Source organism: Streptomyces radicis, from assembly GCF_003626575.1.
Classification (GTDB): domain Bacteria; phylum Actinomycetota; class Actinomycetes; order Streptomycetales; family Streptomycetaceae; genus Streptomyces; species Streptomyces radicis.
Window position 1 is genome coordinate 225776 of record NZ_RBDY01000003.1, and the last position, 56825, is coordinate 282600.

At 73.1% G+C, this 56825-nt stretch carries 49 protein-coding genes, 2 tRNA genes and 2 pseudogenes (2 of these 53 running past the window's edge); 24 read left to right on the forward strand and 29 right to left on the reverse strand.

Going from position 1 to position 56825, the window contains the following annotated elements:
* Together D7318_RS06610 and D7318_RS06615 are read left to right on the forward strand one after the other, a co-directional pair.
* On the forward strand, positions 1-1097 hold the 3' portion of the coding sequence (locus tag D7318_RS06610) for a sensor histidine kinase (RefSeq protein ID WP_183091274.1). Its footprint begins 295 nt before the window's first position; the window shows 1097 of its 1392 coding nt (coding positions 296-1392); its start codon lies off the left edge, out of view; the stop codon is at positions 1095-1097.
* A gap of 99 nt (positions 1098-1196) precedes the next feature.
* Positions 1197-1664, forward strand: coding sequence for a PepSY domain-containing protein (locus D7318_RS06615; protein ID WP_220729523.1), 468 nt, complete (start codon positions 1197-1199; stop codon positions 1662-1664).
* A 70-nt stretch (positions 1665-1734) separates the two neighbouring features.
* Here D7318_RS06615 and D7318_RS06620 read toward each other — a convergent pair whose 3' ends face one another.
* From D7318_RS06620 to D7318_RS06630, 3 genes are all read right to left on the reverse strand, one after another.
* Positions 1735-2589 carry an SMP-30/gluconolactonase/LRE family protein gene (locus tag D7318_RS06620; protein WP_120695919.1) on the reverse strand — a complete coding sequence of 285 codons (855 nt, stop codon included), beginning with the start codon at positions 2587-2589 and terminating at the stop codon, positions 1735-1737.
* Between the two features lie 22 nt (positions 2590-2611).
* On the reverse strand, positions 2612-3382 hold the full coding sequence (locus D7318_RS06625) for an IclR family transcriptional regulator (protein ID WP_120695920.1): 771 nt from the start codon (positions 3380-3382) through the stop codon (positions 2612-2614).
* Between the two features lie 120 nt (positions 3383-3502).
* Positions 3503-3793, reverse strand: a complete 291-nt coding sequence (locus D7318_RS06630) for a hypothetical protein (protein WP_120695921.1) — start codon at positions 3791-3793, stop codon at positions 3503-3505.
* Positions 3794-3928: 135 nt separating this feature from the next.
* Between D7318_RS06630 and D7318_RS06635 the strand changes: the two genes are divergently transcribed.
* Positions 3929-4001 (forward strand) — tRNA-Asn (locus D7318_RS06635).
* Positions 4002-4201: 200 nt separating this feature from the next.
* A tRNA-Ile gene (locus D7318_RS06640) sits at positions 4202-4275 on the forward strand.
* A gap of 18 nt (positions 4276-4293) precedes the next feature.
* Here the strand turns inward: D7318_RS06640 and D7318_RS06645 are convergent.
* Complete coding sequence (locus D7318_RS06645; protein WP_230423448.1) at positions 4294-4962, reverse strand: MBL fold metallo-hydrolase; 669 nt, start codon at positions 4960-4962, stop codon at positions 4294-4296.
* 126 nt (positions 4963-5088) lie between these two features.
* On the opposite strand from D7318_RS06645, the gene D7318_RS06650 reads away from it, so the two are divergent.
* The gene (locus tag D7318_RS06650) at positions 5089-5556 is read left to right on the forward strand and encodes a MarR family winged helix-turn-helix transcriptional regulator (protein ID WP_120695922.1); all 468 of its coding nucleotides are present in this window, start codon (positions 5089-5091) and stop codon (positions 5554-5556) included.
* Positions 5557-5585: 29 nt separating this feature from the next.
* Here the strand turns inward: D7318_RS06650 and D7318_RS06655 are convergent, their stop codons facing one another.
* From D7318_RS06655 to D7318_RS06690, 10 genes are all read right to left on the reverse strand, one after another.
* Positions 5586-6437 carry an alpha/beta fold hydrolase gene (locus D7318_RS06655; protein ID WP_120695923.1) on the reverse strand — a complete coding sequence of 284 codons (852 nt, stop codon included), beginning with the start codon at positions 6435-6437 and terminating at the stop codon, positions 5586-5588.
* Positions 6438-6555: 118 nt separating this feature from the next.
* Positions 6556-6945: a nuclear transport factor 2 family protein gene (locus D7318_RS06660; protein ID WP_120695924.1), complete on the reverse strand. Its 390-nt coding sequence runs from the start codon at positions 6943-6945 to the stop codon at positions 6556-6558.
* A 3-nt stretch (positions 6946-6948) separates the two neighbouring features.
* Positions 6949-7101: a MoaF-related domain-containing protein gene (locus tag D7318_RS32690; protein WP_183091273.1), complete on the reverse strand. Its 153-nt coding sequence runs from the start codon at positions 7099-7101 to the stop codon at positions 6949-6951.
* A gap of 68 nt (positions 7102-7169) precedes the next feature.
* Positions 7170-8090, reverse strand: coding sequence for an NADP-dependent oxidoreductase (locus D7318_RS06665; RefSeq protein ID WP_120695925.1), 921 nt, complete (start codon positions 8088-8090; stop codon positions 7170-7172).
* Positions 8091-8137: 47 nt separating this feature from the next.
* Positions 8138-8560 carry a (4Fe-4S)-binding protein gene (locus D7318_RS06670; RefSeq protein WP_120695926.1) on the reverse strand — a complete coding sequence of 141 codons (423 nt, stop codon included), beginning with the start codon at positions 8558-8560 and terminating at the stop codon, positions 8138-8140.
* Between the two features lie 31 nt (positions 8561-8591).
* Complete coding sequence (locus D7318_RS06675; protein WP_120695927.1) at positions 8592-8900, reverse strand: GNAT family N-acetyltransferase; 309 nt, start codon at positions 8898-8900, stop codon at positions 8592-8594.
* Between the two features lie 199 nt (positions 8901-9099).
* Entirely contained in the window at positions 9100-9546 is a 447-nt protein-coding gene (locus D7318_RS33325) for a type 1 periplasmic-binding domain-containing protein (RefSeq protein WP_220729525.1), read from the reverse strand.
* 14 nt (positions 9547-9560) lie between these two features.
* The gene (locus tag D7318_RS34885) at positions 9561-9788 is read right to left on the reverse strand and encodes an ABC transporter substrate-binding protein (protein ID WP_220729527.1); all 228 of its coding nucleotides are present in this window, start codon (positions 9786-9788) and stop codon (positions 9561-9563) included.
* A gap of 1 nt (position 9789) precedes the next feature.
* Complete coding sequence (locus tag D7318_RS06685; protein ID WP_120696098.1) at positions 9790-10449, reverse strand: hydrolase; 660 nt, start codon at positions 10447-10449, stop codon at positions 9790-9792.
* A gap of 226 nt (positions 10450-10675) precedes the next feature.
* Positions 10676-11173: a carboxymuconolactone decarboxylase family protein gene (locus D7318_RS06690; RefSeq protein ID WP_120695928.1), complete on the reverse strand. Its 498-nt coding sequence runs from the start codon at positions 11171-11173 to the stop codon at positions 10676-10678.
* Between the two features lie 137 nt (positions 11174-11310).
* On the opposite strand from D7318_RS06690, the gene D7318_RS06695 reads away from it, so the two are divergent.
* The 5 genes from D7318_RS06695 (at position 11311) to D7318_RS06715 (ending at position 15966) form a co-directional block, all read left to right on the forward strand.
* The gene (locus tag D7318_RS06695; RefSeq protein WP_120695929.1) at positions 11311-12306 is read left to right on the forward strand and encodes a pirin family protein; all 996 of its coding nucleotides are present in this window, start codon (positions 11311-11313) and stop codon (positions 12304-12306) included.
* A gap of 105 nt (positions 12307-12411) precedes the next feature.
* A complete protein-coding gene (locus tag D7318_RS06700; protein ID WP_120695930.1) occupies positions 12412-13479 on the forward strand; it encodes an LLM class flavin-dependent oxidoreductase in 1068 nt (355 codons plus the stop codon).
* Positions 13476-14144: an NADPH-dependent F420 reductase gene (locus D7318_RS06705; protein WP_120695931.1), complete on the forward strand. Its 669-nt coding sequence runs from the start codon at positions 13476-13478 to the stop codon at positions 14142-14144. The genes D7318_RS06700 and D7318_RS06705 overlap by 4 nt, the downstream gene beginning before the upstream one ends.
* 127 nt (positions 14145-14271) lie before the next feature.
* The gene (locus D7318_RS06710) at positions 14272-14664 is read left to right on the forward strand and encodes a GNAT family N-acetyltransferase (RefSeq protein ID WP_120695932.1); all 393 of its coding nucleotides are present in this window, start codon (positions 14272-14274) and stop codon (positions 14662-14664) included.
* An 18-nt stretch (positions 14665-14682) separates the two neighbouring features.
* On the forward strand, positions 14683-15966 hold the full coding sequence (locus D7318_RS06715; protein ID WP_120695933.1) for a glutaminase: 1284 nt from the start codon (positions 14683-14685) through the stop codon (positions 15964-15966).
* A gap of 30 nt (positions 15967-15996) precedes the next feature.
* On the opposite strand, the gene D7318_RS06720 is transcribed toward D7318_RS06715, so the two are convergent.
* Positions 15997-16302 carry a hypothetical protein gene (locus tag D7318_RS06720; RefSeq protein ID WP_408055452.1) on the reverse strand — a complete coding sequence of 102 codons (306 nt, stop codon included), beginning with the start codon at positions 16300-16302 and terminating at the stop codon, positions 15997-15999.
* 1158 nt (positions 16303-17460) lie between these two features.
* Between D7318_RS06720 and D7318_RS06725 the strand changes: the two genes are divergently transcribed.
* The 6 genes from D7318_RS06725 to D7318_RS06750 all read left to right on the forward strand — a co-directional run bounded on the left by D7318_RS06725 (position 17461) and on the right by D7318_RS06750 (position 28878).
* Complete coding sequence (locus D7318_RS06725; protein ID WP_120695935.1) at positions 17461-18204, forward strand: IPT/TIG domain-containing protein; 744 nt, start codon at positions 17461-17463, stop codon at positions 18202-18204.
* A gap of 182 nt (positions 18205-18386) precedes the next feature.
* Positions 18387-19442, forward strand: coding sequence for an IPT/TIG domain-containing protein (locus tag D7318_RS06730; protein WP_183091272.1), 1056 nt, complete (start codon positions 18387-18389; stop codon positions 19440-19442).
* Positions 19443-19638: 196 nt separating this feature from the next.
* Positions 19639-19833 carry a DUF5988 family protein gene (locus tag D7318_RS06735; RefSeq protein ID WP_120696099.1) on the forward strand — a complete coding sequence of 65 codons (195 nt, stop codon included), beginning with the start codon at positions 19639-19641 and terminating at the stop codon, positions 19831-19833.
* A 30-nt stretch (positions 19834-19863) separates the two neighbouring features.
* Positions 19864-21186, forward strand: coding sequence for a beta-ketoacyl synthase N-terminal-like domain-containing protein (locus tag D7318_RS06740; RefSeq protein WP_120695937.1), 1323 nt, complete (start codon positions 19864-19866; stop codon positions 21184-21186).
* Between the two features lie 62 nt (positions 21187-21248).
* Complete coding sequence (locus D7318_RS06745) at positions 21249-27722, forward strand: type I polyketide synthase (protein WP_120695938.1); 6474 nt, start codon at positions 21249-21251, stop codon at positions 27720-27722.
* 256 nt (positions 27723-27978) lie between these two features.
* Positions 27979-28878, forward strand: a complete 900-nt coding sequence (locus D7318_RS06750) for a hypothetical protein (protein WP_147437632.1) — start codon at positions 27979-27981, stop codon at positions 28876-28878.
* Positions 28879-28998: 120 nt separating this feature from the next.
* On the opposite strand, the gene D7318_RS06755 is transcribed toward D7318_RS06750, so the two are convergent.
* Complete coding sequence (locus D7318_RS06755) at positions 28999-30384, reverse strand: transcriptional regulator (RefSeq protein ID WP_147437633.1); 1386 nt, start codon at positions 30382-30384, stop codon at positions 28999-29001.
* An 899-nt stretch (positions 30385-31283) separates the two neighbouring features.
* Here D7318_RS06755 and D7318_RS06760 point away from each other — a divergent pair.
* The gene (locus D7318_RS06760) at positions 31284-31997 is read left to right on the forward strand and encodes a type 1 glutamine amidotransferase (protein WP_120695941.1); all 714 of its coding nucleotides are present in this window, start codon (positions 31284-31286) and stop codon (positions 31995-31997) included.
* Between the two features lie 494 nt (positions 31998-32491).
* Here the strand turns inward: D7318_RS06760 and D7318_RS06770 are convergent, their stop codons facing one another.
* Complete coding sequence (locus tag D7318_RS06770) at positions 32492-33127, reverse strand: NADPH-dependent F420 reductase (protein WP_120695942.1); 636 nt, start codon at positions 33125-33127, stop codon at positions 32492-32494.
* A 270-nt stretch (positions 33128-33397) separates the two neighbouring features.
* Between D7318_RS06770 and D7318_RS06775 the strand changes: the two genes are divergently transcribed.
* The 3 genes from D7318_RS06775 (at position 33398) to D7318_RS06785 (ending at position 36463) form a co-directional block, all read left to right on the forward strand.
* Positions 33398-34939: an amidohydrolase family protein gene (locus D7318_RS06775; RefSeq protein WP_147437634.1), complete on the forward strand. Its 1542-nt coding sequence runs from the start codon at positions 33398-33400 to the stop codon at positions 34937-34939.
* Positions 34940-35074: 135 nt separating this feature from the next.
* Positions 35075-35641: a TetR/AcrR family transcriptional regulator gene (locus D7318_RS06780; RefSeq protein ID WP_120695944.1), complete on the forward strand. Its 567-nt coding sequence runs from the start codon at positions 35075-35077 to the stop codon at positions 35639-35641.
* A 90-nt stretch (positions 35642-35731) separates the two neighbouring features.
* Positions 35732-36463, forward strand: coding sequence for a hypothetical protein (locus tag D7318_RS06785; RefSeq protein ID WP_120695945.1), 732 nt, complete (start codon positions 35732-35734; stop codon positions 36461-36463).
* 31 nt (positions 36464-36494) lie between these two features.
* Here D7318_RS06785 and D7318_RS33720 read toward each other — a convergent pair whose 3' ends face one another.
* The 7 genes and pseudogenes from D7318_RS33720 to D7318_RS06825 form a co-directional block, all read right to left on the reverse strand.
* On the reverse strand, positions 36495-39299 hold the full coding sequence (locus tag D7318_RS33720) for a phosphoenolpyruvate synthase (RefSeq protein WP_230423488.1): 2805 nt from the start codon (positions 39297-39299) through the stop codon (positions 36495-36497).
* Positions 39300-39570: 271 nt separating this feature from the next.
* The gene (locus D7318_RS06800) at positions 39571-40692 is read right to left on the reverse strand and encodes an aromatic ring-hydroxylating oxygenase subunit alpha (protein ID WP_120695946.1); all 1122 of its coding nucleotides are present in this window, start codon (positions 40690-40692) and stop codon (positions 39571-39573) included.
* A 2-nt stretch (positions 40693-40694) separates the two neighbouring features.
* The gene (gene solA / locus D7318_RS06805) at positions 40695-41846 is read right to left on the reverse strand and encodes an N-methyl-L-tryptophan oxidase (protein WP_120695947.1); all 1152 of its coding nucleotides are present in this window, start codon (positions 41844-41846) and stop codon (positions 40695-40697) included.
* 28 nt (positions 41847-41874) lie between these two features.
* The gene (locus D7318_RS06810) at positions 41875-44331 is read right to left on the reverse strand and encodes a GcvT family protein (protein WP_120695948.1); all 2457 of its coding nucleotides are present in this window, start codon (positions 44329-44331) and stop codon (positions 41875-41877) included.
* 143 nt (positions 44332-44474) lie between these two features.
* Complete coding sequence (locus D7318_RS06815; protein WP_120696100.1) at positions 44475-45260, reverse strand: IclR family transcriptional regulator; 786 nt, start codon at positions 45258-45260, stop codon at positions 44475-44477.
* Between the two features lie 220 nt (positions 45261-45480).
* A pseudogene (locus tag D7318_RS34890) lies at positions 45481-46006 on the reverse strand (MFS transporter); the annotation flags it as partial.
* A gap of 138 nt (positions 46007-46144) precedes the next feature.
* Positions 46145-46679 (reverse strand): annotated as a pseudogene (locus D7318_RS06825) (ArsR family transcriptional regulator).
* A 188-nt stretch (positions 46680-46867) separates the two neighbouring features.
* Here D7318_RS06825 and D7318_RS06830 point away from each other — a divergent pair.
* The 3 genes from D7318_RS06830 (at position 46868) to D7318_RS06840 (ending at position 50275) form a co-directional block, all read left to right on the forward strand.
* Positions 46868-47347 carry a cation:proton antiporter regulatory subunit gene (locus tag D7318_RS06830; protein ID WP_120695950.1) on the forward strand — a complete coding sequence of 160 codons (480 nt, stop codon included), beginning with the start codon at positions 46868-46870 and terminating at the stop codon, positions 47345-47347.
* Positions 47348-47423: 76 nt separating this feature from the next.
* Entirely contained in the window at positions 47424-48638 is a 1215-nt protein-coding gene (locus tag D7318_RS06835) for a cation:proton antiporter (RefSeq protein ID WP_120696101.1), read from the forward strand.
* 215 nt (positions 48639-48853) lie between these two features.
* Complete coding sequence (locus D7318_RS06840) at positions 48854-50275, forward strand: FGGY family carbohydrate kinase (RefSeq protein WP_120695951.1); 1422 nt, start codon at positions 48854-48856, stop codon at positions 50273-50275.
* Between the two features lie 36 nt (positions 50276-50311).
* On the opposite strand, the gene D7318_RS06845 is transcribed toward D7318_RS06840, so the two are convergent.
* Complete coding sequence (locus tag D7318_RS06845; protein WP_120695952.1) at positions 50312-51208, reverse strand: class I SAM-dependent methyltransferase; 897 nt, start codon at positions 51206-51208, stop codon at positions 50312-50314.
* A 26-nt stretch (positions 51209-51234) separates the two neighbouring features.
* A complete protein-coding gene (locus D7318_RS33725) occupies positions 51235-52119 on the reverse strand; it encodes a helix-turn-helix transcriptional regulator (protein ID WP_120695953.1) in 885 nt (294 codons plus the stop codon).
* A gap of 145 nt (positions 52120-52264) precedes the next feature.
* On the opposite strand from D7318_RS33725, the gene D7318_RS06855 reads away from it, so the two are divergent.
* Complete coding sequence (locus D7318_RS06855; RefSeq protein ID WP_120695954.1) at positions 52265-53116, forward strand: SDR family NAD(P)-dependent oxidoreductase; 852 nt, start codon at positions 52265-52267, stop codon at positions 53114-53116.
* Between the two features lie 54 nt (positions 53117-53170).
* Here D7318_RS06855 and D7318_RS06860 read toward each other — a convergent pair whose 3' ends face one another.
* From D7318_RS06860 to D7318_RS06870, 3 genes are all read right to left on the reverse strand, one after another.
* On the reverse strand, positions 53171-54253 hold the full coding sequence (locus D7318_RS06860; protein WP_120695955.1) for an RNA polymerase sigma factor: 1083 nt from the start codon (positions 54251-54253) through the stop codon (positions 53171-53173).
* Positions 54254-54405: 152 nt separating this feature from the next.
* On the reverse strand, positions 54406-56355 hold the full coding sequence (dnaG, locus tag D7318_RS06865; RefSeq protein WP_120695956.1) for a DNA primase: 1950 nt from the start codon (positions 56353-56355) through the stop codon (positions 54406-54408).
* 129 nt (positions 56356-56484) lie between these two features.
* On the reverse strand, positions 56485-56825 hold the 3' end of the coding sequence (locus D7318_RS06870) for a TetR/AcrR family transcriptional regulator (protein WP_120695957.1). Its footprint extends 358 nt past the window's final position; only the last 341 of its 699 coding nucleotides appear in the window; its start codon lies beyond the right edge, outside the window; it ends in the stop codon at positions 56485-56487.

Here is a 56825-nt window from a genome sequence, read left to right on the forward strand (position 1 = left end):
CGGGCGCCGACATCGCGGGCCGCCCTGCCATGGCGCGGCTGCGCCCCGGCGACTCCACCGAGCTCCGCCCCCCGCCGGGGGAGGACGAGGACTTCGTCGCGGTGGCCGCCGGGACCGCCGACGGACGGCACACCGTGCTGGTCGCCCGGCCGCTGGTGGACGTGCTCGAGTCCACCGCGTTCGTGACCAGGACCCTGGCGTTCGGGCTCTCCGCGCTGCTCGTCCTCGTCGCCCTCGCCACCTGGAAGGGCGTGGGCCGGGCCCTGGCGCCGGTCGAGCGGATCCGCGCCGAGGTGGACGCGATCTCCGCCGCCCAGCTGCACCGCCGCGTCCCCGAGCCCGCGGGGAACGACGAGATCACCCGGCTCGCCGCCACCATGAACCGGATGCTCGACCGCCTCGAACGGGCCCAGCGCAGCCAGCGCCGTTTCATCTCCGACGCCTCCCACGAGCTGAGGTCACCGGTCGCCGCCATCCGCCAGCACGCCGAGGTCGCCCTCGCCCACCCGGGGCGCACCGCCGTGCCCGACCTGGCCGCCACGGTGCTGGCCGAGGACGTCAGGATCCAGCGCCTGGTCGATGACCTGCTGCTGCTCGCGCGGGCGGACGAGCACACCCTCGGGCTGCGCCACAGACCCGTCGACCTCGACGACCTGGTCCTCGACGAGGCCCGGCGCCTGCGCGCCACCACCCCCCTGGTGATCGACACCGCGTCCGTCTCCGCGGGGCGCGTCGACGGCGACCCGGCCGGGCTCCAGCGGATCCTCCGCAACCTCTCCGACAACGCCGCCCGCCACGCCGGCTCCCGCGTCGCGTTCACCCTCCGCGAGCGGGCGGCGGACGGGACGGCGGGCCCGACGGTGCTGCTCCGGGTGGACGACGACGGGCCCGGCATCCCCGAGGAGGAGCGCGAGCGGGTGCGCGAGCGCTTCGTCCGCCTCGACGACGCCCGCGCCCGCGACCAGGGCGGCAGCGGCCTCGGCCTGGCCATCGTCTCCGAGCTGGTCGCCGCGCACGACGGCGCCCTGACCATCGCCGAGAGCGACCTCGGCGGCGCCAGGATCGAGATCACGTTCCCCCGCGGCCCCGACTCCTGAAGCGCCCGCGCGCCTCGTTCAGCGGCGGTTCAGGTTGCCCCTCGCACCATGGGGCCGACGGGGTCCACCGGGGCTCCGACCCGAGGAGAGGAACAGCTCATGACCAGGCGCAGGACCAAGTGGATCGTCGGAGCGGTGGCCGCGGCCGCCCTGGCCGGAGGCGGCGGCGTGGCCGCGGCCGCGAGCGGGAACAGCCCGTCGGCCGACGGCGACACGCCGATCACCGGCCAGGACCTCCAGCGGGCCACCGAGGCCGCGCTCGCCCACACCGGCGGCGGCGAGGTCACCGGCACCGAGGTCGACGACGAGGAGGGCGCCTTCGAGGTCGAGGTCACCCTCGCCGACGGGGACGTCACCGATGTCCACCTCGACCAGGACTTCACCGTCCTGAGCACCGAGACCGAGAACGGCGAGCAGGACGACGCCACGGAGAACGAGTCCGAGGACGGCGAGTCCGAGGACGGCGAGTCCGAGGACGGCGAGTCCGAGGACGGCGAGTCCGAGGACGGCGAGTCCGAGGACGGCGACGTCGAGCAGGACGACGACGGCGCCGCGGCGGGCAGCTGATCCCCTCGCCCGACCGGCGACCGCGCGCACGGCCCGACCCACGGGCCGTGCGCGCGGCGCGTTCCGCGGGTCAGCCCGCGAAGGGGGGCTGGGGGACGCCCAGGCCCGCGTTGGGGAGGGTCAGCACCGAGCCCGCCAGGGGCTCGCGGGCCTGGTCCGTGCCGATCGCGGCCGTCGTGATGTACAGGTCGCGCAGGTCGGCGCCGCCGAACGCGCACGCCGTCGGGCGCGACACCGGCACCGCGACCTCGCGGTCGAGCGCCCCTTCCGGCGTGAAGCGGCGCACCGCGCCGCCACCCCAGAACGCCACCCACAGGCACCCGTCCGCGTCCACGGTCATCCCGTCGGGAGCGCCCGAGAGCCCCTCGGTGTCCACGAGCGTCCTGCGCCCGCGCACCCCACCGCCGTCCGTGACGTCGAAGACGTCGACGCGCCGGGTCGGGGTGTCGATGTAGTACATGAGCGAGCCGTCAGGGCTCCAGCCGAGGCCGTTGCTCACCGTGGCGTCGGACACCACGAGCGACGCCGAGCCGTCGGCGAGCACGCGCGTCAGCGTCCCGCCGCCCGGCGCCTCGTCGTACCGCATCGTGCCCGCCCACAGCGAGCCGTCGGGCGCGACGGCGGCGTCGTTGCCCCGCCGCCCGGGCACCGCGTCCCGCGCCAGCCAGCGGAACGCGCCCGCGTCGTCGTAGAGCCCGACGCCGTCCCGCAGATTCACCACGAGACCGCCGTCGGCCCGCGGCTTGGCCGCCCCGACGTGCTGCTCCGTGGTCAGCACGGTGCGGCGCCCGCTGCCCGGGTCGTAGTGGTGGATCCGGGAGGTGAGGATGTCCACCCAGATCAGCCGCCCGGTCGCCGGGTCCCATGTGGGCCCCTCCCCCAGCTCGGCCCGCCCGCGCACCGCCGTCTCCAGCGTCCTCGCCACGTTCTCCGCCCCTTACGTCGAGTCAGCCGCGGCCGTGGTGGCCGAGGCGTTCGGACAGCTCGTTCGCTCCCTTGACGGCGAGCTCGACGAGCTCACGCTGCCGGTCCGCGCTCCAGCGGATCATCGGCACCGAGACGCTCAACGCCGCCACCACCCGCCCCGCCCGGTCCCTCACCGGGGCGGCCACGCAGCTCACATCGGGGTTCGACTCCCGCTGCTCGGACGCCACCCCCCGCTCCCTGACCTCGGCGAGCACCTCGCGCAACGCACTCGGCGAGGTGATGGAGTTGGGCGTCATGCGCCGCAACTCGCCCCCGGGGAGCCGCTCTTCCAGCTCCTCCTCCGACAGCGAGGCCAGCAGCATCTTGCCGACCGCCGTGCAGTGCGCGGGCAGCCGCCGCCCGGCAGCCGACACCATCCGCACCGCGTGCGTGCTGTCCACCTTGGCGATGTAGATCACGTCGTCGTCCTCGAGGACGGCCACGTGCACCGTCTCCCCACAGGTCTCCGCCACCGACCTGGCCACCTGCTGCCCCTCGGCCGCCAGGTCGAGCTGCTCGGCGTAGCGGCTGCCGAGCTGATACGTGCGCACCCCCAGCCGGAAGCGCCCCGGCTGTTCCGGGACCGGCACCAGATACGAGCGGGCCGCCAGCGTGGTGACCAGCTCGTGGACCGTGGTCCTCGGCAGCTGGAGCCGGCGGGTGATCTCGGGGGCCGACAGTGTTCCGTCGCCCTCGAGGAATAGCTCCAATATGTCCAACGCCCGGCTCACCGCCGGTACGCGACGCCCCATGCCCGTTGCCTCCGCCGCTCAAGTGTTCGGCATCCCGGTCGAGCGCCGGGATGCCGAACATACGCTAACGACCGCCCGTCACCGCGGGCAATGGCGGAGACAACGCCCGTGAGGCACGCCTCACGAAGCCTGCCGGTCGCTCCCCTCCGCGCCGCCGTGACCACCGACCGAGCGTAGCCTCTCGGCCACCGACCCCGGCAGCCGGTCACCCGCCCGATCAGCGACGACACCCGCCGCCCGCGCGGCGGCCTGCCGCCCCGACTGGGCAGCGGAGTCCACGGTGTTCCGCACGGCCGGATTGGCCAGCAGCCGCTCCGTCCTCTCCTTCAACTGCTCGTAGCGCTCCCGCCCGGCGCGGGCACCGAGGACGTACCCCACCGCCACTCCGGCCATGAACGTCAGCTTGCGCATGGGACGTTTCCCTTCTCCCGACTCGACAACCGGGTAGCCCGGATACCGATTTCGATGCACCGCCTCACATGCGCTAATCTATGGGCCGCGGCAAGGACACGCCCCTCCGACCGGGGAGGGCCCCGAGCGGCACGGTCCCCTGTAGCTCAATTGGCAGAGCAGCCGGCTGTTAACCGGCAGGTTACTGGTTCGAGTCCAGTCGGGGGAGCATCTTCCCGTTATCACCCGAAGGGCCCCGTCCGGGGCCCTTTCCCCGTTCCGAGGCATCACTCCCCCACGGCCGGGAACCGATCACCCCATGCCCGCAGTCCCACCCTGCGTACGAGCCGCCCCGACCCGGGCGGCAGATCGTATGAGCAGCTATGCTGCGGCAGACGGCGCGCACAGATGTGCGCGGCACGCCGTCACGGGGCGGTAGCTCAGCCGGTTAGAGCAACGGACTCATAATCCGTCGGTCCTGGGTTCGAGTCCCAGCCGCCCCACCCCCGGCCCCCGGGGGCTCAGCCGGAGAGGGTGTAGGTGCGGCCCTCGCGGCCCCACTCACCGGGCTCGGGGGCCTGCCCCGCGTCCATCGCGCGGATGCAGGGCCGACCGATGTGGGCGTACACCAGGCGCCGGACCCGGTGTCTTGCCGCCTCCGCCCCGACCTCGCGCACGCTGGCGTGGCCGCCGACGCCGCCGCGGAACGTGATCGGCCGCGTCCATGAGGACCCGTCGGCGAAGAGGAGATCGGCACCCGCGGCCCAGGCCGGGAACCGGCGGAACTCCGGCGCCCAGACGGCCAGCAGGCCGTCCAGCTCGATGCGGTACCCGAAGGTGGGGTGCGAGGTGTGCACGACCGGGCACGCGCGCAGCCGGAGCGCGCCCAGGGTGAGGTCGGCGGCGCGCGGGACGAGGCCGCGCTCGGCGGCCATCCGCCGCAGCGGCGCGCGAAGTTCGGCCTGTTCGTCGGTGACCAGCCAGGCGTCCACCCGCCGGGGCGGATCCGCGCCGGGACCGCCGTCCAGGACCACCGCGTGGCCCGCGTGCCGCACCAGCAGCCCCGCGGGCGCGAACCGCGGCGAGTTCATGGCGCCGACCCCGAGCAGGGTCAGCCGCAGGTGCTGGGGCAGCGCTCGGCCCTCCGTGATCGGCTGATCCGGCTGTGGGTGCACCGTAAGGGCCGCCACGGAGCGCCACCGTGGACCTCGCCCGGGTCGGCGTGCCGCCTCGGCTCGGCGCACGGGGCAAAAAGGCGTGAGTTCGCCGCGTCACCAGGATAGATGAGCTGTCAACAATTTCGTTACGCTCCCTCCATGAACGCAACGCCTCGCTGGCTCACCTCGGAGCAGAAGGCCGCCTGGGACAGCTTCATCCGCATGCACGAGAAGCTCATGGGACGACTCACCCGCCAGGTCAGGGCCGACTCCCACATGTCCGCCGCCGACTACATCGTGTTGGCCAAGCTCACCGAAGCCGGCGGCGGACGGATCCGCTTCCTGGACCTGGCCAAGCTGGTGGAGTGGGAGAAGAGCCGCATGTCCCACCAGGTCGGGCGGATGGCGAAGCGCGGCCTGGTGGCCAGGGAGGAATGTCCCGAGGACGGACGCGGAGCGTTCATCGTCGCCACCCCGGCCGGCTACCAGGCGATCGAGGAGGCCGCGCCCGTGCACGTCGAACACGTCCGCCGACTGTTCATCGACGCCCTCACCCAGGAAGAACTCGACACGCTCGCCCGGATCTCGGACCGCGTCATCGCGCACATGGAGAAGCAGCCCGACTGACCGATCGGATGGATGGCTCGGGCCAGTGCCTAGGGGGTCCGCACGCCGAGGAAGGAGCGCAGGGCCGCGTTGACCTCATCCGCGTGCGTCCAGAGCAACCCGTGGGGTGCGCCCTCGATCTCCACATACTCCGCCTTGGGCACGTCCTGTCGAAAGCGGCGGGCGGTGGCGTCGATGGGGAGGATGTTGTCGGCCGTGCCGTGCAATATCAGGGTCGGCTTGCCACTGTCGCGGACCGCTTCGACGTCGGCGCGGAAGTCTTCGATCCAGGCGGGAACGACCGCGTAGGCCGCCACGGGGGCACTCGACACCGCTACGTTCCAGCTCGCGGTGACGGCCTCCTGGCTGATCCGGCCGCCAAGGTTCTCCTCGAGGTTGTAGAAGTTCGAGAAGAACTGCGTGTACCAGGCGTACCGATCGCCTTTCGCCGCTGCCTCGATTCCGTCGAAGACCTCCTGCGGCACACCCTCGGGATTGTCGTCCCGGGCGACGAGGAAGGGCTCGAGCGAGGCCAGGAACGCGAGCTTGGCGACCCTTTCATGCCCGAATCGTGAGACAAGGCGGGCGATCTCGCCCGTGCCCATCGAGAAGCCCACAAGGACGACGTCGCGAAGGTCGAGCGTTTCGAGCACGGTGTTCAGGTCCGCGGCGAAGGTGTCGTAGTCATACCCGGAGTTCACCTTCGACGACTTTCCGAAGCCCCGACGGTCGTAGGTGATGACGCGGTATCCGGCGGCCAGGAGATCGCGCGTCTGGCGCTCCCAGCTGTGACCGTTCAGTGGGTATCCGTGGATGAGGACGACGGGCTGACCGGCGCCCTGATCCTCGTAATAGAGCTCGACCGGCGTGCTGTTCTCGTTCCCTACGGTGATGTATCCCATGTGCTTGTCCCTTTCGAGTCGTTGTGGGCTTCGAGTCGTTGCGGACTTCGAGTCGTTGTGGGCTTCGAGGCCCGGGGGATCGGATCCCCTGTGTTCCTTGCCTGCTCCTGGACCGGTGTCAGACCATCGGGTTGCCGCTGACGGTCGCCTCTGGGGAGGTGAGGTCCTGGATGACGTCCCAGTGCTCGACGATGCGGCCGTTGTCCAGCCGGAAGATGTCGACGATGACGACGGGGTTGGGCGCCCAGCCGTGCACGACGCTGTGGGTGAAGACGAGGTCGCCCTGCGCGGCGATCCGCTGCGGCTCCCACGAGAAGCCCTCCAGGTCGGGCACCGTGGCACGGAGCGTGTCCAGACCGTTGGGCATCCGGGGACTGTGCTGCACATAGGGCTCGGCCCAGTACCGGTCGAGCGCGGTGAGGTCCTTCTCGGTGAAGAGCTCTCGCATGGCGGTGAGCACGATCGCGGTGTTGCGCTCAGCCTGGTCGGCCGCGGTAGGTCCGGTCATGGGTCATGCCTCTTCCATGGTTGCGACAAGGTGGTGGAGGGTGCCGTCGACCGTCACGTTGGAACACAGCGTCCCGTTGGCGAAATCCTCGACGTGGGTGACGGTGGCGCCGCCCAGGTCGAACCTGAAGCTCCTCCCTACCGGCCGCTCGCTCATGACGCCCCCTCATCGTGTGTTCTGACCCCCGAGCATTTAGTTGAACGCGCAAGGCCGCGCCCGCGCCCTCACCCGGGGAGCAGTACGAGCTTGCCGCTCAGGTGCCCCGACCGGCTGACCTCAAGGGCGGCCGCCACCTCGCCCAGGGGATACGCCCGCTGGATCGGCACCCGCAGCCGTCCCGCCTCGATGAGGGCGAGGATCTCCCCGAGCGCTCGGCGCCCGCCCGCTCCCGGCTCGGTCCTGTGGATCCGGATACCGCTCCCGGCCGCGTCGAAGGCCACGAGGGAGAGGACGCGTGCCGGGCCACCGGCGAGCTCGATCGAGTCCGGGATCTCACCGCGCCCCGAGGCGTCGAGGACCGCGTCAACTCCCCGAGGGGAGACGGCCCGTACGCGCTCGACCAGCCCCTTGCCATAGGTGACCGGCTCCGCGCCGAGGGAGCGGAGCCGCTCGTGGTTGCCCTCGCTCGCGGTGCCGATGACGCGCGCGCCCCGGGCGACGGCCAACTGCACGGCGAACGTGCCCACACCACCGGCGGCGGCATGGACCAGGAGCGTCTCCCCCTCGGCGACCTCGAGCTTGTTCAGCGCCTCCCAGGCGGTGATGCCCGCGCCGGCCAGGGCTCCGGCCACCTCCCACGGGACGGAGGGCGGCCTGGCGACCAGCACGGCCGGGTCGGCGAGCGCGGATCTGGCGTAGGACGGGGTGATCGAGGCGCCCAGCACCTCGTCGCCCACGCTGAAGGTGGTCACGCCCTCCCCCACCTGGTCGACCACACCGGCCACGTCGGACCCGAGGCCGCCCGGGAGGTCGAGGGGCATCACCTGGCTCAGGTGGCCATGCAGGATCTTCCAGTCGATCGGGTTGACGCCCGCGGCCCGCACCGCGAGCCGCACCTGGCCAGGGCCGGCGGTGGGCGGCGGAACATCGACGACACGCAGCACATCGGTGGCGCCGTACTCGGAGAACTGCACTGCAAGGGACATCTGCTCGAATCCTGGCCCTTCCGGGGCAATGACGCGTGGGGGGTGGGTCAGCCCGGCGGTGTCCGGCCGCAGGGCCCCGCGTGGTCGCAGTACGGCTGAAGACGGCTCTGCCCGCAGCCACACAGCACGGCCCTGCTCTCGGCGCGCGGGCCCTCCGGCGTGTCCACGCTCAACTCGCCGCGCACGACGAGCTGTCCGGTGGCGTCGCGCGTGATCCGCGTGGGCCGGTCCGGGGTCTCCGACCCGCCGTCCGCGAGTTCGTAGCGCAGCGCACCCGAGGGACAGCGCCGCACCACTTCGGCCAGGCGCCCGGCCTCGGCACCGTCGGGCCGGATCCACGGGCGCGCGGCCGTGTCGAAGACCTCCGGCAGGCCGTTGACGCATTCGGCGGCGTGCAGGCAGCGCCTGGCCTCGAAGGTCACGGTGATCGACCGGCCCTCGTACGCCTTCTTCCCGGTTCCTTCGCTCATACGTGCCTCCTTCGCCGCCGTCCCCTGCTGTTCAGTCGCTGACCTTGCTGCGGGACTGGTACAGCAGGTCCTGGTACTCGGGGTGCCTGGCGATCCACCCCGCGAAGAACGGGCAGGTGGCCAGCACCCGCAGGTTCGCGGCGCGCGCCTCGTCGAGGGCGGTGCGGGCCAGCGCCGACCCGACTCCCCTGCCCTCGTACTCCGGCGCGACCTCGGTGTGCACGAACGCGATCAGCTCCGTCGTGCGGATGTACGCCGCGACGCCCGCGGCCTTGGACTCCCCGTCGACCCGGGCCTCGTACCGCTTGCCTCCGGGAACGTCGCTCACTTCCACGGCCATGTGTCCTCCATGTGTCCTCCGCGTGGGCCTCGTTCCCCACACTAGCCCCACCTGGTTGATGCATCAACTTTTCAGGCCGCGGGCGGGCCGACGTCCACATGCCGCGGCCTCAGCCTCAGCCGCCGTCAGCGCCCGGGCGGCCGAAGACGGGTTGCCGGGATGTCCGGCAACCCGTCCCCAAGGCCGCGGTCGGCCTCCTTCACTCTTCGGTGAGACCCTCCGCGTAGTTCCTGAATTGGCCGTGGACCTGGAGGACACGCGGCCGCGACCACTCGCCCCTGACCCCGAACCTGACATCGCCCATGACGGTCCGGAAGGTCGCCTCCCGTGCGTACGCCGAGAGGCTCGCGTCGTCGAGACCGCCCGTCGCCTCGACGGCCTGGGCGACCACTTCTGCGGGCCGATCACGCACGAGCGCCACGGTTTCCGGCCGGGGCTTCTGCTCCGCGGCGAGAGCGAAGTACCCTTCCGTGAGCGCGGCGTTCGGGTCGGGCCCGGTGGGGATCATGGCGAAGTAGCTCGGACAATGGAGCGCGTTGTTGACGCCGAGGCCCATGAGCCCGACGAAGAAGCGCTCCCGCTCCACCATCAACGGCGTGGCGGGCAGCAGGGCGTTGGTGCCGTATCCGCCGATGACGAGATCCACCTCGTCCTCGTCGATCAGCCGCTGGTAGATCCCGGGAACCTCGTAGATCCGGAAACGACGTCGGCGTTCCCCTGGTCGTCGTGGCGGACGAACTCGACAGGGCGGCCGAGCGGTCCGCCTCGGCCGTTGACGTCCTCGCGCCAGATCTCATGGGCGAGACGGGCCGACCGGCTGTTGTCCGCGAGGGAACCGGTCAGCGACAGGCAGTACCCGATACGGAGGGGAGCCGGTGCGGCAGTCATGTCAGGCGCCGTCTCCGGTCCGCCCCGTGGCGAGGAGCTGCGTCTCCCAGGCGAACGCCACGCCGGTGGCACCGGCGTGCTGAAGCAAGACCTCGGTGAGGCCCGGAAGGGTCTTCTCGCGGGCATAGTCGCGCTGCCACTCGCTCATCACGGCCAGCCAGGTGATCGGAGCCACGCCCGCCCGGATCATGCGCCGCACGGCCATGTCGTGGGCCTCCTTCGAGGCACCGCCCGAGGCGTCGGTGACGACGTAGACCTCGAAGCCCTCGCCCGCCGCCTGGATGGCGGGCATCGCCACACAGACCTCCGTCCAGAGGCCGGCGATGATCAGCTTCTTGCGCCCGGTCGCCTTGACGGCATCCACGACGCGCTGGTCCTCCCAGGTGTTGATGATGGTCCTGTTGATCGGCTGCTGCTCGGGGAACACGTCCTGCACATCCTGGAGGAGAAGGCCGCCGCGCTCCTCAAGAACGGTCGTCAGAATCGTCGGGACGTCGAAAACCTTGGCGGCCTTGGCGAGCCCGACGACGTTGTTGACGATCAGCGTCGGCTCGTGGCTGTGCAGGTTGGCGAACTGGAACGGCTGGTGGTCGATCAGCACGAGGACGCTCTCCTCGGGCGTCAGCAGCGCGTCGAGTCCGGCCCTGGTCTCAGTGCTCACGGGATTCCCTTTCTGGCGCTTCGCGTCCAGGGGCCTCGGGCAGTGCACCGGCATCCCGATGCCTGCGGCGCGGTCGCTCATGGCCGACCGGCGGGCGGACCCCACCATGTGGTTGACGCGTCATCTACGCTAGGTGCCGCTAGTTGAGGTGTCAACTAGCGCCCTGGGCCGGGGGTTTGCCGCCGCTCGACGACCACGGACGGAACGGCGCGGGCGGGGGCGCGGGTCACCTCGGTGACCGCTGGGAGCTCCGGCGCACGGGATGCCTGCTCATGATCGAGACCCTGTTGAAGGCGTTGATGGTGATCGCCACCCAGATCGCCGCGGAGATCTCGTCGTCGGTGAGCACCCGGCGGGCGGCGGCGTAGGCGGCCTCCTGGAGGGCGTCGTCCGCGGGATGGGTGGTGGCCTCCGCCAGGGCGAGGGCGGCGCGCTCGCGCGGCGTGAACAGGTCCGTGTGCCGCCAGGCGGCCAGCACGCCGAGGCGCTGGGTGGTCTCGCCGACGCGCAGCGCGGCCCTGGTGTGCAGGTCGAGGCAGTAGGGGCAGCCGTTGATCTGCGAGACGCGGAGGTCTATCAGCTCCACGAGCGCGCGTTCAAGGCCCGCGTCGGCGGCGGCGGCGCCGACCGCCTCGGAGGTCCGGAGCAGCGCGCGATAGGGCTCGGGGCTCTGCTTGTCGACGAAGATCCGCCGAGCCTCGGGTTCAGGGGTCGGGTCGCTCACTCCGGGCTCCTTCTTCGGGCCGCCGACGGCCGCGCTCGTTCCACCGTGTCGTGGCGCGGTGGATCAGGGTGTACCTTCGACCCACGATGGTAGTTGACACATAAACTAGACGTCGATCGAGTGGAAGGCGGTCAGCGGTGAGCAACGTCGAGGCGGAGCCGGCCGTGCTGAGCTGCGGAGCACCGGCCGACGGCGAGCGGGGAACGGCGCCGCGGGTGGAGGTCCTGGCCCCGCGTGAGGTGCCGCTCGGCGGCCCGCGGGCGATGACGGTGCGGCGCACGCTGCCGCAGCGGGCCCGGACGCTGATCGGGGCCTGGTGCTTCGCCGATCACTTCGGCCCTGACGATGTCGCCGCCACGAGCGGGATGGATGTCCCCCCGCACCCGCACACCGGCCTGCAAACGGTGAGCTGGCTGTTCAGCGGGGAGGTCGAGCACCGGGACAGCCTGGGCAGCCATGCCCTCATCAGGCCCGGAGAGCTGAACCTCATGACGGGCGGGCACGGCATCGCCCACTCCGAGGTCTCCACCCCGCGGACCACGGTGCTGCACGGTGTCCAGCTGTGGGTGGCACTGCCCGAGGCGCACCGCGACGCCGCCAGGGACTTCCAGCACCACATCCCCGACCCCCTGAGCCTCGAGGGGGCCGAGGCCAGGGTCTTCCTCGGCTCCCTCGCCGGGGTCACATCCCCGGTGCGGACCTTCACCCCCCTGCTCGGCGCCGAGATCGTCCTGCGGCCACACGCCACGGTCACCCTCGCCGTGGATCCCGGCTTCGAGCACGGTCTCCTCGTCGACCACGGCCAGGTCCGCATGGCCGACTCGCTGGTGCGCCGGGCGGAGCTGGGCCATCTCGACACCGGGAACGACTCCCTCACGCTGACCAACGCCTCCGACGAGGCGGCCCGGACGCTCCTGCTCGGCGGACCGCCTTTCGATGAGGAGATCGTCATGTGGTGGAACTTCATCGGCCGCAGCCATGACGACATCCTCAGGGCCCGCGCCGCCTGGCAGGACGGCACCGACCGCTTCGGCACCGTCGAGGGCTACCACGGCGACCGGCTGCCCGCCCCCGCCCTGCCCAACGCCACCATCAGGCCGCGAGCGAACCCGCCCCGGAAGGGCACGCGATGACCGCGATGACCGCGATGACACGGCCGACATGACCCGCCACACGGGACATCACACAGGAACAGAACAGAACAGCACAGAACGAGAACATCGAAGGAGCGGCACGCGATGGATGTTTCGCGGATCGAGTTCGGTATCGACAGCTTCGGGGACCGGCCACGCAACGACCGGGGTGAGATCGTCTCGCACGCGGAGGCGATCCGCGCCGCGGTGACCGAGGCGGTCCTCGCCGATCAGGTCGGCATCGACGTGGTCGCGTTGGGCGAGCACCACCGGCCTGAGTACGCGATCTCCAGCCCGGAGACGGTGCTGGCGGGCATCGCCACCGCCACGCGGCGCATCCGGCTCGCCTCGGGGGTGACGGTGCTGTCCTCGGACGACCCGGTGCGGGTGTTCCAACGGTTCGCGACCCTCGACGCGCTCTCCGAAGGCCGCGCCGAGGTGATCCTCGGACGGGGTTCGTTCACCGAGTCGTTCCCCCTGTTCGGGTACGACCTCAAGGACTACGAGGTGCTGTTCGAGGAGAAGATCGACCTGTTCCACCGGCTCCTCGACGAGAAGCCGGTCACCTGGGAGGGCACCACCCGCGCCGCCCTGCACGACGCGGACGTGTACCCGAAGACCGAATCGGGACGCCTCAACACCTGGGTCGGGGTGGGCGGGACACCGCAGTCCATCCTCCGCACCGCCCACTACGGCTTCCGGCTCATGCTCGCCATCATCGGCGGCGCCCCCGATCGCTTCGCCCCCTACGTGGATCTGTACCGACGGGCGAGCGAGGAGTTCGGCACCGACGCGCGGCCGGTCGGTATGCACTCGCCCGGCTTCGTCGCCACCACCGACGAAGAGGCCAGGGAGCTGTTCTACCCCGGGTACCGGGAGATCCGCGACCGGATCGGGGCGCTGCGCGGCTGGCCGCCGATCCGCCGGGAGGAATTCGACGCCGAGGTGGCGCGCGGGTCGCTGTACGTCGGCTCGGTCGAGACGGTCGCCGCCAAGATCGCTCATGCCATCCGGACGCTGGACGCGGGCCGGTTCGACATGATCTACTCCGCGGCCGGCACCGTCTCCGCCACCGCCCGGCTGCGTTCGGTCGAGCTGTACGGCACCCAGGTCATCCCCCGGGTCCGCGAGCTCCTGGCCGAACAGCCCGCCGCGGCGGGCGCGGCACGATGACCGCGCCCGTCTCCACCGTCGGGATCCTGGGGGCCGGGAAGGTCGGCACCGTCCTGGCGCGCCTGGCGGTCGCAGCCGGGTACCGGGTCCTCGTCTCCGGATCCGGTGACCCCGCGAAGATCGCGCTGACCACCGAGATCCTCACCCCCGGCGCGACCGCCGTGTGGTCGGCCGAGGCCGCGGAGGCCGCCGACGTGGTGATCCTCGCCCTGCCGCTCGGCAGACACCGCGACCTCCCGGTCCCGCAGCTGGCGGGGAAGCTGGCCGTGGACGCGATGAACCACTGGTGGGAGGTCGATGGTCCCCGCGACACGATCCTGCCGCCCGGCGCCTCGTCGAGCGAAGTCGTGCAGCGGTTCCTGACGGGCGCGCGCGTCGTGAAAGCCCTCAACCACATGGGCTACCACGACCTCGAGGACGGGGCCCGCCCGGTCGGCAGCCCCGGCCGCAAGGCGATCGCGCTCGCCGGTGACTCGCCCGAGGATCTCACCGTCGTGTCGGAGCTGGTCGACACGCTCGGATTCGACCCCCTCGCCATCGGTGACCTCGCGGCGGGCGTCCGGCTCGAGCCCGGCACCCCCGCCTTCGGCGCCAACGTCGACGCCGACCGGCTTCGCGCTCTCACCAGCGCCCCCGCCCCGGCCACACTCCAGGAGCGCCCATGAACCGAAGGTCAGCACCTCGGCCGGACACCCGACCGCCTCCGGTCCCCCACCGTTTCCCGCACGACGACTCAGCGACGGGAAGGGTCGTGGCCCGCGCCGCGACGCCGTCCCACGAAAGGAGAGCCGGATGACCGAGGGACTCTTCGACACCACCGGCGCGCCCGTGACGGTCGGGATCGATGTCACAGGGCCGATCAGCGCCTACACCGTGAAGCTCGCCGATGGATCACCCGTCGGCAGGGCCGACTTCGTCGACGCTCCCGGAGCGGACGGCGTCCGGATCTTCTTCCACACCGAGGTGGACCAGGAGTTCGGTGGCCGGGGTCTGGCCGGGCTGCTGGTGCGTGAGGCGCTCGCGGACAGCGTGCGCAAGAACCTCACCGTCGTGCCCGTGTGCCCGCTGTTCGCCCGTCACCTGAAGAGGCACGGTGACGAATTCGTCGCGAGTGGCGGCGTGTTCCGCCGGGCGACACCCGCCGACATCGCCCTGGCCACGCGCGCCGCGCGGAACGGGGCATGAGATCCCGGAGGAGGACACATGCGGTCGGTCATTCGCGACTACCTGGCCGAGGCACTCGGAGATGTGGAGTCGGACACCTCGGGGGAGCCCGCGGGGTACATCCCCGAGCTCGCGGCAGCGGACCCCGAGCGCCTCGGCGCGGTCTTCGCCACCGTTGACGGCCAGGTCTACGGTGCGGGCGACATCGACACCGAGTTCACGATCCAGTCGATCTCCAAGCCGTTCGCCTACGCGCTGGCACTGGCCGATCGCGGCTTCGACCCCGTGCTCGCCAGAATCGGTGTCGAGCCATCGGGAGAGGCGTTCAACCAGATCTCCCTCGAAAGCGATACCGGGCGCCCCCTCAACCCCATGATCAACGCCGGTGCGATCACCGCCCACTCGCTGGCCGGGTCGGGGGAACTGAAGCCCGCGGAGCGCGTGGAACGCGTGGTCCACGGCCTTTCGGCGTTCGCCGGTCGTCCGCTGCGGATCGATGAGGCGGTGTGCGCGTCGGAGTTGGAGCACGCGCACCGCAACCTCGCCATCGCCCACATGCTCCGCAGCCACGACATCCTCACCGAGGACCCGAGGGCCGCCGTCGACGGCTACACCCGCCAGTGCTCCGTGCTGGTCACCGCGCGGGATCTGGCCATGATGGCCGCGACGTTGGCGAACCACGGGGTCAATCCCCTCTCGGGTGAGCGAGTGATACGCGAGCCGGTGGTGCGTCAGGTGCTGAGCGTCATGTTGACGTGCGGCATGTATGACGCGGCCGGTGACTGGGCGACCCAGGTCGGCATCCCGGCGAAGAGCGGCGTGGCCGGGGGCCTGATCGGCGCGCTCCCCGGCCAGATCGGCATCGCCACGTTCTCGCCACGCCTCGACCCCCACGGGAACAGCGTTCGCGGGGTGTCGCTGTTCGAGCGATTCTCCTCCGACATGGGCCTGCATGTGATGGAGGTCCCGGCCGCCGCGCGCGCGGTCGTGCGCTCCAACCACGTCATCGGCAGCGGACCGCACGCGATCCGGGTCCTCCAGCTGCAAGGGGGGATCCGCTTCGCCGGAGCCGAGAGAATCGTTCGGGAGACCATGGACACCGCGCCGCGGGAAGCCAGGGTGGCGCTGGACCTCACCATGGTCTATTCGATCGACGACGTGGCACGGCGGATGCTGCTCGAGGTCACGCGTCGGCTCACGCTGGACGGCCACGAGGTCTACCTCGTCGACCCGGAAACGATCGTCCCCCGTCCCGATCCCGGCGATGGTGGCCGCGTCACCGTGGTCAACGACATCGAACACGTCGTGACGAACAAGCCGTGATTCCGCCGTGGCCCGGGGCCGGGCGGCGGTTCACGGTCCCCGCGGCGCCTCGCGCCCGGCGTCCGCGCCCTCACCCTCACCGTCGTCAGGAGCCGGGCCGAGCCTGCGGCGGGCCGCTTCCAGACGCTCGGCGTAGTCCGCGGCGAAGATCCCCACCAGCGACCTGTCGAGCGTCCCGGCGATGCGGTGCAGGGGCGCCCAGACCGCCGGATCGCCGACGAGACGACCGAGGTCGGTCATCTGCACCCGCTCCAGCCAGTCCGACAGGACCAACGCCTCGTCCGGGGTGAGTCTGATGACGATCTCAGGATTCTCCACCCCTCGAACATAGTCCACCGCATCACGGTAATTCGGTGAGATGTTCCAGCGGTAAGAAACGCAATGGCTCGGGATCGACGGGAAAATCTCCCCCCGTGAACCGCCCCGGCGGTCTTCACACGTGGCTCTCGCCGACTGCTTCACGGTCAACGATGTCCCCCACCATCACGAGACCATCAGCGAGCGAGGAAAGCTGTGCCCAGGAGCTGCACAGTCCAACTCACGTTTCCCTCCAGCCATGAACCCGACCCCCGTCCGTCGCGTTATTACTGCGACTACGCCCCCTCCCCTGCCCGAGCTGATCGCCGGGCTCGTCGTGCGCCACGGCGGCCCATGGGCCCCCGCCCCGATCAGGCGGGCGTTCGAGGGGCTCGGCCCGTTGGACCGGCCCGAGGACCAGCCCACCCATGGCGCGCGGCTCGACGCCTGGGCCGCCTTCGTCGAGGGGCTGCTCGCGGCGTCCGGGCCTGCGGACGCCGCTCGCCCCCTGAACACCCCGCGCCCGGCGCGGGTGGGGTCGACGGGGAGGCCCCGCCCGGGCCGCGTGGCCAGGTCGTTCCCCGTCCCAACGCCCCCTCGGCGCCCGTCCCGCCGCGCGGTGGTACTCGGTGGCATCCTTGTCCTGCCGACACATGTCCGGTGGTACAGACGAACGGCGCGCGCTCCCGCATTCGAGTGGCGTCGGGTGCGAGCCCTTGCGGCTTTTTCACCTGCGTGGCTTATTGGACATGTCCAACCGGCGGGCAGCCCACCCTCTCCGGGGAGGATGGTGTATTCGCCGGTTTCCGCCGAGAGTGCCCGGCACCGGTAGTCGGCGAGCATCATATGGGCAATCTCCGAGAGGGATTGGACGCGCCGGTCGGTGCCTTCAGGCACCGACCGGTGCGGACCCTCTCCGCCGCCCGGTTCGCCCCGTGGATCCTCGCGCGCTCCGCATTTCCGGGTGCCGAGGAAAAGACCGGGGACCTCTCCTTCTCGCCGCTCCGCACAGCGGTCCGCCCATCCGCTCCAGGAGCCGACTCACCCGGATTCGGTGACCGGCGTCCATGGAATTCCCGCGCCCAGGGCAGCCGTGGCCTGTCGTCCGGATCCGCGCACCGTTCAACGGCACCGTTCCGCGCGCCGTTCAGCGGCATCGTTCCGCGCACCATCCGGTTCAGCAAGGGAGACATCATCATGCCCATCTCACCCAACCAGGGGCCGTCCGGCGGTGGGACCTCGGTCATCATCACGGGGACCAACCTGTCCAACGCCAGTGCCGTGCGCTTCGGCACCAAGCCGGCGACGATCACGGCCAACTCCCCCACGTCGGTCACCGTGGTGTCGCCCTCGGGCTCGGGCGTCGTCGACGTGCGGGTCACGACGCCGGGCGGCACCAGCAACCCGCTGCCCTTCTTCTACGTGCCGGCGCCCCTCAAGACGGGCGTCGACCCGCTCTCCGGGCCCACGGCCGGTGGCAACGTCGTCACCATCACCGGCACGGGGCTCACCACCGCGTCCTCGGTGAGCTTCGGCGCGTCGACGGCCGTCCCGACCGTCGTCAACGACGGCCAGCTCACCGTGGTGGTCCCCGCGGGAGCGGCGGCCGGGCCGGTGGGCGTGAGCGTCACGACGGCCGGTGGCGTCCACAACGGCGTCACCTATGTGTACGTGGACGGTCCGACGATCACGGACGTGGACCCCGCCTCGGGGCCCACCTCGGGCGGCACCGCGGTGACCATCACCGGGACCAGCCTGACCACGACCGGGTCGGTCACGTTCGGCGGCAACGTGGCGCCGTTCACCGTGGTGTCCGACAGCACGGTGACGACGCTGACCCCGCCGGGGGCCGCGGGCGCGGTCGACGTCGTGCTCACCAACGACGGCGGCAGCGACACGGCGGTCGGCGCGTACACCTATGTCGCGGGGCCCGGCATCTGACCGGTACCGGCGTCACGGCGAACGCGTCCACCAGCGCACGCGTCGACCAGCGCACGCGTCCACGAGGGGCCGGGACACCCCGGCCCTCCGCCCCGGGCCCCGGCCGGGCGGTCCCGCACCGGCCGGGGCTCCTTCTCAAGTTCTCAAGGGAATCTTCTCAAGGGATCATCGAGGAACCCATCGTGAGCGAATCAGACAACCCGAATCCGCCCCCGCCCTCCGCACCCACCGTGACCTCCGTGTCGCCCTCGTCGGGCCCCGCCACCGGCGGGAACACCGCGCAGGTGCGCGGAACGGGATTCCAGGGCGTCACCGCCGTCCGCTTCGGCGGCCAGGCGTCCCCGGACTTCGACGTCACGTCGAGCACCCGGATCTCGGCCGTCGTGCCCGCCGGGACCGGGACCGTCCGGGTCACCGTGACCACCCAGCGGGGGACCAGCACCCAGAACGTCACCTATCGCTATGTCACGGCGGACCTGCCGACCCTGACATCGGTCCAGCCGACGCGTGGGCCGGTAGCGGGCGGGAACGCCGTGACCCTCACCGGCACCGGGCTCGGCGGGGCGACCGCCGTCCTGTTCGGCACGGTCCCGGCGACGTCGTTCACCGTCCAGTCCGGCACCCGGATCGTCGCGGTCGCCCCGCCCGGCCTTCCCGGCCCCGTCGAGATCACGGTGACCACGGCCGACGGCACCACCGACCCGGGGGTGCTCTACTTCTACGCGGCGGAGCCGGTGTTGACCGCGCTCAGCCCGCCGTCGGGCCCCGTGGCGGGCGGCACCACCGTCACCCTGACGGGCACGGGCCTCCTGGGCACCACGGCCGTGACGTTCGGGTCGAGCCCGGCCACGTCGTTCGCCGTCGTCTCGGACACGCAGGTGACGGCGGTCGCGCCGCCGCGCGCGGCCGGGACCGTGCCGGTCACCGTGACGACCCCCTCGGGGACGAGCAACGGACTGGCGTACGTCTATGTGTCGGCGCCGCAGCTCACCGCGATCAGCCCCGCGTCCGGGCCCCTCGTGGGGGGCACGGTGGTGACGCTGACCGGGAGCGGCCTGACCGGGGTGACGACCGTGCTGTTCGGCGCGGTGCCCGCGGCGTTCACCGTGCTGTCCGACACCCATCTCACGGCCGTCGTGCCGCCCGGGCCCGCGGGGCCCGTGGCCGTCACGGTCGTCGCGTCGGGGGGCACGAGTCCGTCCGTGACCTTTACCCGGGTGCCGCCCCCCGAAATCTGACGGGCGATTTCCTCTCCCGTCAATCGCATTGAAGGCACGCCTCTGCCAAGAGGCGTGCCTTCATTTTTTGTCCCCTGAATTCGCCCCATGCACCCTGTACCACCCCGCGATGAATCCACACCACCTTTCATGTTTCCTTCGCCGCACGTACGGTGGACGGGAAATAATTCATACGGAAGGAGCCGACGTGACAACGATGGTGTTCCTCATCGGGGGACCGCTTGACCTACCGAGGTTATGGACGGCGCCTCAGGTGCGCGATCAGGAGAATCTGAAGATTCAGCATGGGAATGGATATGAGCATTTCAGCTTCGCCGAGGAGTACAGGGTGTTCCAGGGTTCGGCGCTTCCCGTGTACCGATGGCGCCGCCGCACATTCATCGCCGAATAGCGGCGACCCATTCCCGGAAAAGGAGCAGCCATGACCTCGACCGCCCAGGGCATGCAGGCGAGGGACGCGGTGGTCACCGGGCTGGGATTCTGCCTCCCTGGACCGACGGGGCCGACCTTCACCGCGGACGACGTGTGGCGCGTCGCCTCGCACGGGCAGACCGCCCTCCTCCAGGGAGAGGTGTACTTCGGGGCGGTGCGGCTCACCCCGGCGATGTTCGACGAGCGGCTGCCCGGCGTCCCGGCGTTCTTCTCCCGGCACTACACCCCCGTGCACCGCTACGGCCTGGTCTCGCTCGTCGAGGCGTGCGCCGACGCCAGGCTCGACATCGCGTCCGACGCGCTGGCCAGGGCCGCCGTGCTGGTCGGCCGCGGATCCGTCGACACCAACGTCGGCAGCTATCTCTCGGTCCTGCACGCCGACCCCCTGACCACCGAACCCGCCGAGGCCATGGAGATGTTCGTGGCCGCGCAGCAGGCGGTGACCCCCTCGGACGTCGCGCTGGTGCAGGCGGCCCTGACGCGCTCGGCCGGGCCAAGCTTCACGGTCTCCTGCGGATGCGCCTCGTCGGCCGTGCAGATCGCGAACGCGCGCCGCATGATCGCCTGGGGCGAGGTGGACGTCGCCCTCGTCACCGGCGTCGACGCGTTCAACGTCGACCTCATCGAGAACATCCAGCGCCTGCTGCGGGGCGCCCAGCACACCTACGACGACATCAGGTCGGACGGCATGCCCGACCTGCTGCCCTCCTTCCTCTCCCTCATGCGCCCCTACGACCGGCGCGCCGTCAGCATCAACCACGGGGAGGGCTCGGCGACGCTCGTGCTGGAGAGCCGCGAGCACGCGGACCGCAGGGGCGCGCCCGCCTACGGGCAGGTCCTGGCGTGCGGCATGACCAGGGACGGCCTGGCGAATCCGCTCGCGAGCGACGAGTCGGGGGCCGAGCTCGTCGCCGCCGTCCGCGCGTGCCTCGGGCGGCGCTGGAGCCCGGACGAGATCCCCTATGTGCACGGCGGCAGCGACGGCAACACCACGGTGACCGCCTTCGAGGCCAACGCCATCACCGAGCTGTACGGCCCCGACTCCGGCGTCCTGATGACCTCGCAGGAGGGCTGCTTCGGCCACAACGGCGCGCCCGCGGGCTGCCTCGGGGTGGCGTTGACGCTGCTGATGATGGAGAACGGCGAGGTCTGTCCCACCGCGAACTGCGAACAGCCCGCCGATGGCCTGCCGTTCGACCCCGTGCCGGGGAGCCGGGCGCGACGGCTCGACTTCGACCGCGCGCTCACCCTCAACTACCAGGTCGGCGGGGTGAAGCACGCCATTCTCCTGGGCGGCCCCGACCCCGCGTGACGCCTCGGGCCGCCCGCCCCCGATGCCAGGAGCCCTGTGCAAGGAACAACGAGGAGGAATCCATGGGGAAGCGGACAGACGCGCCGGTCGGCGGCGCGCCCCACGAGGCCATCGCGGTGATCGGCATGGGATGCCGACTGCCAGGCGACGTCGACTCCCCCGCCGCGCTCTGGCGGCTCATGGTGACGGGCCGCGACGCCGTGGGGCTCCCGCCGCCCGGGCGCGCGGACCTGTGGGAGGGGCACGCGCCGGGCTCGGGGCCCCCCGAGGGCGGCTATCTGCGGGACGTGTCGCGTTTCGACGCGGACTTCTTCGGGGTGTCGGGCCGCGAGGCGGACGTCCTCGACCCGCAGCACCGGCTGCTCCTCGAGGTCGCGTGGGAGGCGCTCGAACACGCGGGCGTCCCGCCGGAGTCGCTCGCCGGGACCCCGACCGGGGTGTTCACCGGCCTGAGCTACACCGACTACATGGACCGCCTCGCCGGGCGGCCCGAGGAGCTCGCGGGCTCGGTCCTCACCAACGGGCACGCCGTCGCACCGGGCCGGATCTCCTACCTGCTCGGGCTGCACGGCCCCTCGATCGCGCTCGACACCGCCTGCTCGTCGTCGCTCGTGGCGCTGCACCTGGCGGGCCACGCCCTGAACGCCGGGGAGTGCGACCTGGCGCTCGCCGGGGGCGTGAGCCTGGTGCTCCAGGCGCGCACCACCCGGTCGTTCGCACGGATGGGCATGCTGTCGGACTCGGGCCGCTGCCGCACGTTCGACGCCGCCGCCGACGGCTTCGTCAGGGGCGAGGGGTGCGGTGTCGTCGTTCTCAAGCGCCATCGCGACGCCCTCGACGACGGGGACCGGATCCTCGCCCTGGTCCGTGGCACGGCCCTCAACCAGGACGGCGCGTCCGAGGGCCTCGCGGCGCCCTCGGCAGCCGCGCAGCGCGCGGTGTACCGGGAGGCGCTGGCCCGCGCGGGCGTCGACCCGGGTGACGTGGGCATGGTGGAGACCCATGGCACGGGGACGCCGGTGGGCGACCCGGTCGAGTTCTCGGGGCTCGCCGAGGTCTACGGCACCGGCAGGGACCGCTGCGCCCTCACCTCGGTGAAGACGCATCTCGGGCATCTGGAGCCCGCCGCCGGGATCGTCGGGCTGCTGAAGGCCGTGAGCTGCCTGGTGCGCGAACGGATCCCCCCGAACCTCCACTTCCGCGCCTGGAACCCGGAGATCCACCCCGAGGGCACCCGCCTGTTCGTCCCCACGGAGCTGACGGAGTGGCCCGTGCGCGAGGGGCCGAGGCTGGCGGCCGTCTCGTCGTTCGGGTTCTCGGGGACCAACGCCCACGTGGTGCTCGAACGGGCCCCGGGCCAGGCGGCCGGGCCGCGCGTGCCGCGCCCCCGCACCGGCGTGGCCACCCCCGAGGCGTTCCTGGTCGCCGCCGGGTCGGCCGCCGCGCTGCCCGCCGCGGCCGAGCGCCTGGCCGACTGGCTGGAGACGGACGAGGGCGCCGACGTGCCGCTGGGCGACCTGGCGCACACGCTGGCCCTGCGCCGCGGCGCGGGGCGCGGGCGGCTCGGCGTGCTCGCCGCGTCGCGGGATCAACTCCTGGGCGGGCTGCGGTCGTTCGCCAGGGGCGAGCCGCGCCCCCGCACCGTGGTCGGCTCCGTGGCCGCCGGTGTGGCGCGGCGGCCCGTGTGGGTGTTCTCGGGCCAGGGCTCGCAGTGGCCTGGGATGGGGCGGGGGCTGCTCGCGGCGGAGCCCGCGTTCCGGGCGGCGCTCGCGGAGGTCGATCCGCTGATCGCCGCCGAGGCGGGCTTCTCGGTCCTGGACGTCGTGCGCGACGGCGCCCCGGTGACCGGGTGCGCGCGGGTCCAGCCGGTGCTGTTCGCCGTTCAGCTGGGCCTTGCCGCCGTGTGGCGCTCCCACGGGGTGGATCCCGCCGCCGTGATCGGGCACTCGATGGGCGAGGTGGCCGCGGCGGTGGTGTGCGGCGCCCTGTCGCCCGCCGACGGCGTCCGCGTCATCTGCCGCAGGTCCGCGCTGCTGGACCGCATCGCGGGGGCGGGCGCCATGGCGTCGGTGTCGCTGCCCGCGGACGCCGTGGAGGCCGAGCTCTCGGGGCGCGCCGTCTCGGTCGCGGTGCTCAGCGCGCCCGGCACCACGGTGGTGTCGGGCGACGCCGCGGAGGTCGAGCGGCTGGTGGAGGGCTGGGCGGCGCGGGGCGTCCCGGCCGCGGGGATCGCGGTGGACGTCGCGTCCCACTCGCCCCACGTGGATCCGCTGCTGCCCGATCTACGCGCGGCGCTCGCCGAGTTGCGCCCCGGGCCGCCCCTGGTCCCCTTCTACTCGACGGTGTCGGAGACGACGCGGGCGACGCCGGTCCTGGACGCCGCCTACTGGTGCGCGAACCTGCGGCGCCCGGTCCGTTTCACGGCGGCGCTGGCCGCCGCCGCGGCGGACCGGCATCCGGTGTTCGTCGAGGTCTCGCCGCACCCGGTGGTCGCGCCCGCCGTCGTCCAGTCCCTGGCCGGGCTGATCGACGACCCGGTGGTGCTGCCCACGCTCCGCAGGGGCGAGGACGAGCCGGCGACGCTGCTCGAGCAGCTGACGGCGCTGCACTGCGCGGGGACCGCGGTCGACTGGTCGCGGCGCCACGCGGGCGGCGCCCTCGTCGACGCGCCCCCCATGACGTTCGACCGCAGGCGCCACTGGGCGGCGCCGACAGGCCCGGTCGGCCCGGTCGGCCCGGGGACCGCGGCCACGCCCGCGCGGGCGCCCGCGGAACGGACCCCGCCGGGCGACCGCACGGAGGCGCCGGGCGACCCGGTGCGCCACGTGTGGCGGGCCGACCTCGGGACCGCGGCCCAGCCGTGGCTCGCCGACCACCAGGTCTACGGGGCCCCGGCGCTCCCCGGCGCGTTCTCCGGCGCGCTCGCGCTGACGTGCGCCCACGAGGTGCTCGGGGGCGCCCTCGGCGAGATCGAGGTCTCCGACCTCCGCTTCGAGGAGCTCCAGCCGCTCGGCGGGCGCGCGGTGGTGAGCACGGTGGTGACCCCGACCGGCGCGGACGGCGCGCGCTGCGAGATCTTCGGGCGCGGCGACGACGACGCCTGGGTGCGCAGGTCCTCCGCCATGGCGCGGCGCTCGGCGGCGCCCAGGGGCGGCGCGCCCGCCTCCGTCAGGGCGCTCGCGCTGCGCCACCCGCGCGCCGTCCCGCCCGATGACCTGTACGCGGGGCTGCGCGCCCGGGGCATCGTGCACGGCGCGGCGTTCCGCGGCATCGATGAGCTGTACGCGTCGCGCACCTGGAACAGCTTCTGGGCGCGGCTCGCGCTGCCGCCCGAGGCGCGGGGCGTGGCGCGTGGCCTGGCCGTGCACCCGGTGGCGCTCGACCTGTGCGCCCAGCTCGTCGCCGCGCGGATCGTCCCCGAGCACGGCGCGCGTCCGCTGCTGCCGGTCGGGGCGCGGTCGTTGCGGATCCTCGGCGAGCCCGAGGCGGCGGAGTACGGCCACGCGCACGTGTTCGAGGTGAACGCGGACGGCTTCACGGGGGATGTGCGCCTCCTCGACGGCGCGGGGCGGCCCGTGCTGGCCATGGACGGGCTGCGGTTCGCCCACCGGGCCGAGCGGGAGCCGCGGCACGCGGAGGACGGCTGGCTCATGGGCGTCGCGTGGGCGCGGCGGCCCGCAGGGCCTGGCGCGGGCGACCCGGGACCCGCGGTGCTCCTCGGCGAGGACGGGGCGGCGGCCGCGTCGCTCGCGGACGCCCTGCGGGCGGCGGGCTCCCCGGTCGAGCTGTGGCCGGGCACCGAGGACGGCGCGGGGGCCGAGGACGGTGCGGTCGCCGAGGACGGCGCGGGCGTCGAACGCCTCGCGGAGGAGCTGGGGGAACGGCTGCGCCTGGCCGACGTCGCGCCCCGCGCCCTGGTCCTGCTGTGCGCCGGGCGCCCCGCCGACGAGGAGCCGACGGGCGCGGCGTTGCGGAACGTTCGGGCGCTGCTGGCCGCCGCCCGCGCGGTCACCGCGACGCCGACCGAGCCGCCGCGGCTGTACGCGGTCACGCGGGGGGCGTGCGCGGTCGCCCCGCACGACGTGCCCGATCCGGCGCAGGGCGCGCTGCGCGGCGTGGTCCGCGTGGCCGCGCTCGAGCACCCGGAGCTGCGGGTCACCCTGGTCGACGCGGACCCCGGCGACGGGTGGGCCACGGCGGCGGCCGGGGAGATCGTGCGGGGCGGGCCCGATGACGAGGTGGCCCTGCGCGGCGCGGAGCGGCACGTCGCCCGGCTGGTGCGCGCGCCGATCGGCGAGGGGGAGCGCGCCGCGGCGGGCACGCGGGTGGTGCGCTACGGCGTGGACGGGTTCCGGCTGCGGGTGGGGCGGCTCGGCGACCTGGAGAGCCTGGCGCCCGTCGCCACCGGGCGGCGCGCCCCAGGGCCCGGCGAGGTGGAGCTGCGGGTCAGGGCCGCGGGCCTCAACTTCCGCGATGTCCTGACCGCCCTCGGCCTCCTGCCGGGCGGCGAGGACGCGCGCGACCGGATCGGCTTCGAGTGCGCCGGGGTCGTGACGGCGGTCGGGCCCGGCGTCGGGCATGTCGCCGAGGGGGACGAGGCGCTCGCCCTGGCCATGGAGGGCGGCGCGTTCGGGTCGTTCGTCACCGTGCCGGGCGACGCGGTGGCGCCCGTGCCGCGTGGCATGGACGCGGTCGCCGCGGCCGGGCTGCCGCTGTCCTTCCTCACCGCCTGGTACGCGCTGCGGCACGTGGCGCGCCTCGGCGCGGGCGAGCGGGTCCTCATCCACTCGGCCACGGGCGGCACGGGCCTCGCGGCCATCGCCGTCGCCCGGCTGCTCGACGCCGAGGTGCTCGCCACCGCGGGCAGCGAGGAGAAGCGGCGCCATCTGCGGGGCATGGGCATCGCGCACGTGCTGGACTCCCGCTCGCTCGACTTCGGGCGCCGCGTCCGCGAGCTCTCCGGCGGCGAGGGCGTCGACGTCGTGCTCAACTCCCTGGCCGGGCCCGCGATCCGGGCCGGTCTCGAGACGCTGCGCCCCTTCGGCCGGTTCGTCGAGCTCGGCGTCCGCGACATCCTGGCCGACACACCGCTCGGGCTCGCGCCGCTGCGGGAGAACATCACGCTGGGCTCGGTGGACCTGATCGGTCTCTGGCGCTCGCGCCGCGACCTGTTCGGGGCGCTGCTGCGTGAGGTGCTCGACGCGTTCGACGACGCCAGGCTCAGACCGTTCGGCCACCAGGCGTTCCCGATCGAGGCCGCGCGCACGCCGTTCCGGCTGATGGCCGGGGCCCGGCACATCGGCAAGCTGGTCCTCACCGTGCCCGACGCGGGCGAGACCACCGCGGCGCGGGCCGACGAAGGGCCCGAGGTGCGCGGCGACGGCAGCTATGTCGTCACCGGCGGGCTCAGCGGCCTCGGCCTCGCGTGCGCGCGCTGGCTCGGCGAGCGCGGGGCGGGCCATGTGGTGCTCAACGGCCGCACCGCGCCGAGCCTCGCGGCGGCCCGCACGCTGCACGAGCTGTCACGGGCGGGGACGAAGGTGTCGGTCGTGCTCGGCGACATCGCCGACCCCGCGACCGCCGCCAGGATCGTCGGGGCGGCGACGGCGCGCGAACGGCGGCTGCGCGGGGTCGTGCACTGCGCGATGGTCCTGGCCGACGCGGCCCTGACCACGCTGGAGGAGCGGCAGCTCCGCCAGGTGTGGGCGCCCAAGGTGACCGGGGCCTGGAACCTGCACCTGGCGACGGAGGGCGCGCCGCTCGACTGGTTCGTGGTCTTCTCCTCCATGGCCTCGCTGCTGGGGAACCGGGGCCAGGCGAGCTACGCGGCGGCCAACGCCTGGCTCGACTCGTTCGCGGCGCTGCGGACCGCCCGCGGGATGCCGACCCTCGCGGTCAACTGGGGCCCCTGGGGGGAGGTGGGCGCCGCGACCGACTTCGCCGAGCGCGGCCATGCCACGATCTCGACGGCCGAGGGGCTGCGGGCCCTGGGAAAACTGCTGGCCCACCGCAGGGTCATGACCGGTGTCATTCCCGGGGAGCCGCGTTCCTGGATTCCGGCGGACGCGCGCGACATCCCCTTTTTCTCCGAGGTGCTACCGGCGCGCCGAGCAGCCGAATCCGGGCCGGGCGCGGAATCGGATGCGCGACCGGGGGCGGAATCCGGGGAATCCATGGGACCCGCGGAATCCATGGAATCCGCCGCGGAATCCGTTCCCGGCGCGGCGGAGGGCCACTCCCCCGACGGGCTGTCGGCGCTGCTGCGTTCGCTGCCGACGGGCCTCGCGCGGCGCGACGCGATCGAGCGCCATGTGTCGGGGCACATCGCCGCGGTGCTCCGCGTCGACGACCGGCGGATCGACCCCAGGACGCCGCTGCGCGCCCTGGGGTTCGACTCGTTGCTGGCCACGGAGGTGCGGGTGCGCCTCGAACGGGACACCGGCCTGCGCCTGCCGGGGAACTTCGTGTGGGGGCACCCGACGCTCGAGTCCCTCGCCGGGGCCCTCGCCGAGCGGCTCGGCGTGGACCTCTCCTGAGCCGATCCGCCGCGCCGCCGCCGCGGCCCGGGAAACGCGACACGCGTTTCCCGGGCCCTTTCCTTTTCGGCCCACAGAATGGCCGGAAAAGCGGGAACACTCCGGCGCTCTTGTGTTCATAGCATTCGACCCCGCGGCATACCCGGATGCATCGACGCGCATTTCTCGCGCCTTCCTACGACGCCTCGCCCTTGCTTCAATAAACGAGAAGAAAACCCGGGTCGATCATGCCCGGGAATTAATCGAGGAGGAAAAGGTGAAATCTCGCAGAATCTCTCCACTGGCCGTCATCGGCGCCGTGGGCGCGGCCCTGACATTGGGCACCGTGCCCCCGGCCGCCGCGTTGCCGACCCTCGTGCCGTGCTCGGTCACCGCGCTGGTGGACGCGGTGGAGGACGCGAACACCGCGGGGGGCGGCGACCTCCTGCTCGCGACCGGCTGCACCTACACGCTGACGGCCGCGTACAGCGGCGAGGACGGCCTGCCCCCGATCACCTCGGACATCGACATCCTGGGGACCGGCACGACCATCACCAGGAGCGCCACCGCCCCCGACTTCCGCCTCTTCCACGTGGCCGCGACCGGCGACCTGGAGCTCTCGGTCCTCACCCTCAGCGGAGGATCGGTGACCGGCAACGGCGGCGCCGTCCTCAACGAGGGCGACCTCACCGTCAACGCCAGCACGGTGAGCGGCAGCTCGGCCGACGGGCAGGGCGGCGGCATCGCCAGCACCGGCACGCTGTCCGTGGACGCGGCCAGCAGGATCACCACCAACACGGCGGCGACGGGCGGCGGCGGCATCCTGACCGAGGGGACCGCGACCCTGCGCGCCTCCACCGTGGACCGCAACCAGGTGACGGGCACGGCCGCGCTCGGCGGCGGGCTGCTCAACGACGGCGGGACCGTCACGATCGAGGCCAGCGGCATCGCCTCCAACACGGCCACGGCCGACGACGGCTCGGGCGCCGGGATCGCCACCGTGGGCGGCACCGTGACGGTGAACCTCGGCGTGGTGGAGGGCAACCGGGCCGACACGGCCCCCGGTGGCATCTCCAACGACGGCGGAACGGTCACGCTGACGCTCTCGCCCGTCTTCGGGAACACCCCGGGCAACTGCACGGGCAGCCCCGACCCCGTTCCCAACTGCTTCAACTGAGGTAGCCGTCCACGGCTCCCGCACTTCTCCGGGCAGGGCCCGCAGCGACGTCCCGACCGCGGGTCGGGGCGAGCGGCCCTGCCCGGAGAGGCGTTCCCCCGCGCCCCGCCCCGCCCCCCTTCACGCCTGCACGGGGATCCCGCTGTCGGAGAGCAGGGCGTTGAACTCCTCCGTCGCCGCGGCGTCCCCGCAGGTCCTCAGCCGCCGCGTGAAGTCACGCAGATACCTGACGCACAGGTGCGAGCGGAGCCCCGTCATCAGCTCGAGCGCCCCCGTCGCCGCGTGCGACGCCTGCCGAGGGTTCCCCCGCTCGGCCTCGGCGCCCGCGAGGAGCAGCGAGACGATCACCCGCTGGCGCACCCGGTGCGGCGGGTGGGCGGCCAGCGCCTCGCGCGCCCAGTGCGCGCTCTCCGACGGCTGGTTGAGGTCCTGGTAGCAGTGCGCCAGCTCCTGGGCGAGGAACGCCCGGTCGAACGCCATGATCCCCTCCCCCCTGACGGCCTGCTCCGCGTCGCCGAGCGCGGCGACGGCCCGCTGCGCCGCCGTTCCGCAGGAGCGGGCGTCACCGAGCAGGGCATAGCCGCGCGCCTCCGCGGCGTGGCAGGCGGACTTGGTCGCCGCGCCGAGGCCGTGCGCCCCCTCCCTGGCGACGAGCGCGAGCTGGAGCACCTCCCTGGGGTGGCCCAGGTCGGGGGCGAGGCGGCTCATGCCGAGGGCGAGCACGAGGCTGCCGAGCGCGCGGTCCCCCGCCATCTGCGTCATCCGCAGCGCCTGGATGTAGTAACGCTGGGCCAGGCTCGGCCTGTCGACGTCGAGGGCCATGTAGCCCGCGAGCATTGTCAGCTGCGCGACCTCGGCGAACAGCGTGCGCCCCACCCCGTCCGAGTAGGAGCCGCGCAGCAGCCCCGAGACGAAGGTGTTCAGGTAGTGCACGGCGATCGGGCGCCCGTGCCCCGCCCCGAACCGGCAGTCGAGCCTGCCGAGCGCCTGCGTGGTGGCGCGCACGGCCTCCACGTCCGAGGCCCCGACCTCGCAGCCCCCGACGCGCGCCACATCGGCGTCGGGGGCCCAGATGAGCCAGTCGCGGCTCGGGCCGATGAGCGCCGAGACGGACACGGTGGAGCTGAACAGCAGGCCCCGCGGGTCGGCGTCGCTGAGCCACAGCTCGCACGCGTTCTCCACGGCCGACGGCACGTCCGCGGCGAACTGGAGCCCGACGCCGCTGGCCAGGCTCCTGCCGAAGGCCATGCCGATCTCGTCGAGGGACACCGTGCGGTCCAGCTTCTCGCTGAGGACCTCGGCGATCAACGTGGTCGTCCGCCCCCTGGGCCGCTGACCGCGCAGCCAGCGGCTCACGGAGGTCTTGTCGTACCGCAGGTCGAGCCCGACGTTCCTGCCTCGCAGGTTCACCCGGTGGGCCAGCCCGGCGTGGGAGATCCCCGCCTCCTCGATCAACGCCTCGAGCCGCTGGTTCATCTGACGATCGGCAAGTGGCCGCGCAGCCATGGTTCTCCTCCCAGGCAAACCCGTTCGCACACACGTCGCAGTCATGGTGATAGTTAATTCCTATTGTTCAACGCGCTGGTGTGCCGCTTCCGCCGAAGGACATTCTCCGCACCAGGATTTACCGGCACAACCCGCGCCCGGATTGACATCCGTAGGGTTCGGGGTATGAGGGACCGCGCCGCACACGCTCAGCGCACACCTGGCATTTCCCTTCGCCGCCGCCCACGACGCAATTGACGCGCCGCCGGTATCGGGGCAAAGCGGTAAGGCTTTCCCGCGACACGGCGACCGATATGGTTGTGGCCTGAATTTCCGCCCGGCTTCGCGTCAGGGCGACACATATGGAGTGCGCGCGCAACGCGCCGCGGAGCGCGGCGTTCATCGGCGACCCGTCCGAGCCCGACGTGCGCCGCCGGAAGAAGCGGGGCTCACCCGGCTCACCGAAAACCTTTCGGCCGCCCACCGCCGGATCGGCTCGCGGCCGCCGGATACCCGCCCGCGCGGCGGCGAACAACGCATAAGGACCCCCATGCCGACCTGAGTACCTCCGCCCCCTGGAGTCTCACCCTCACCTATTTCCCGGAAGCGGATTTCCGCGGCGCCGCGATCACCCTTCCCTGGACAGTGACGGATTATGGCATACGGAAGGCATCGGCCACAGCGCGCATTGTGCGGCGGCCCCACTCCACACCACCACCGTTGTTCACGGGGGCGCGTAAATTGCACATTCGGGCCGCCCCGCGGAATACGCGACCCCGCGACCCCGGATGTCGCACCGGGGCAGCCCCACCCCAAGTACCGTGCGCGGGCGGGTGGTTACCCCCGAGGCGGTCGAACGCCTACAGTGCGACTCGGCCCGACCGGCCACGATCCGACGCACCGCGGACGGGAGCGGACGCATGGCTCACACGACCGAGACGCTGGTCGTTCAGCACACCCCTGGCGGCGGCCCGGGGCGGTGGGGCGCATGGCTCGCGGAGGGCGGGCTCGACCTGCGCGTCGTGCGCCCCTACGCGGGGGAGCCGCTGCCCGACAGGCTCGAGCACGCGGCGCTGCTCGTCCTCGGCGGCGCCTATCTGCCGGACGACGACGCGCGGGCGCCCTGGCTCGCGACGGCGCGCGGGCTGGTGCGGGACGCGCTGGACCGGGAGATCCCGATGGTCGGGATCTGCCTGGGCGGCCAGATGCTGGCGACGGTCGCGGGGGGAGCCGTGCAACCCGAGTACGGCGAGCCGGAGTTCGGCAGCACGCGCCTGACGCTGCGCGCCGAGGCGGCCGACGACCCGCTGTTCCACGGGCTGCCCGCGCATCCCCCCGCGATCGAGAACCACGTGGACGCGATCGTCCGACTCCCGGAGGGCGCACGGTGGTTGGCGCGGAGCGAGCGGTGCCCCTACCAGGCCTTCCGGGTCGGCACGGCGGCATGGGGCGTGCAGTTCCACCCGGAGAGCAGCCCGGAGCGCATCGCCCTGTGGTCCGCCGAGCGCCTCGAACGCCACGGGGTGGACCGCGAGGAGCTGCGCCGCCGCGCCGCGGCGGACGAGGCGGCCCTCACCGAGGTCTGGCGCGAAGTGGCCCTGCGCTTCGCGGCGTTGGCCAGGAATCGCGGCTGAGGCGCGGCCGAGGGAACCGGGGCGGGGAACGGCGGCGTCGGCTCGGGTGGGGGTGAGGCACGGATGGAAATCCTTTGGCTCCTGGGCGCGTTGGTCTTTCTGATCGTTCTCGCGAGGGGGGCGGGAGGCGGTAGCGGCGGCTCGCACCACGGCGGCGGAAGCGGCTGGGGCGGCGGAGACGGCGGCGGTGGGGGCGACGGCGGCGGCGGGTGCTGAGCGCGCCCCGCGGTCAACCGGCGGGAAACACAGGGGAATCCGCGGTGGTGCGTCACCGTCGCGTTCCCTGTGCTCTCGGCCACGGCCGAGCCGGGGGACCGCGGGCGGGGCTGAAGGAACGTCCGACGACGGGCCCCGTGCCGGGCGTTCAGCGGCGGCCCCGCCGACCGGATCGTCAGCCCAGCGGCGCGCCTCGCCCGAAGGCTCCCGGCACCCCAGGTCGTGCAACGTGACGGCCCCGCCGATCCCGCCCGCGACGAGCGCGCACGCCACTTGGGTCAGGGCGACGCCTGGGACCGGGCGCGCGGGATGACGTTGATGTTGAACACGTGCGTGCCGAGCGCCCCCGCGATGCCGATGAACAGCGTCGCGTAGAACTCCTGGCCCAGGGCCGTCGCGATGCCGCCCAGGTCGAGGCGGGCGGCGGGGGGCCAGCCGAGGTCGCCGAGCAGGCCGCCCACCGTCTCCTTGGCCGCCGCGTCGTCGCCCGACAGGAAGACCGTGCTGGGCCCCGCGACCACGCCGGGGGCGCGCATGACCTCGGCGTCGACCGTGGCCAGCGTCTTGACCACGGCCGTCTCGGGGAGCGCGCGCTGGATCAGCTCGCCGAGCGACACGTCCCGGTGGGCCAACGCGCCGTCGTCGGTGAACCCGACGCCGATGTCGATCAACGGCTTCCCCGCCAGCGGGCCCGGCCCGATCCCGGCCAGCACGTCGAGGGAGGCGGTGCCGGGGGTGGCGTTGACGACGACCTCGCTCCGTTCGGCCGTCCCGGTGAGCCCGGCGACGGGTGCGGGCAGGCTCCGGCGGTCGCCGGGGCGGCGGGAGCCGAGGACGACCTCGTGTCCCGCGGCGGCCCAGCCGGTGGCGAGGGCGCGGGCGACGTTTCCTGTGCCGAGGATTCCTATGCGCATGCCGCGACGGTAACCAGCCGCCCCCGCGCGCCGGATCGGGCGGAAGGCGGAGCCCGCGCGGGACCACCGGACGGGGACCGTTGGCGTACTCCTGGGTCCGACGCGGGCAATTCGCCCCGGCGCGGGGCGCGGGCGCGGTGACGATGGGGCCGGGCCATGGAGACCGTCGAGCGCGGGCCCTCGAGCGCGGGCCCTCGGGCGCGGGCCCGCGGGCCGGGACGGAGCGAACGGTGAGGCGAACGGTGAGGAGTCAACGGTGAGGAGCGAACGGTGACAGGACCGGGGAGCATGGTCATCAGGGGCGGAACGGTGCTGGTCGGGCCGCCGGCGACCGGGCGGTTCGAGCGGGCCGACGTGGTGGTGGCCGAGGGGCGGATCGCGGAGATCAGGCCGAGCGGCGCCACGGCTCCCGAAGGCGCCGAGGTGCTGGACGCGACGGGCCGTTTCGTCCTGCCCGGCTTCGTCGACGCGCACCACCACCTGTGGCAGACGACGATGCGCGGGCTGACCGCCGAGTGGGACCTCATGGACATGCTGTGGTCGATGCGGCTGCACCACACCGCGCTGCACAGCCCCGACGACGTGCACGCGGGCACGCTCGCGGGCGCGCTCGCCGCGCTCGAGGCGGGCACCACCACGACGATCGACGTGGCGCACGTCATCACGACGCCCGACCACGCCGACGCGGGGGTCAACGGCATCCGCGAGTCCGGCATCCGCGCCGTATGGGCCTACGGGCTGGCCACCCCGCCCGCCGCGGAGAGCGCGTTCCCGAGCGAACGGCACCGGATGGCCGACGTGGAACGTGTCCGCGGCACCTACTTCCCCGCCGACTCCCCCGCCGACCTCCCGACCGGCCCTTCGGCCGACCTCCCGACCGGTCTTCGCACCGGCGTCCGCACCGGTCTCCGCACCGGCGGAGCCCCCGCCGCCCGCGTGGTGATGGGCCTCGCGGCCAACGAGATCGGCAGCGTCCCATGGGAGACCACGCGGGGGGAGTTCCGGCTTGCCAGGGAGCTCGGGGTGCTGCTGACGGCGCACACCAACGTGTTCGGCGGGCCCGACGCCCCGCGCGAGATCGCGTGGCTGCGCCACGACGGGCTGCTCGGCCCGCTCCAGCTGCACGCGCACGCCACGAGCAGCACGGACGAGGAGCTGCGGTGGCTGGCCGAGTCGGGCGCGGCGGTGGCGAGCACGGTGGAGACGGAGCTCCAGATGGGCCTGGGCCACCCGGTGTTCGCGCGCGCCATGGCGGCGGGGGTGACGGTGGGGCTCGGCACGGACATCCAGTCGAACAACTCGGGCGACCTGTTCGCGCAGATGCGGCTCGCGATGCAGTGCGAGAACGGCCGCAGCGCGGAGCGGCGGCTGGCCTCGGGCGGCGTCGGGGCGCTGCGCGGCACGGCGGTGCGGCCGCGCGACGTGCTGCACCTGGCGACGCTCGGCGGGGCGCGGGCGCTGGGCCTCGGCGAGGTGACGGGGTCGCTCGAGCCGGGCAAGGCGGCCGACCTCGTGCTGCTGCGGCACGACCGGCTCTACCACCGCCCCGTGACGGACCCGTTCGCCACGGTGGTCCTGCACTGCGGGCCAGGTGACGTGGACGCGGTGCTGGTGGACGGCGAAGTCCTCAAACGGGATGGGCAGTTGACGCGGCGAGACGCGCCGAGCGTGATGGGATTGATCGACGCGGCGGCGCGGCGCCTGCGGGACGCGATGGAACGCGAGGGCGGGCCGCGCCTCGACCGCCCGGACGACCTGCCGGAACGCCTCGCGGAGCGGCGCGCGGGCAACCTCCCCGACTGGGCGGTCTGACGCCAGGGCCACCGTTCGCACTGGTCGATCACTCATCCCGAGGGCCCGGCGTCCGCCCCCGTCAACGGCGGGCGGTCCGGGCCCTCGACCTCCCGCCCCGCTTGACGCCTGAGCCATGAGTGATTGAATACTCACATGTCCACCACCTCCCGACGCCGACTCTCTACCGCGGAGGAACGCCGCGAGACCGTGCTCGCCACGGCCATCGGCGCGTTCGCCGCCCGCGGGTACTTCGGCACCTCGACCGTCGACGTCGCCAAGCGCGCGGGCATCTCGCAGGCCTATGTCTACCGGCTGTTCCCCGACAAGGAGACACTGTTCGTCGCCGTCGTGGCGCACTGCTTCGCCCGCGTGCGCGCCGCCCTCGAGGCGGGGGCCGCGCGGGCCGACGGCAGCTCTCCCGAGGCCGTGCTCTCGGCGATGGGCCTGGCCTACGCGGAGCTGATCAGGGACCGGGACCTGCTGCTCGTCCAGCTGCACGGGCAGGCAGCGGCCGTCTCCGAGCCTGCGGTGCGCGAGGGGATGCGCGCCGGGTACGCGCGCCTCGTGGAGTATGTGCGCGGCGCGTCGGGGGGCTCGGACGCCGAGGTGCAGCGTTTCTTCGCCGTCGGGACGCTGTGTCACCTGGTGGTCTCGCTCGGCGCGGACGAGGTCGACGCGCCCTGGACCAGGACGTTGAACGAGGGCATCCGCCACCCCTGAGCGCGGCGGCGCGCGCCCCTGTGACCCGTCCGGGTGGTTTGACCGTGCGGCGTGGGGTGGCGGGGGCCCGGCGCCCTTACCGTCCGGCGCATGAGCGGCATCCAGGAGATCATCGGTCGGATCCGGCAGGAGCTGGACGGGGAGTTGAGGGAACGCGTCCGGAAGGAGCTGGCCGGGCGCCCCCGGGCGTGGCTCGTCGACCAGCTGCTCGGCGAGACGCTCGGCCCCGCCGCTTCCCCGTCGGCGCCCGCCCTCCGCGCCCCCGCGGGCACGGTCGGGGACCCGGGCCTCGACGTCGCCGCCCTCGCCGAACTGGTCGAGCGCTACCGGGCGTTGACCCGCGAGGGGATGGAGGCCGAGGGCCTGCTGATCGGGCCCCCCGCCAAGGGCGGCGAGCTGATCGGGCCCGAGCGCCGGTCGGCGGCGGGCGCCGAACTCCTGCACGAGGCCAAGGACATGCTGCATGCCCTGCTCTTCGGCACGCCCGAGGACGGGGTCTATCTCAACCGCGTGGGACGGGAGTTGCTGACCATCACCGTGCCGCGCGCGAAGGCCCACAGCATCGCGTTCGCGCTGCGCGCCGCGACGGAGATCGGCGCGGAGGGCACATGGCGCGCCCCCGCGGGCCCACCCCTCGACGACCGCGCGCCCAACACACTGCTCCAGGTCGAGTACGGCGAGGTCACCGAGGAGCTGGTGGGCAACGGCATCGTGGCGTGCCTGAAGGTGATCAACAACCTGGAGATCAACGAACAGGTGCTGTACGCGCGGATGGAGAGCGTCGACGAGGTGCCGTGCGGGCGGCGGGGCGACGGCGGCTGACCCCGGGCCGCCACCAGGGGCGGGGCGGTCATCAGCCGCTCGGCGTCGGCAGGATCTCGACATACCCGTCGGTCCCGTGCACGCGGATCCGCTGCCCGTCCCGGATCAGCCGGGTGGCCCGCTCCACACCCACGACGGCGGGCAGGCCGTACTCCCTGGCGATCACCGCGCCATGGGTCATCAGGCCGCCCACCTCCGTCACCAGGCCCGCGACCCCGACGAACAGCGGCGTCCAGCTGGGGTCGGTGAAGGTCGTGACCAGGATGTCGCCCGCCGCCAGGTCGGCCTCCGCCATGTCGAGGACGACGCGGGCCCTCCCCTCGACGGTCCCGGCGGAGACCGGCAGGCCGATCAGGGCGCCGACCGGCGCGTCGTCGCGCCGGTACGCCCCGCTGAAGACCTCGCCGTCCGAGGTGAGCACCCGCGGCGGCGTGAGCGCGTGGTACGACCGGAACGCGTCCTTGCGCCGCCGGATGAGCTGGTCATCCACCCGGTGCGAGCGCACGACGCCGTGGAGCTCATGGAACGTGAGGTAGAAGATGTCCTCCCGCTCGGCAAGCACGCCGGCCCGCACGAGGCGCCCGGCCTCCTCCCACAGGGCCCGTTTGTAGACGAAGTAGCGGCTCACGATGCCGTACTTCGGGTACTCCCGGTACCCGATGAACGTTCTGACCCGGTCGATCATCAGCTTGGCCTCGTCGGCTCTCCGGTCCCCGTCCGGCAGGGCCCGCAAGCGTGACAGCACGTCCTGTTCCTTCTTCCGCGCCCTCTCCCGGCCCTGCTCGAAGCGCCGCTCGGCGGCGCCGGGCGCGAAGTTCCTGACATTGTCGAGGATCGCGGGCACGAGCTCGGTGGGGCGCTCGCGCCACCGCGGCCTCGTGATGTCGATCTCGCCGACGCAGCGCATGCCGTACCGGTCGAGATAGGCCTCCATGGCGTCGCGCGCCTCGACCCCGCCCGGCAGCTTCACCAGCTCGTCCAGGAAGCCCTCGCCGGGAGAGCGCTCACCCAAGAGGCCCCCACTCGGAGAGCGCTCACCCGAGAAGTCCTCCCTTGGAGAGCGCTTACCCAGAAAGCTCTCGCTCGGAGAGCGCTCACCCAAGAGGCCCCCGCCGGGGAGGCCCCCGCCGGGGAGGCCTCCGCCCGGAGAGCGCTCACCCGAGAGACCGCGCAGGAACGCCACCACCTCAGGATGCGGGCGGATCACATCCGCGACGTCGAGCAGCGCGAGTCCCATCTCCGACGTGACGTTGTCGGGGGCGGACAGCGTGAGCGTGTCGGCCGCGTTCTTCTCGCCCAGCCACTCCCACAGCCTGTCGTTGAGCCACCAGGTGGCCTCCATCCCCGCCATGATCGCCTGAAGGCTCAACGGATCGCCGAGCACTCGCTTGTGCTCGTCGAACGCCTCGAGCAGGAAGTCGAACAGCGCGGGCCCCGTCTTCGTCCCGATGTCACGCTCCAGGGCGGCGACGGACGCCCGGTCGCGCTCGATCAGCTCGGTGACGATGGCCGGATCGGTCTCGATCGGCGCGGGCGCACCACCGGCCGGTGGCCCGCCGGGACCCGCGTCCGGGAGCGAAGGGACGACATCGCCGCGGTCGACGACGGTCTCCAGGGCGTCCCTGATCAGCGGATCGCCTCGCCCCAGGGCATCCAGGAGGTCGGCGCGGCTCGCGGGCGAGGCCAGCCGCCGGGTGACGTCGACGAACAGCCTCCCGCCCGCCTCGTGCATCGGCACCATGGCCGTCAGTTGCCACATGGAGAGCCCCAGGGGTCTCATGGGGTCGGTCATCATCTGCCCGTGGCCGACGGAGACATAGACGCGTTGCCCCTGGTCGCCGGTCTCAGGGACGGGGACGAGAACAGGGACGGGGACGGGGACGGGGAACAGCGTCGTGATCGGCCGACTCTGAACGATCCGGAAGCCGTCGTCGGCCAGGCACCACTCGATGTCCTGCGGGCGCCCGAAGTGCGCCTCGATCCGCCGCCCCAGCTCCACGAGCCGCACGACCTGCGCGTCCGTCAGCGCGGGCTCCTCCCGCCGCCGCGCGTCGATCGCCACGTCCCGCGTGCCGCCGGTCGGCAGGGCGTGCACGGCACGCCGTTTCGCGGCGATCGCCCTGGCGACGACCTCGCCGTCCCGCACCCTGAAGACGTCGGGGCTCACCAGACCCGAGACCAGGGCCTCGCCGAGGCCGAACCCGGCGTCCACGGTGGCGACCTTCCGGCTGCCCGTGACGGGGTCGGCCGTGAACAGGACGCCCGCCGCCCGCGGGAAGACCATCCGCTGCACGACCACGGCCATGTGAACGGTGCGGTGGTCGATGCCGTTCCGTCGGCGGTAGGTCACGGCCCGTTCGGTGAACAGCGAGGCCCAGCACCGGCTGACGTGCCGGAGGACCGCCTTCGGCCCCATGACGTTCAGGTAGGTGTCCTGCTGACCGGCGAAGGAGGCCGTCGGCAGGTCCTCCGCCGTCGCGCTCGATCGGACGGCGTAGGCGGCGTGCTCGCCGAGCCGGGCGAGCGCGCGGGTGATCGCCGCCGCGAGATCGCCGGGGACGGCGATCTCTTCGATGGTTCGACGCGTCCGCGCGCTGAGCGTGCGGATCGCCTCCCGGTCGTCCGGGTTCACGCGCGACAACTGATCGAGCCGATCGTCGATCGACGGCGCCTCCGCCGTGATCCGCCGGAAGGCGTCCGTCGTCACACAGAAGCCACCCGGCACGCGAACGCCTTCGATCCGCGACAGCCCGCCCAGGTGCGCGCCCTTGCCGCCGACGGCCGCGACCCGGGTCTCGTCGACCTCGTGAAGATCCACCACGTACCGCTCGGTCATCGCGACACCTCCGAGGCGGCCGCGCTCCGCCGCGCCGCGGTGGCCGATCGGACGACCGGCGTCCGCCGCTCCGTCGAACCCCTTGTCGCGCACGTTCTCATCGGCACGTCGTGCCCCCATTTCCGCTGGTTGTGGGATCGGCCGACGATTCTGCGCCGTGACCCGGGGCTTGCGGCAAGCCCCGGGGCGCGCTATACGTTGAGAGTGGCAGGGAGAGCGTTCTCCCTGCCTCTGTCTTTCTCCCTCACCGGCCGCCCCGCGAGGGCACGCCTCACGCCAGCAGCCCCAGCACCCACCGATGGAACTCGGTGATGTGGTGCTCCGTGGGCACCAGCACCCCGCCACGCCCGTACGCGCGGGAGTGCATCCCGAGCTGGGTCCGCTCACACGCGGCGAAGTCCTGCTCGTTGACCCGGTGGAACAGCTCGACCGACGACGAGACATCGGCGCCCGCGTCGATCACCTCCGCCGCGTACAGCCAGTCGCACTCCACCCGCGTCAGGTCGGCCGCAAGCGGGAACATGCGGTGCAGGATGACGTGGTCCGGCACGAGGTTGAGGAAGACCTGCGGGCGAACGGTCGCGGCGAAGTAACGCCGGTCCTGCTCGTCGGCCAGGCCGGGCAGGCGGCCGAAGCCGGGCCCACCGTCCACGGTGAACCCCTCGGCCCCCGCGGCGAACTCCGCACCGTGCCCCACCTGCGACTGCGCCGCGTACCCTCCGGCGAACTCCGGGAGCACCGCGACCAGTTCGGGGTGGATCGTGGCGCAGTGGTAGCACTCCATGAAGTTCTCGACGATCAGCTTCCAGTTGGCCCTGACGTCATAGCCGATGCGCCTGCCGAGCACCAGGTCCTCGGGCCGGTAGCGCCCGACCGCGTCCGCGTCGCCCAGACGCGACGCGACCGAGCCGACAACGGTCTCGTCGAACGACGGCGGCTCCTCCGCAAGGCACACCCAGGCGTAGCCCATCCACTCCCGCAGCGCCACGTCGACCAGGCCGTACGCGGAACGGTCGAGGCCCGGCAGGTCGCGAAGGTTCGGCGCGGCGACCAGGCGGCCGTCCAGCGCGTAGGTCCAGGCGTGGTACGGGCAGCGGAGGTTGCGCCGCACCTGTCCCGACTCCTCCGTGCACAACCGCGCGCCCCGGTGGCGACACACATTGAGGAACGCGCGCAGCGCGCCGTCGCGCGCGCGGGTGATCAGGACGCTCTCGCGCCCCACGGTGACCGTGCGGAACGAGCCGGGCGTCAGCAGGTCCCCCGCGCGCACCGCGCAGAACCAGCGGGCTTCGAAGATCGACTCCTGCTCGCGGCGGAACGTTTCGGGGTCGGTGTAGGCGCGGCCCGGCAGGGTGGGCAGCAGTCCGGCGGGGGTGAGCGGCGACGTGGTCATGGCTACCGGCCTCCCAGCCGGTCCGGCCTGAACAGCGCGATGGGGTGCGCCGTCGCGCCGGTGAGGGCCAGGTCGGCGAGGATCTCGCCGACGACGGGGACGAACTTGAAGCCGTGCCCCGAGAACCCGCAGGCCACGGTGACGGCCTCGTGCGCGGGGTGCGGGGCGATCACGAAGTGTTCGTCGGGCGTCGTGGTGTACATGCAGGTGACAGCCCGCAGGAGCCTTCCCGGCAGGGACTGCAGCCGCGCCGCGGCCGCGGCGGCCATCTCGGCGACCTCGTGCGGGTGCACGGTGCGGTCGATGGTGTCAGGGGTGCACGTGCTGCCCTTCCTGAAGAACGCCACCTTCGCGCCGCCGCCGGGCCCTTCGATCGCGGGGAAGCCGTAGACCTGCTCGCCCGCCGTGTCCTCCCAGATGTAGATGGGATGTCGCTCGGGGACATAGGGGCCGACGCCGCCTTCGGGCTCGAACCAGTACATGATCTGCCGCTCGATGGTGAACGGGACGCCGAGGTCGGCCAGTTGCTCGGGGGCCCAGGCGCCAGGGGTCACCACGAGATGGCCCGCGGTGTAGGTGCCGCGCGGGGTGGTGACGCTGACCCCGCGGCCCTGGGAGAGCGCTCTCCAAGAGGTGACCGGCTCCTCGAACCGCAGGTCGGCGCCCGCCGCCGTGGCGAGCTTCAGCTGCGCGCCCACCGTCACCTCGGGGCGCAGCAGCCCGGCCCTCGCCTCGTAGAGCGCCACCTCGTCGTCGCCGGGCGCGAACGTGGGGAAACGGGCGCGGATCTCCTTGGCGTCCAGCATCTCGTGCGGCAGGTCATGGGCGACGGCCGAGGCGAGGCTGCCCGAGACGGTGCGGCTCTCGGGGCGGCCGATCATCAGGCCGCCGCACAGCACCGCCACCTCGTCGCCCGCCTCACGCTCCAGGCGCGCGTACAGCTCGTAGCTGCGCAGCAACAGCGGAACGTAGGCGGCGCCCTCGAAGTAGGACTGCCGCGTGATGCGCGAACCCCCGTGGCTCGAGCCGCGGTCGTGGACCGGGCCGAACCGCTCAAGGCCGAGGACGCGCGCGCCCCGCGCGGCCAGGTGGTCGGCGGCGGCGCTGCCCATGCCGCCGAGGCCGAGCACGATGACGTCGTAACCGGTGGCCATGACTCTCCTCCTCGTGGAAATCCCCCGCCTAGCGGCGGATGCGTGCCATCTCAGGGTCCAACAGCGGCTCGGCGCGGACGGTGGCCGGCACCTTCTCGCCGAAGTACGCGATGTGCACGCCGGTGCCGGGGACCGCGAGGTCGGCGGGGAGCCAGGCGTAGGCGATGGCGCGGCCGACCGTGTGCCCGTAGCCCGCGCTCGTGACGTATCCGACCGGCGAACCGCCCTCGCGCGCCCCGTCGCCCGCGTACACCGGCTCATCGCCGAGCACGATCGCGGTGGGGTCGTCCAACGTGAGACACGCGAGCCGTCGTTCGGCGGTGGCCCCGGACGGGTGGGAGAGCGCTCTCCGTTTACGGGAGAGCGCTCTCCCCCCGATGAACCCCTCGCCGTTCCCCTCCTCGCGCCGCACCGCGAAGCCGAGCCCCGCCTCGTACGGGTCGTGCTCGGCCGTCATGTCCGTGCCCCAGGCGCGGTAGCCCTTCTCGAGGCGCAGGCTCTCGAACGCCCCGCGCCCCGCCGCGACGGCGCCGAGCCGCCGCCCCGCCTCCCACAGCGTGTCCCACAGACGCAGGCCGAGGTCGGCGGTCGTGTACAGCTCCCAGCCCGACTCACCGACATAGCTCACCCGCAGCGCGGTGACCGGGACATGGCCGATGTGGACGCGCCGCGCGGTGAAGTAGCGGAACGCCGCGTGCGAGACGTCGATGTCCGCGAGCGGCTGGACCAGGGCGACGGCCTCGGGGCCCCACACGCCGACGCAGCAGGTGCCCGCCGTGATGTCGGTGACGGCGACCGAGCCGTCCTCGGGCAGGTGGCGGCGCAGCCAGTCGAGGTCGAGCGGGCCGTTGCAGCCGATCTGCCAGTGGTCGTCGCCCAGGCGCGCGGCGGTGATGTCGGAGCGGATGCCCCCGGCGTGGTCGAGCAGCAGGGCGTAGACGACCGCGCCGACCCGGCGGTCCACGCGCCCGGTGGTCAGCCGCCGCAGGAACGCCAGCGCCCCCGGCCCCCTGACGTCGAGGCGGGTGAGCGGGGTCATGTCGAACAGCCCGACGCGCTCCCGCGTGGCCAGCGCCTCCGCGGCCACGATCGGCGACCAGTGGCGCGCGGCCCAGGGGTCGCGCGCCGGGGCGGCGCCCGGCGGAAGCGCGTCGGCGAGCGGGGCGTTGGCCTCGAACCAGTGCGGGCGCTCCCAGCCGCCCGACTCCAGGTGGTACGCGCCGAGTTCGAGGTGGCGCGGGTGAAAAGGGCTGGTGCGCAGCGGCCGGGGCCGCTCCATCGGCTGGAGCGGGTGGATGACGTCGTAGACCTCGACGAAGTTCCGCGCGCCGCGCTCGGCGATGTAACGCGGGGAGAGCTGGACGTCGTGGAAGCGGTTCACATCGCACGCGTGGACGTCGGTGGAGGGCCGCCCGTCGACGAGCCACTCGGCGACGGCGCGGGCGACACCGGCCGAGTGCGTCACCCACACCGCCTCGGCGAGCCACAGCCCCGGCACGTCCGCGACCTCGCCGATCAGCGGCATGCCGTCGGGTGTGAACGAGAAGACCCCGTCGAAGCCGTGCTCGACGGCCGAGTCGGCCAACGCCGGTACCAGCAGGGCCGCGTCCCGCCAGGAGGGCGCGAACTCATCGGCGCTGAAGGGCAGTTCGGAGGCCGTCAGGTCGAACGGGTCGACGGGCATGGGCCGGTGGGCATAGCTGCCGATGCCGAGGCGGTCGCCGTGCTGCCGCACATACAGGTCGCGGTCCTGGTGGCGCAGGATCGGCAGGCGGGCGGTCCGGTCGAGCCCCGGCAGCGGCGCGGTCCTGGCGTACTGGTGGGCGAGCGGCTGGAGCGGCACGGTGACCCCGGCCATCGCGCCGATCACCGGGCCCCAGAAGCCCGCGGCCGAGACGACGACATCGGCGGCGAACGAGCCGCGGTCGGTGACCACGCCGGTGACGCCGCCGGGCCCGCGTTCCACGGCGGTGACGGTGTGGTGGCCATGGAACGCCGCACCCCGGCGGAGAGCGCTCTCCGCCTGCTTCCGGCAGGCCAGGGCCGCGTCGGCGAGTCCGTCGTCGGGAGTGTGGAGGCCGCCGAGCAGGAGAGCGCGATCCAACGGCGGCCACAGCTCGGCGCACCGCCGCGCGGTGACGGGCTCGGCCGCGACGCCCCACGAGGCGGCGAGCCCGGCCCTGCGGTACAGGTCGGCCGCGCGTTCCTCGGTGGTGGCGACCTCGAGGCCGCCGACGGACGCGAAGCAGCCGAGGGAGCGGTACTTGTCGATCGTGTAGCGGGCGAACATCGACAACACACGGGCGGGGCTGGTCGCGAAGACCAGGCCGGGCGCGTGGTAGCTGGACCCCGGCCCGGCGAACAGCGGCCCCCGGTCGAGCACGGTGACGTCCCGCACCCCGCGGGCGGTCAACTCGTCGGCCAGCGCGCACCCGACGATGCCCGCCCCGATGACGACGACCCGCGGTCCCGTCTCTGCCGCCATGCCCGCTCCTCTCACCGTGCGTTGCGCATGGCGCAGTGCGTTGCGCCTTGCGAAACAGGGTGGGATCGGGCGGGGTCACTGTCAAGAGAGGAATGTTGACGCACCGTAAAAGCCTGGAAACGAACGGGATCCCGGCCCGGGAGTCAGCCGCCGAAGCCCATGCGCCGGGACAGCTCGTCGCCCGCCGCGGTGCAGCTCTCGGCCAGCTCGGACAGCCGCTCCTCGCCCATCCGGTACACGGGTCCCGAGACGCCGATCGCCCCGATCACCGTCCCGTCGAAGCGGCGAACCGGGGCCGCGACCGCGCTCAGCCCCTCCTCCAACTCCTCGCGCGTGACGGCGAATCCGGCGGCGACGACCTGGGCGATCTCCGCGCGGAGCGCGGCCGGTGCGGTCACGGTGCGGCGGGTGAAACGCTCCCGCTCGCCGGTCATGAGGCCGTCCCTGACGTTCGCGGGCAGCGCGGCGAGCAGCACCTTTCCGCTGGCGGTGGCGTGCAACGGGGTGCGGCGGCCGAGCCAGTTGTAGGCCGAGACCTCGGCCCTGCCGCGCGCCTGCATGATGTTGACCGCGGCGTCGCCGTCGAGCACGGCCACGTTGGCGGTCTCGCCCGTCTCCTCGGCCAGCAGGCGGCACACGGGAGCGCTCTCCTGCGAGATGTCGAGGCGCATGGCGGCGGCTCCGGCGAGGCGCAGGATCCCGACGCCGAGGAAGTACTTGCCGCGCTCCTTCTCCTGATCCACCAGGCCGCGGCTCTCCAGGACCCCGATCAGCCGGGACGCGGTCGACTTGTGCACCCCCAACTCGTCGGCGATCTCGGTCACTCCGGACGCGCCGCTGCGGGCGAGCACCTCGAGCAGGGCCACCGCGCGCTCCACCGACTGCACGGATCCGGCCGACCCGCGCCGGTCGTCCGCTCCGTCTGCCATCGTCCGTTCCCCCCGCCCCTGCGGCCTTCCCTGGACGCCATCGTATGCGGCGCCCGGCATCGGACCCCTGACGCACGTTCGGTCGGGCGTTCGGTCGCGCATCGCGTCACCCGTCGCGTCGTGGCCCCGGCGGGTCCTGTCCATGTCGCGCCACTCGGGGCGCAGCGCCGTCAACGTGGTGGTGAGGAAGTAGGCCACGCCGCCGATCAGGAGGGCCGGGGCGACGCCGCAGCCGGTGCCCGATCGCCGCCGCCGTCAGGCTGCCCACCACCGCGGTGATGCCGCCCGCGCTCGCCAACAGGCCGATCGCGGCGGGCCGTTGCCGGACTCCCGCGCCCACACGGGCAGCAGCACGGTGCTGAGGGCGGCGTCGAGGAGGTTGGTGATGCCGATCACCACGACCACCGCCAACAGCGGCCGGTCGCACCGGAGAAACGCCAGCCCCTCCCCGAACCGCGCCCAGTGGCCCGGCCTTTGCTTCTCCCGCCCGGCACCGCGCCCATCCCGGCGGGCAGCGTCACGGCGACGATGAGCCAACCCAGCGCGAATGAGGCGGCGTTGACCGTCAGCCCCGCCAAAGGGCCGAGCCACGCGACGAGTCCACCGCCCGCCGCGGGGCCGATCGTTGCGGCGAGGCGTTCGACGACCCCGGAGAGGCCGGTGGCCCGTTCGAGCGGGACGCCGCACCGTTCCGCCGCCTCGGGGACCATGACCGCCCTGGCCAGGTCGCCAGGCCCTCGCGTCGCGGCCCACCCCCGCGACCAGGACGGCGAGCAGCCCGACCAGCGACCCGAACCCGGCGCGGGGCGCCGCCGAGGGCGCGGGCCCGGGCGCACCCCCGGGGTCGGGGTCGGCGAACCCGGTGAGCGGCGCGGTGGCCTCGCTCATCTCCCCTCTCCTGACCCCGGCGGCTCCTCCAGGTCGGGCAGGATGTGCGACACGATCGAGACGCGTTGCGCGCCCTCGGGCGCCGTCGCCCGCTCCTCGCGGGTGTCGCGCCGGTACGCGCCGATGACCGCGCGCAGCTCGTCGGTCAACCGCCGCGCCTCCTCGGGGGTGAGGCGCGGGAACATGTCGCCGATGCTGAAGACGTCACGCCACTCCTGGGGCATGGTCTCCAGCTCGTCGAGCGCCTGGCTCGTCGAGCGCCTGCTGCCCGCGCAACGCGTAGGACGTGGCGACCGACCGCAGACAGGTCAGGGCGGCCTCGGGCTCCTCGTCGGCCAGGCGTCGGCTGTCGAACCTGGTCATCCGGTGCACCGAACGCCACCAGCGGTCACGGGCGTTGCCCCGTTCGGTGTCCTCCTCGACAAAGCCCGCCGCGGGGTGGGCGAGCGCGCGCAGCCCGCGCGCGTCGAGGACGACGACGTCGGCGCCGCGCGCCGGGTCGGACGCCCGCGACGCCGAGGACGCCCGCAGCGCTGAGGACTCTCGTGACACCGGGGATTCTCGGGGCTCTCGGGGCTCTGTCATGCCGTGAGGCCGGATTGCCAAGATTCCTTTGCAAAGATCTTCCGCAAAGGAATTCTGCACAATAAACCGGAGGAATAGCCGCCGAGCCGAGCCGTTATACTCCCCGTGACGTCTAGCGGGGAGGAGGGTCGGTCATGGTGACGCGACGAACTCCCCTGCCCGGCGTCGGCACCCAGTACGACATCGCCACGCGGGGTGGACAGCACATCTCGGTCGTGGCACACGAAGACGGACGGCGGTTCATCGGGTTCTACGACCCCGAGGACCCCGACTCCTGCCAGGGGACCGTCCCCCTGGATGCGGAGGAAGCCGCCCGGCTGGCCTCGATCATCGGTCCTGAGCGCGCCGAAAGCGTGCTGCCCGACGGAGAGTTCGGGCTCGACCTGGTCACCGAGCGGATTCCCATCGAGCCCGACTCCCCGTACCGGGGGCGGCCCATGGGCGACACCAAGGCCCGCACCCGCACCGGGGCCTCGATCGTCGCCGTGCTGCGCCGCACGGGGGCACACCCGTCCCCCGCGCCCGACTTTCGGCTTGAGGCAGGTGACACGTTGCTGGTCGTCGGCACCCGGGAGGGCGTCGACGATCTGGCCGACATCATCGCGGGCTCGTGAGGCACACCCGGCGAAGATCACGACCCGCACCTTGCAGCCGCCGGTGCGGCGCGGCTAACGGAAAGGTGCGGTGATCGTGCACGACACCACGACCATGCTGATCGAACTCGGGGCCGTGGTCCTCGGCCTCGGAATCGTCGGACGGCTGGCCGGGCGACTCGGGCTCTCCCCCATCCCTCTCTACCTCCTCGTCGGCCTGGCCTTCGGCCACGGCGGCCTTGTGCCCCTGTCCACGAGTGAGGGCTTCATCGAGGTCGGCGCCGAGATCGGCGTCATCCTCCTGCTGGTGATGCTCGGCCTGGAATACACCGCCAACGAGCTGGTGGACAGCCTGCGCACACAGTATCCCTCCGGGGTGGTCGACCTCCTCCTCAACGCGACACCCGGCGCCATCGCCGCGCTCCTCCTCGGCTGGGGTCCGGTCGGCGCGCTGGCGCTCGCGGGCGTCACCTACATCTCGTCGTCCGGCGTCATCGCCAAGGTCCTCACCGAGCTGAACCGCCTGGGCAACCGCGAGACCCCCGTCATCCTCGGCATCCTGGTCATCGAGGACCTGACCATGGCCATCTATCTGCCGATCCTGTCAACGGTGTTGGCGGGCGTCGGCCTGGCGAGCGGCAGCGTCACGCTGGCCATCGCGCTGGGCACGGCGGGCGTCGCGCTGTTCGTGGCGCTGCGCCACGGGCGTTTCATCAGCAAGGCCGTCTCGTCGGACAACCCGGAGATGCTGCTCCTGGTCGTGCTCGGCCTGACCCTGCTGGTCGCGGGCGTCGCGCAGCGGCTCCAGGTGTCGGCGGCGGTGGGCGCGTTCCTCGTTGGGATCGCGCTCTCCGGGGAGGTCGCGCACACGACGCGCAGGCTGCTCACGCCGCTGCGCGACCTGTTCGCTGCGGTGTTCTTCGTCTTCTTCGGGCTCTCGACCGACCCGACCGACATCCCTCCGGTGCTCGTCCCGGCGCTGCTGCTGGCCCTGGTCACCGCGGGCACCAAGATCGCGACGGGCTGGTACGCGGCCCGGCGCGCGGGCATCGGACCACGCGGCAGGTTCCGCGCGGGCGGCGCGCTGGTGGCGCGCGGGGAGTTCTCGATCGTCATCGCGGGCCTCGCATCGGCGACCGAGCCACGTATCGCGCCCGTGGCCACGGCGTATGTGCTGATCCTGGTCATCCTGGGCCCGTTCGCCACGCGGTGGACCGAGCCGGTCGCCCGGCGGCTGCGGGAACGGCGCAAGAGCGCGGAGCACGCGTCCGAGGTGGTACCCGACATCCGGACCGCGGGCACCGGCGTCTGAGGCATCTCGGTCCCGGGCACCTCGCCCCCATGGACGTTGGAGAGCGCTCCCCCAACCGCTGGGGAGAGCGCTCTCCCACCGGTGCCGGAGAGCGCTCTCCTCTGGCTGGCGGAGAGCGCTCTCCCTCACCTCGCCTCCGGCCCCTTCCGAGCGGCCACCACCCATGAGGGAGTTCCGGTCCACTCGTCCGAAAGGATGAGGCATCATCTTTTCTCATGGGATGGGTCGCCGGTCTTGACAGTTCGTCCGTATACACCCGCATTGTCGTCTGCGACGCGGACACCGGGGAGGTGGTCAGGCACGGGCACGCGGAGCACCCCAGCGGTGAGGCGACCCCGGAGTCATGGCTGCTGTCGCTCGGTGAGGCGGCGGACGGCGGGCTGCTCGAGGACGTCACGGCCATCGGTGTGGCCGCGCAGCAGAACGGCGTGGTCGCCCTCGGCCCCGAGGGCAACCCCGTCCGCCCGGCACTGACCGGCGGCGACGACCGGACGCAGTCGGCGGCGCTCGGCCTGGTGGACGCGCTGGGCGGCAAGGCGGCGTGGGCCGAGGCGGTCGGCTCGGTACCGCAACCGAGCCAGCCCGTCTCCCAACTCCGTTGGCTGGCCCGCGAGGAGCCCGAGGCCGCGCGGCGCGCCACGGCCGTTCTCCAGGCGCAGGACTGGCTGGTGTGGCAGCTGCTCGGGCGCCCGCGCCGCTGGACGACGGACCGGGGCGGCGCGTCGACCACCGGGTACTGGTCGGCGGTGTCGGAGTCGTGGCGTCACGAGCTGGCCGAGCTGGCCATCGGGCACCCGGTCGCGCTGCCCGACGTGCTCGGCCCCGCGGAGGCGGCGGGCCGCACCCCCGAGGGCCTGCTGATCTCGGCGGGCACGGGCGAGACGATGGCGGCGGCGTTCGGGCTCGGCGTCGGCATGGGCGACGCGGTGGTGTCGCTCGGCGCCTCGGGCTCGGTGTGCGCGGTGCACGACGACGCGCTGACCGACCCCGGCGGCGCGATCACGAGCTACGCCGACGCGACGGGGCTGCACCTCCCCGTGGTGCGGACGTTGAACGCCACCCGCGTGCTGCGGGGCACCGCCGAGCTGCTCGGGCGCGACCTGCCCGGCCTGTCCGAGCTGGCGCTCGCCTCGACGCCCGGCGCGCACGGGCTGGTGTTCCTGCCGTATCTCGCGGGCGAACGCACCCCCGAACTTCCGCACACCGCAGGGACGTTGGCGGGGCTGCGGCGGGAGAGCATGAAGCCGGAGCACCTGGCGAGGGCGGCGTTCGAGGGCATGCTGTGCGGGCTGGCCGACGCCGCGGAGGTGCTGCGCGAGCGCGGGGTGCGGATCGACCGCGTCTTCCTGCTGGGCGCGGCGGCCGAGCTGCCCGCGGTCAAGACGCTGGCCCCGGCGATCCTCGGCGCCCAGGTGGTGATCCCGGCCCCCGCCGACTACACGGCGCTCGGCGCGGCCCGGCAGGCGGCGTGGTCGCAGGGCGTCGCGGACGGCAAGCTCACCGAGGAGGCGCCGCCCGAGTGGCCCTCGGCGCCCGGCGAGACGCTGGACGTCGGCGACGACGCGGCGGTCGGCACGGCGGTGCGCCAGCAGTACACGGCGGTGCGCGACGAGACGCACCCGAACGCTTTCGGCTGAGGCGGCCGTTGCCCGCGCCGGGGGTGGCCGCCCGCGTCACCTCAGGTGCGACACCGCCAGCTCGATGAGGTGGCGCTTGGTGACCCGGCCGCCGTACCGCCCGTCGATCAGGCCCGCGACGCACGCGAGCAGCCCGTCGCGCGTGGCCCCCGGCAGGGCGCGGTGGCCCGAGTAGGTGCGCAGCAGATCCAGGTAGTCGGCCGTGGTGTAGGTGAGGTCGTGCTCGTAGCGGCGGAAGACCGTCGGGCCGAACCGACCGCCGCGCGCGACCTCGTCCGCGTGGTCCGAGCCGTGGATGTCGGCGGCCGCGGGGGGCCTGAGCCCCGGCGGGGTGTCGGGGTCGAAGCGCTCGTAACAGCGCTGGACCTCGACGAAGAACTCCTCGGTGCCGCCCCTGACATGCTGGGTGCGCACCACGGAGAGCGCTCCCCCGGGCCGCAGCGCGTCGGCGGCCTTGGCCACCCGCACCGCCGGGTCGATCCAGTGGAACGCCGTCGCCGAGACGAGCGCGTCGAACGGCTCGTCCGGCAGCGGCCAGCTCTCGAAGTCGGCGGTCACCACCTCGGCCGTGATCCCGTCCCCGGCCCCGCTCCCCGCTCCGCCCCTGGCCCTGTTCCCGGCGTCGTTCCCGGCGTCGGCCAGGTTGCGGCGGGCGACCGCGGCCATGCGCGGGCCCGCCTCGACGGCCGTGATCAGGCAGCCGCGCACGGCCAGCGGCACCGTCGCCTGGCCGGTCCCGCAGCCCACCTCGAGGACGCGGCTGCCGGGACGGGTCCCCGCGAGGTCCGCGAGGTCGTCGTACATCTCCGGCGGATATCCGGGCCTGGCGCGGTCGTACAGCTCGGCGTCCTCGTCGAACGTCCGGCTCAGGCTCACCCGCCTGAGCTCATCGGGCAGGTCGTCGCGTCGGGCGTGCGCGGTGTTGTCGGGCATGGGGAGCAGGCTATGCCGCCCGCCGTTCAGGCGTGCTCGGCCCAGCGGGCCGCCAGGTGGGTGCGGCTCGTGGTGCCGGTCTTCGTCAGGGCCCGGGTGAGGTGCTTCTTCACGGTGCCGACGCCGATGAACATCCGTCGCGCGATCTGCTGGTTGCTCAGTCCCTGGGCGACGAGACCGGCGACCTCGCGCTCGCGCGGGGTCAGGCCGAGACCGCGGCACGCGGCCGCCGCGGCGCGGTCGCGGGCGAGCAACACCGTTGCCAACGGGGCGAGTTGACGAGCGAGCGCGCGCATCACCGCGATGTCGCGTGCGCCGACCGTCCCCCAGGCCCTGGCGGCCTGGGAGGTACCCCCACCCCAAGCCCCGGCGGCCTGGGAGGTGCCCCCACCCCAAGCCCCGGTGCCACGGACCACGACGCCGACGTAGAACGTGCCCTCGGCGCCCGCGTCGATCACGATGCCGACCTTGTCGTGGATGCCGTTGGGGCGCAGGAAACGTTCCACGAACTCCCGTTGCTCCGGCACCCGTTCGGGACGCAGGTCGCGCAGCGTCACCACGCCGCGCTCGGCGAGCAGCCGGTGGGCCTCCGCCGTCATGAAAGGGTCGGAGGTGATCCAGCGGCGGGCGTACGCGTCGAGAAAGTCCTGTGAGTAGCCGGACTTGATGCCCCGGCCGCCGAGCAGCGCGTCGCCGATCGTGGGCCCGTGCAGCACCGAGATCGTCGAGTACCCGAACCACTCCTCGAGCGCCCGCAGCAGCCGTTCGCGGAAGGCGGGCAGGTCGGCGGCGCGGTCCACGGCCTCGTGGACGCCGAAGAGGCGGCGGTAGTCCTCGGCGGGGAGCGGCTCGTCGTCCGGCAGCCGCCTGGGGCCGCCGGGGTGGGAGACGACGGCGTGTGCCGCGGCCATGGGGCGGGTTTCCGTGGTCACCCTCCTCATACAAGCGGGGGCGACCGGCGCGGGCAAGGGACTTCCACCTTCGGCCCATGTCGGGGCGGTGCGCGGCGCGGCATCGTCGTCCCCACAGATCGGTGGCACAGCAGAGGAGCCCGTCATGTCATCCCCATCCGATTCCGCGACGCGCGGCTGGCTGATCACCGGCGCCAACAGCGGCTTCGGCGCGGCGTTCACCCGGGCCGCGCTTGCCGCGGGCGACGCGGTGGTGGCCGCTGTGCGCCGCCCCGGGACGATGGCGGAGCTGGCCGCCGCGCACCCGGACCGGCTGACCGTCGTCGCGCTCGACGTGGCGGACGCGGAGGCGTGTCAACGGGCCGTGCACGCGGCCGAATCGGCGCTCGGGCGGATCGATGTCCTGGTGAACAACGCGGGGTTCGGCACGGTCGGCGCGTTGGAGGAGACGACGGAGGACGAACTCCGTCACGCCATGGAGGTGATGTTCTTCGGGCCGATGCGGCTGACGCGGCTCGCGCTGCCGGGGATGCGGCGGCGGCGCGGCGGCGCGATCGTCCAACTCACCAGCATGGGCGGCCTGCTGGCGTTCGCGGGGGTGGGCACGTACGCCGCGGCCAAGGGCGCGCTCGAGCAGGCGAGCGAGGCGTTGGCCGCCGAGGTGGGGCCGCTGGGCATCCGGGTGCTGATCGTCGAACCCGGCGCGTTCCGCACGGAGTTCAACGGCGCGATCGCCACCGCGGCACCGCTGCCCGACTACGCGGCGACGGTGCGCGTGATCCGCGACAACCTCGCCGCGGCCGACGGCAGGCAGCCCGGCGACCCGGCGAAGGCGGCCCGGGCCCTGCTGGCCACGCTCGCCCTGCCGGATCCGCCCCTGCGCCTGCCGCTCGGCGACGACGCGGTGACGGCGATCCGCGCGAAGCTGGCACGCGTGGAGGGCGACATCACCGCGACCGCCCACCTGGGCACGGGCCCGGCGATCAACTTCCCCTGAGCCGCACGCGCGACCGCGCCGCGACCCGTCAACCGCCCGGGGGGCGTGGCGCGTTCAGTCCAGGTAGCCGCGCAGCTGTTCCGCGTAGGCGTGGTCGCGGAGCTTGCCGAGCGTCTTGTGCTCGATCTGCCGGATGCGTTCCCTCGTCACGCCGAACAGGCGGCCTATCTCCTCAAGCGTGCGGGGGCGGCCGTCGAGCAGGCCGTAACGCAGCTCCACCACCCGGCGCTCGCGGTCGCCCAGCGTGGACAGGACCGCCTCCAACTGCTCGCGCAGCAGCATGAACGCGGCCGACTCGGCGGGCGAGAGGACGTCCGCGTCCTCGATGAGGTCGCCGAGGTTGACGTCGTCCTCGTCGCCGATCGGGGCCTGGAGCGAGACCGGGTCCTGGGCCAGCCGCAGGATCTCGCTGACCCGGGCCGGGGTGAGGCCGAGCAGCACCGCCACCTCCTCCGACGTCGGCTCGTAGCCCTGCTCCTGGAGGACGCGCCGCTGGACGCGGATGACGCGGTTGATCAGCTCGACGACATGAACGGGCACGCGAATGGTGCGGGCCTGGTCGGCGATGGCCCGCGACATGGCCTGCCTGATCCACCAGGTCGCATAGGTAGAGAACTTGAATCCGCGCGTGTAATCGAACTTCTCGACCGCGCGGATCAGGCCCAGGTTCCCCTCCTGGACCAGGTCGAGCATCGTCAGCCCCCGCCCGATGTACCGCTTGGCGACCGAGACGACCAGGCGCAGGTTGGCCTCGATCAGCTGCCGTTTGGCCCGGCGGCCGCGCACCACCAGCCGGTCGAGGTCCAGGGCGAGTCGCTCGTCCACCGTGCCGTCGACCGCCAGCGTGAGCAGCCGTTCCTCGGCGAAGAGGCCCGCCTCGATCCGCCGGGCCAGTTCCACCTCGTCGGACGCGGTGAGCAGCGGAATGCGGCCGATCTCGCGCAGATACTGGCGGAAGAGGTCGCCGGTCGCGCCGTTTCCCTCGGCCCGCAGGGTCACTTCCGGTCGCGGTGCGGTGGCCGTGTCGGTCGCGGGGAGGGTCGAAGTCTGCACGGAGCGGCCTCCAGAGGGATCGCGGCAGGCGGAGCGGAGGGAGAGCGGAGGGAGCGGCACCGCCCCCAGTGTGGGGTACGGCACACTCCGGCCACGAGATGCGTGCGTGCACTTTTTGCCGGGAGTGGCTACCGAGCGGCGACGGCCAACTACCCGCCGCTGCCCGCCGGTCGACCGCCGCGCCCGGGCCGATCAGGCGCCGATCAAGCACCGATCAGGCACCGACGAGGAGCCGATCAGGCGTAGAGCGCCTCGGCGCCGCGCTCCTTGAGGGCCGTGCGGTACTGCTCGAGGGCCCACAGCTCCTGGCGGACCTCGGCCGCCGTGGTGTTACCGCTCTGGGCCTCGGCGCGGCGCGCCGTTGACTCGAGGTCGCGCATGCGGCGTTCGACGGCGGCCACCCTGACCTGCACCAGGCACCGCTCGGCGTGCACGTCCACCTCGGCCTGGCGACGGCGCGGCAGGGTCAGCGGCTCGACGGCCAGCTCGGTGACCAGGGAGCGCACCGCGTCGTCGGGCGCGGCCTCGCGCACCCGGTCGAGGAACGCGTCGTCGGCCGCCGCGACGCCGCCCGCCTCGCCGATGACGCGCCGGACGACGGCGTAGGGGGCGGCGGTGAACTCGTCCTCGCCGTAGGCGTCGAAGACCGGCGCGACCAGCGCGGGGAACTGGAGGGCGATCTTGAGCAGCTCGCGCTCGGCCAGATAGGCGGGGGTGCGGAGGTTCAGCGGGGGGCCGACGGGCGAGGGGGGCGCGGCGACGGGGGCGGGCGCGTTACCCCTGCGCTCCCCCTGGCCGCGCGGCGCGCCCGGTCCACCGGCGCCCTGGCCCTGGGCGCGCGCCCTCCCCCAGCGCGCGATCTGGCCGATGCGCCGCACCACGAAGCCCTCGTCGGGGATGCCGACGAGCCCGGCGAGCCGGACGGCGTACTCGTGCTGGATGGCCTGGTCCTTGATCTGGGCGACGATCGGCGCCGCGAACTCCAGGGCGGCGGAACGGCCCTCCGCGGTGTCCAGATTGTGCTGGTCGACGATCGATCTGATGGCGAACTCGAACAGCGGCGATGCCGATTCGACCAGCTTGTGCACGGCTTCGTCGCCATCGGCGATCCGCAGCTCGCACGGGTCCATGCCGCCGGGCGAGACGGCGATCGACGTGCGGGCCGCGAACTTCTGGTCGTCCTCGAACGCCCGCAGCGCGGCCTTCTGCCCGGCCGCGTCGCCGTCGAAGGTGAAGACGACCTCTCCGGCGCGGTGCGAGCTGGAGTTGTCCATCAGGACGCGGCGCAGGATCTTGACGTGCTCGGCGCCGAACGCGGTGCCGCACGTCGCGATCGCCGTGGTGACCCCGGCCAGGTGGCAGGCCATGACGTCGGTGTACCCCTCGACGACGACCGCGCGGTTGGTCTTGGCGATGTCGCGCTTGGCCGCGTCGATGCCGTAGAGCACCTGGGACTTGCGGTAGATGGGCGTCTCGGGGGTGTTCAGGTACTTGGGGCCGGTGTCGTCGTCGCGGAGCTTGCGGGCGCCGAAGCCCACGACCTCGCCCGTGATGTCCCTGATGGGCCAGATCAGCCGCCCCCTGAACCGGTCGATCGGCCCCCGCTTGCCGTCCTGGGCGATGCCAGATGCCAGCAACTCCAGATCGGTGAAGCCGCGTCCGCGCAGGAAGCGCACCAGGTGGTCCCAGCCCGCGGGGGCGTAGCCCACGCCGAAGCGCTCGGCCGCCGCCTGGTCGAACGAGCGCTCGTCGAGGAAGCGCCTGCCGATCTCGGCCTCGGGCGAGGTGGCCAGCTGCTCGGCGTAGAAGCGGGCGGCGACCTTGTGCGCCTCGATGAGCCGCGTGCGCTCGCCCTGCTGGCGCCCCGGGCTGTACCCGCCCTGCTCGTACCGCAGGGTGACCCCGGCCTGCGCGGCCAGCCGCTCGACGGCCTCGGAGAACGACAGGTGCTCGATCTTCATCACGAAGCCGAGGGTGTCCCCGCCCTCCTGGCAGCCGAAGCAGTGGTAGAGGCCCTTGCTCGGACTGACGTGGAACGACGGCGACTTCTCGTCGTGGAACGGGCACAGTCCCTTGAGATTCCCGCCGCCCGCGGGGCGGAGCTGAAGGTACTCGGAGACCACGGTGTCGATCGGGACCGCGTCCCTGACCGACTTCACGTCCTCGTCGTTGATCCTGCCCGCCACGCCAGAAGTCTACGGCGCCCCTCGGACACCCGGGGCCCGGACGGTCGCCCTGGGCACGGGACGCCCGCGCGGGGGCACGGGAAGGGCGCGCGGGGCGGGACGGCCGCGGGGGCGGGACGGCCGCAGGGCTCACGCCGCGAGTCGGGCCTCGATCCCGTCGAGGATGATGTCGAGGCCGCGCCTGAACCCCCCGTCGGCGTCGCCGTCCGTCATGTCGGCCTCGCGGGCGAGCGCCGGGTAGCGGTCGGCGTGCGCGAGGACATGGCGGCGCACCTGACGGCGCAGCTCCGCCTCATGTTCGGGATCGGTCACGGTCGAACGCCAGACGTTCTCGGCGGCGACAAATCCATGCACGTAGGCGAAGAGGGTGTTCACGGCGGCGTTGAGTTCGAGCGGGGGCAGCCCGGCCCTGGCGAGGGTCGCGTAGAAGCGGTCGGAACGGGCAAGCGACGCGGGCCCGATGAGGGGCC

Excerpts from the sequence above, each read along its gene's own strand:
- D7318_RS06615 (WP_220729523.1), top strand. The coding sequence starts at position 1,197 with ATGACCAGGCGCAGGACCAAGTGGATCGTCGGAGCGGTGGCCGCGGCC.
- D7318_RS06625 (WP_120695920.1), bottom strand. The coding sequence starts at position 3,382 with ATGGGGCGTCGCGTACCGGCGGTGAGCCGGGCGTTGGACATATTGGAG.
- D7318_RS06630 (WP_120695921.1), bottom strand. The coding sequence starts at position 3,793 with ATGCGCAAGCTGACGTTCATGGCCGGAGTGGCGGTGGGGTACGTCCTC.
- D7318_RS06650 (WP_120695922.1), top strand. The coding sequence starts at position 5,089 with ATGAACGCAACGCCTCGCTGGCTCACCTCGGAGCAGAAGGCCGCCTGG.
- D7318_RS06655 (WP_120695923.1), bottom strand. The coding sequence starts at position 6,437 with ATGGGATACATCACCGTAGGGAACGAGAACAGCACGCCGGTCGAGCTC.
- D7318_RS06660 (WP_120695924.1), bottom strand. The coding sequence starts at position 6,945 with ATGACCGGACCTACCGCGGCCGACCAGGCTGAGCGCAACACCGCGATC.
- D7318_RS32690 (WP_183091273.1), bottom strand. The coding sequence starts at position 7,101 with ATGAGCGAGCGGCCGGTAGGGAGGAGCTTCAGGTTCGACCTGGGCGGC.
- D7318_RS06665 (WP_120695925.1), bottom strand. The coding sequence starts at position 8,090 with ATGTCCCTTGCAGTGCAGTTCTCCGAGTACGGCGCCACCGATGTGCTG.
- D7318_RS06670 (WP_120695926.1), bottom strand. The coding sequence starts at position 8,560 with ATGAGCGAAGGAACCGGGAAGAAGGCGTACGAGGGCCGGTCGATCACC.
- D7318_RS06675 (WP_120695927.1), bottom strand. The coding sequence starts at position 8,900 with ATGGCCGTGGAAGTGAGCGACGTTCCCGGAGGCAAGCGGTACGAGGCC.
- D7318_RS34885 (WP_220729527.1), bottom strand. The coding sequence starts at position 9,788 with ATGACTGCCGCACCGGCTCCCCTCCGTATCGGGTACTGCCTGTCGCTG.
- D7318_RS06700 (WP_120695930.1), top strand. The coding sequence starts at position 12,412 with ATGGATGTTTCGCGGATCGAGTTCGGTATCGACAGCTTCGGGGACCGG.
- D7318_RS06705 (WP_120695931.1), top strand. The coding sequence starts at position 13,476 with ATGACCGCGCCCGTCTCCACCGTCGGGATCCTGGGGGCCGGGAAGGTC.
- D7318_RS06710 (WP_120695932.1), top strand. The coding sequence starts at position 14,272 with ATGACCGAGGGACTCTTCGACACCACCGGCGCGCCCGTGACGGTCGGG.
- D7318_RS06715 (WP_120695933.1), top strand. The coding sequence starts at position 14,683 with ATGCGGTCGGTCATTCGCGACTACCTGGCCGAGGCACTCGGAGATGTG.
- D7318_RS06725 (WP_120695935.1), top strand. The coding sequence starts at position 17,461 with ATGCCCATCTCACCCAACCAGGGGCCGTCCGGCGGTGGGACCTCGGTC.
- D7318_RS06735 (WP_120696099.1), top strand. The coding sequence starts at position 19,639 with ATGGTGTTCCTCATCGGGGGACCGCTTGACCTACCGAGGTTATGGACG.
- D7318_RS06740 (WP_120695937.1), top strand. The coding sequence starts at position 19,864 with ATGACCTCGACCGCCCAGGGCATGCAGGCGAGGGACGCGGTGGTCACC.
- D7318_RS06745 (WP_120695938.1), top strand. The coding sequence starts at position 21,249 with ATGGGGAAGCGGACAGACGCGCCGGTCGGCGGCGCGCCCCACGAGGCC.
- D7318_RS06755 (WP_147437633.1), bottom strand. The coding sequence starts at position 30,384 with ATGGCTGCGCGGCCACTTGCCGATCGTCAGATGAACCAGCGGCTCGAG.
- D7318_RS06760 (WP_120695941.1), top strand. The coding sequence starts at position 31,284 with ATGGCTCACACGACCGAGACGCTGGTCGTTCAGCACACCCCTGGCGGC.
- D7318_RS06770 (WP_120695942.1), bottom strand. The coding sequence starts at position 33,127 with ATGCGCATAGGAATCCTCGGCACAGGAAACGTCGCCCGCGCCCTCGCC.
- D7318_RS06780 (WP_120695944.1), top strand. The coding sequence starts at position 35,075 with ATGTCCACCACCTCCCGACGCCGACTCTCTACCGCGGAGGAACGCCGC.
- D7318_RS06785 (WP_120695945.1), top strand. The coding sequence starts at position 35,732 with ATGAGCGGCATCCAGGAGATCATCGGTCGGATCCGGCAGGAGCTGGAC.
- D7318_RS33720 (WP_230423488.1), bottom strand. The coding sequence starts at position 39,299 with ATGACCGAGCGGTACGTGGTGGATCTTCACGAGGTCGACGAGACCCGG.
- D7318_RS06800 (WP_120695946.1), bottom strand. The coding sequence starts at position 40,692 with ATGACCACGTCGCCGCTCACCCCCGCCGGACTGCTGCCCACCCTGCCG.
- solA (WP_120695947.1), bottom strand. The coding sequence starts at position 41,846 with ATGGCCACCGGTTACGACGTCATCGTGCTCGGCCTCGGCGGCATGGGC.
- D7318_RS06810 (WP_120695948.1), bottom strand. The coding sequence starts at position 44,331 with ATGGCGGCAGAGACGGGACCGCGGGTCGTCGTCATCGGGGCGGGCATC.
- D7318_RS06815 (WP_120696100.1), bottom strand. The coding sequence starts at position 45,260 with ATGGCAGACGGAGCGGACGACCGGCGCGGGTCGGCCGGATCCGTGCAG.
- D7318_RS06830 (WP_120695950.1), top strand. The coding sequence starts at position 46,868 with ATGGTGACGCGACGAACTCCCCTGCCCGGCGTCGGCACCCAGTACGAC.
- D7318_RS06840 (WP_120695951.1), top strand. The coding sequence starts at position 48,854 with ATGGGATGGGTCGCCGGTCTTGACAGTTCGTCCGTATACACCCGCATT.
- D7318_RS06845 (WP_120695952.1), bottom strand. The coding sequence starts at position 51,208 with ATGCCCGACAACACCGCGCACGCCCGACGCGACGACCTGCCCGATGAG.
- D7318_RS33725 (WP_120695953.1), bottom strand. The coding sequence starts at position 52,119 with ATGGCCGCGGCACACGCCGTCGTCTCCCACCCCGGCGGCCCCAGGCGG.
- D7318_RS06855 (WP_120695954.1), top strand. The coding sequence starts at position 52,265 with ATGTCATCCCCATCCGATTCCGCGACGCGCGGCTGGCTGATCACCGGC.